This window comes from Hydrogenophaga sp., assembly GCF_030651625.1.
In the GTDB taxonomy this organism is placed as follows: domain Bacteria; phylum Pseudomonadota; class Gammaproteobacteria; order Burkholderiales; family Burkholderiaceae_C; genus Hydrogenophaga.
In genome coordinates this window covers 57,672-113,108 of sequence record NZ_JAUSCF010000026.1, presented here as the reverse complement: position 1 = coordinate 113,108, position 55,437 = coordinate 57,672, and the positions used below count along the sequence as shown (strand labels likewise).

Genomic DNA, 55,437 nt, shown 5'->3' with positions numbered 1-55,437 from the left:
GGTGACCGGTGCCCAGGGTTTGATACCCGAACGTGCAACGCCCTACAGTGTGCGCATGGAGTGGCGCCTGGTGGACGACGACTGGAAGCTCTACGACCTCAAGTGGGAGTGAGCTCCCCTGTATTCAGAAGGCGATCTTCCCCGCCCAGATGTCGCGGTACATCGCCCAGTCGCCGAGAAAACTGTAGAGCGGGCGCTTGAAGGAAGCCGGTCGGTTGTGCTCGAAGCCGAAGTGCCCCAGCCAGGCAAAACCATAGCCGCACACCATCCCCACCAGCAACCACCATGCGTTGGCGGTGAACAGGGCGGCGCCCAGGCAGAGCAGCGCCAGACTGCTGCCCAGGAAGTGCAGGCGCCGGCAGGTGCGGTTGCTGTGTTCCTTCAGGTAGAAGGGGTAGAAATCGGCAAAGCTTGTGAACGACCTGGGGTCGACAGCTTCAGCAGTGTTGTGGGCAGTGGCGGCCATGGGGCGTTCCTTAAGTGTGGGACTGGGTGCTCCCGCTTGCCATGGTGCGCCGGTCCGTCCCAGGCCGGATCAGGGTTTGCCCGAGGGTCCTGTCGCCTTCGTGGCTGCGTGGGCGAGCGCTTCAGCCGCCCGTGAAGATGCTGGTGGCCAGGCGCATCAAGGCGATCACCGGCGTGTCCAGCATGGGCAGGGTGAAGGCGATGCCGAGCAGACCGGCCGAAAGGGTGAGTGGGAAACCGATGGCAAAGGCGTTCATCTGCGGCGCAATGCGTGAGACGATGCCCAGCACGACGTTGATGAACAGCAGCATGCCGATCATGGGCAATGCGATCCACAGGCCATAGCGGAACATCACGGAACCGAGTTCGTGCAGGCGCAGGCGGTTGATGGATTCAAAGGCATTGCCACCCACAGGGAAGGTTTCGAAACTGGCCACCACCACCTGCAGCAGCATGAGGTGACCCCCCAGCACCACGAACAGCAGCATGGTCATGTTGCCGAAGAAGCGGCCCACCGTGCTGGTCTGGGAGTTGGTCGAAGGATCGAAGAAGCCAGCGAAGTTCAGGCCCATCTGCAAGCCAATCAGCTCACCCGCGAGCTCCACCGACGCAAACACGATGCGCACCGCCAGGCCAATGGAGACGCCCAGCACCAATTGCTGCAGCACCACCTGAAAAGCCATCGGGTCGGTCAGCGCAATCATCGGCTGCGGCGGCAAGCCCGCCTGAGCACACACCGCCACCACCAGCGCCAACCCCACCCGCGTGCGCATCGGAACCGAACGTGAAGAAAAGATCGGCGCACTGGAAAACACCGCCAGGATGCGCAGAAACGGCCAGAACACCGGCATGACAAAGGCCATGATGTCGGCTTCGGTGAAGACAGGCATGTCAGCGGCTCACAGCGCAACGAACGAGTTGCAAACTTCGAGAAACGCGCGGCGGCGGTTCGAGAGTCCATTCGCCTCCGACGCGAGATGACTTCTACCAAGGGCACCGCGGAACCGGCTTTGCCGGGCCGCCAGTGCCGCCCCCCTTGAGGGGGGTGACGCGAAGCGGCGCGGGGGGTGCATCCCTATACAGCGAAGTTGGGGATGGACAAGATGGTGTTGCGGATGAACTCCACCATCGTGGTCATCATCCACGGGCCGGCAATCGCAAACACCGCTATGGCCGCGATCAGCTTGGGCACGAACGACAGCGTGGCTTCGTGGATCTGCGTGATGGCCTGGAACAGGCTCACCGTCAGACCCACGCCCAGCACCGTGGCCAGCACGGGCGCGGCAACCATGAGCAACAGGAAGAGGGCGTTCTGCCCCATCGTGAGCGCGGCTTGGGGATCCATGTTTCTTCTCCTACTGGGCAAACGATGCGGCCAAAGAGCCGATCAGGATGTTCCAGCCATCAGCCAAAACGAACAGCATCAGCTTGAACGGCAGCGCCACCAGCACCGGCGACAGCATCATCATGCCCAGCGACATCAGCACGCTGGCCACCACCATGTCAATCACCAGGAACGGAATGAAGATCATGAAGCCGATCTGGAACGCCGTTTTGAGTTCGCTGGTCACAAAGGCCGGCACCAGCACGCGAAACGGCGCGGTCTCGGCGGTCACGTCGCTGGGCAGGCGGGCCAGGTTGGCGAACAGTTCGAAGTCGGACTGGCGCGTCTGCTTGAGCATGAAGGCGCGCATGGGGTCTTGGCCGCGCTCGATCGCTTCTTCGAACGTGATGGCGTTCTGTGAATACGGGGCGTAGGCGTCCTGGTAGACCTTGTCAAACGTGGGACCCATCACGAAGAACGTGAGGAACAGCGACAGACCCACCACCACCTGGTTGGGTGGTGCCGACTGCGTGCCCAGTGCCTGGCGCATCAGCGACAGCACGATGACGATGCGGGTGAAGCCGGTCATCAGCAGCAGCATCGCCGGCAGGAACGACAGCGCGGTGAAGAACAGCAGTGTCTGGATCGGCACCGAATACGAATTGCCGTTCGGACCCTGGCCCACCATCAGCGGCAGGGAGGGACCGGCAGCGCCGGGCGCGGGCGCTGCCTGCGCCCACACGCCAGTGGCGATCAAGGCTGTGGCAGCGAAGAGAAGCCCTCCACGAACCCAGTCAGTTCTTTGCATATGAGGCCTTGCGGGGTTGTGTCATCTGAGCCAGACGCGCTGCAAAGCCGGTGGGCGCGGAGGTTTCAACGGGATTCAATGCCTCGGGTGGCAACGGCATCTGGTGCAGCGCCTGCACACCGCCCGCGGCCACACCCAGCACCAGACAAACTGCGTCCTCTCCCTGTCCCACCTGCACCGTGACCACACGCTGCTGCGGACCCAGCGACAAAGTAGACAGCACCTGCAGCTTCGGCCCGCCATGTGTCGCCGCACCCGGAATGTGGCGCCGGAAGCGCTGCAGCACCACCGCCATCACAACCATGATGACCAGCAGCGCAAGGGCGGGGGCGGCGTTTTGAAGCATGAGAGGTCAGCCGGGAAAGGTGAAGAGAGAAGGGCGAGAGAAGCGATGAATCGAAAAAGGCGGAAAACGCAACGAACGAGGGGAAGTCAGTCCAGAGATACCGAGGAACCAGCTTTGCCGGGCCTCTGGTATCGCCCCCCTTCCAGGGGGGTGGCGCCGAAGGCGACGCGGGGGGTGCCGTACCTCAGGTACGGCTTACTCTTCTCATCCGCTCAGATGGCGTCACGATGTCCGTCAAGCGAATACCGAATTTGTCGTTCACCACCACCACCTCGCCCTGGGCGATCAGGTAGCCGTTGATCAGCACGTCCATCGGTTCACCGGCGAGCGCATCGAGCTCGACGATCGAGCCCTGAGCCAGCTGCAGGATGTACTTGATGGGCACCCGTGTGCGGCCGAGCTCCACCGAGAGTTGCACCGGAATGTCCAGCACCATCTGGATGTCCTGCACCGGTGCGCCGCCTGCGCCACCGGCCGGGGTCATCACCGGGGCTGCGTTGCTGTCGAAAGCGGGTGCGCTGTCGGCCTGCTCGGCGCCTGCCTGTTCTTCCAGGGCCTGAGCCCAGTCGTCGCTGACGGAATCGTTCATGGTGTCGGTGCTCTCAGTGGACATAGGAATCTCCCAGCCAGGTCATATCGGGTCCGCGCAGGTTGCGATCCACGCGCAGGGCGTACTTGCCTTTGTGTGTGCCGTATTGGCATTCGACGATCGGCACCCCGTCCACATGGGCCTGGATCGCCGGGTTGCGGTCCAGTTCGATGAAGTCGCCGACCTGCATGGCCAGCAACTGCTCCACCGTGGCATCGGTCTTGGCCAGTTCGGCCACCAGCGTGACCTCGGCGGCCTGAATCTCGTGGCTGAGCAGCTTGATCCATCGACGGTCCACCTCGATGGCGTCGCCCTGCACACTGGAATAGAGCACGTCGCGGATGGGCTCCAGCGTGGCGTAGGGAATGCAGATGTGCAGCGAACCCGAGATGTCGCCGATCTCCAGCGTGAAGCTGGTGGAGACCACGATTTCGCTGGGGGTGGCAATGGTCGCGAATTGCGGTTGCATTTCCGAGCGCTGGTACGACAGTTCGATCGGGTACACGCCGCGCCAGGCCTTCTTGTATTCCTCTGCCACCACGTCGACCAGGCGGTTGATCACACGCTGTTCGGTGGGTGAAAAATCACGGCCTTCGATGCGCGTGTGGAACTTGCCGTTGCCGCCAAACAGGCTGTCGATCACACCGAACAGCAGCGTGGGTTCGCACACCACGAGGCCATTGCCACGCAGTGGGCGGATGGCCATGATGTTGAAGTTGGTGGGCACCACCAGTTCGCGCAGGAATGCGCTGTATTTCTGCACCTGCACGGCACCCACGGAGATCTCCGGGCTGCGGCGGATGAAATTGAACAGGCCCAGACGCAGATTGCGAGAAAACCGTTCGTTGACGATTTCCATGGTGGGCATGCGCCCGCGAACGATGCGTTCCTGGCTGGACAGGTTGTAGTCGCGCACCGCGCCGGTGGGCGTGTCTTCCTTCGCCAGCTTCTGGCTTTCGCCGGTGACGCCTTCGAGCAGGGCGTCGATTTCTTCCTGGGAGAGAAACGATTCGGACATGCTTTGGACCTGTTGTGTCGGAGGGGGCGTTCAGTGCGCAACGATCACTGCACGATGAAGCTGGAGAACAGCACCGCCTGAACCGGGTTGGGTGGCAGCTTGGACGCCCGCTTGGGCCGCTCGCCATTCGCTGCTGCCGCTTCGGGGAGCCGGTAGCCCATGATGCGGGAGATGTCGGCCACGATGTCGTTGGCGAGCTTTTCCTTGCCCGCCAATTGCAGCAGTTCTTCTGATGTGCGTTGCGAGATCAGGAGCAGCACGCTGCTTCGGATGCTCGGCATGTAGGCCTGCATTTCCTTTCCTGTCTTGTCATCCTGTATCTGCAGCGAAATGCCGATCTGCACGAAGCGGTTGCCGCCAGGATCGGCCAGGTTGACCACCATGTTTTCCAGCGCCAGGAATGCGGGCGGGGTGGCCGGGCGTGCCGGAGCCGATGTGGTCACTTCGTCATCGTCGTCGTGGTCGTCTTCTGCCGTGTTTTTCTTCAGCACATAGAGCGCGCCACCCGCCGCCAGCAATCCAAAGACGACCAGTCCAAGCAGGATGTACAGCAGCTTGCGGCTCTTGGGCTTCGCAGGAGCGGCGGCATCTGGTGCGGTGGCGGCGGCAGCTGACATGGGATTCCTCTGTGGGTCCGCCCCGGGGTTGGGGCGCTGAACACGCCTCAAAAGCGTGTCGGTTCGGAGGAATTATTGAGCGCCACCCCTGCTGGCGGTCAGCAGAAAAGAGCGGGAAAAGGCGCCTATTCGCCAGCCTGGGGTTGGGCGATTTTGGGGTTCAACCAGGTTGTTCAACCGGACGCGACTCGCGACGCATGAAAGGGTCCAACCCCGAGGCACCGCCGGGCCGGCTTTGCCGGACGGCCAGTGCCGCCCCCTTTGAGGGGGTGACGCAAAGCGGCGCGGGGGTGTTCCCGTTCACACGAAGAGATCGAGCGGTCGGCTGCCATCGGCCCGCAGGGGGACCATTCGTGGTGCTTCGGGTGCCAGGGGCGTGCCCGCGGCGCGCGGGGCTGCGCGACCGGCGCGTTGTGCCGTGGTCTCGCCCGACGACGCATTGCGGTCAGATCCCTGGCCCTGCGCGCCCACCGAAACCCCGGCGAGCTGTATGCCGCTGCGCTGCAACATTTCGGCAAGCGATTCGTCAGCACTGTTTCGCAGCGAGGCCCGCGCATCGGCGTTGTCGGTACGGAAATCCACCTGGACCTCCTGCCCCTTGACCGAAAGCTGGATGTCGATGGCGTCCTGCCCGCCCTGGCCCACGCGCAGGCTGGCGTGGCGCAGGTTCTGCGTTCCCCAGTGGCTGATCTGCTGACCTTCGGTTTCGCTGGACCCATCAAAGGCCTCCGCGCCCTGACCGTCCTGCTCGGCGTTCGGTGCGTCGTCGGCATGATCCCCGCCGCCCGCATCGGCCCCGCTGGCGCTGCCTGCGGCCAGCGCCGTGGCCGAGCCGGCAACGGAGCCCGCGGTGGCGCCCGTGCCCGTCGTCGAGTTCGCACCCCCGAGGGTCTGGACCGTTGCCAGTCCGCTGGCCATCGCATCGCGTGAAACGACGGGGTTGAGCGATGGACCTGCGAGGTGGCCAAAACGGTCGTTGAGGGTGACGGTGCTGCGCACACCTGCCAGCTGGGCAGCGCCCGACTGGGAAGCGCTTTCGGCGGCACCCCCGCCCGTGCGGCGCCAGACCCTATTGTTGCCGTCCAGTTGCTGCACCGCAGTGGCCGATGGGGATGCTGCGCCGCTCTTGAGTGGCTGTGCCTGCGCCTGTGCGGTGGCGGTAAGCCCTTTCAGTGCCGCCTGAGGTCGCTGGGCGGTGGCAGCAGCACCTTGCGGCGACTCATGGGCGGCGCGTTGGGCCGCCATATCGATCTCGGGTGCGGGTTCATCGGTGACTTGCAACACGGGGTCGGACTCTGCTGCTGTGTCGGTTGCCAACGCCGCCTGATCGACAGCAGCGTCGGCCTTTGCACCTGCACCTGCACCTGCACCTGCAGTTGCTGTGTTGGTGGGTTCAACCGGTACCGGGGAGCCCGGCCAGCCGGCCAGGGCAGCGAGCGGATTGTCTTCGGGCACATCTTCGCTGGCCAGCATCACCTCATCTTCACCGGTGCCAACGTCGACCTCGGCACCAAGGTCGGGCAGGGGTTGTTCGTGGGTATCGGCCAGCAGGGAAAGCAGATTGGCAAAAAGGCTGCTGTCCGCACCAGACTCATTCGCGCGGCGGGCACCCGGCTGGCCCGGTCGGTTTGCCTGGACAGTCTGGCTGGTGGAAGACGGCCCGGACTGGGAGGCTGAAGCGGCGGTGGAACTCATTGGGGGTGTCCTGAAAACGCGTTCGAAAGGGGTAGGTGGGCGCCGGGCAACGGGGGACAGGTCAGGCGCCAGAGCGCGACAGTGTCTGTGCATGGGCCTGGGCCAGGGCCAGGCGCTGGCGCATGTGGATGGTCAAAGCCATTTCGTCGGTGTGCTTCTGTTCCCTGCGCTCCATCACTTGCGCCTGTGCCTGAATCTTTTTCTCGGTGAACTTGCGCAGGCCGGCCACGTCGCGTTCGGCCACACGAACCTGTTGTTCGTGCTGGGCGATCATGTCTTCGCGGCTGCTCAGCACGCCCCGCTGAAAGTCGATGGCGTGTTCGATCTTCTGCAGGAAGTGGCGGTGGTGGTGCAGCAGCGCGGCGTCGATGCCGGCGCTGCTGCGCGCGCTCCAGCGTTGCTGTGCTTCCAGCGCATAGGCTTCCAGCTGGTCCATCTGGTCCTGGGCGATCTGCATTTCACGCTGCAGCTGGGCCAATGCGGCCAGCGCCACGTCGCGGCGGCGCTCGGCGATTTCCACCACTTTGTTCAACGTCTGGATCGTGGTCATGCGGGGGCCTCTTCTGGATGGGGTTCAATGGCGATGGAACGGGCGATCTTCATGCTCGGCTTCAGGCATTTCTGTTCGGTGCGCGCTGTGGCCGGCCCTGCGCAGCGGCTGCGGGCTTGCCTTCGTCCTGCAGGGCGGCTTCCAGTTCGGCCAGGCTCGCTTCCATGGTGGAGGCGTCGAACATGCCTTGCATCAGGAAGCGCTGCAGCGCGGGGTACAGCGCAATGGCGCGGTCGGTCTCCGGGTCGCTGCCGGCCATGTAGGCACCCAGCTGGATCAGGTCGCGGCTTTTCATGAAGCGCGAATACAGCGCACGGAAGCGGCGCGCCAGTTCCAGATGTGCAGGCCGGGCCACGTTCTGCATCACGCGCGAGGCCGATGCCTCCACGTCGATGGCCGGGAAGTGACCCGATTCGGCCAGCGAGCGCGACAGCACGATGTGGCCATCCAGAATGGCGCGAGCGGCGTCCGCGATCGGGTCCTGCTGGTCGTCGCCCTCTGATAGGACGGTGTAGAAAGCCGTGATCGATCCCACACCATTGAGACCGTTGCCGCTGCGCTCCACCAGTTGCGGCAGCTTGGCAAAACACGAAGGTGGGTAGCCCTTGGTGGCCGGTGGCTCGCCAATGGCCAATGCAATTTCGCGCTGTGCCATGGCGTAGCGGGTGAGCGAATCCATGAGCAGCAGCACGTCCAGGCCGTCATCGCGGAAGCGCTCGGCAATCGCCGTGGCGTAGCTGGCGCCCTGCATGCGAACCAGGGGTGGTGCATCGGCCGGAGCAGCCACCACCACCGAGCGCTGGCGCCCCTCAGGTCCCAGGATGTCCTCGATGAATTCCTTCACCTCGCGACCGCGCTCTCCAATCAGGCCCACCACGATCACGTCGGCGCGGGTGTAGCGTGCCATCATGCCCAGCAGCACACTCTTGCCCACGCCAGAGCCGGCAAACAGGCCGATGCGCTGGCCCCGGCCCACCGTCAGCAAGGCGTTGATGGCGCGCACGCCGGTGTCCAGCGGCTCGCGCACCGGGTCGCGGTCCATGGCGTTGATCGGCGCGCGGTCCATGGGTGCCATGTCCACGTTGATGATGGGGCCCAGGTGGTCAAGCGGGTGGCCGTGCGAATCCACCACCCGACCCAGCAGCCCACGACCCAGCGGCAGCCGCAATGCACCGCGGTCGTCCGGTGAAGGTGGCTTGTTGGTCTGGCCCATGCGAGGCACCGGACGGTAAGGTGCCAGCGGCGTGACGCTGGCACCACTGGACAGCCCATGCGTGTCACCGGCCGGCATCAAATAAGCCCGGTCACCCGAAAAGCCCACCACCTCGGCCAGCACAGGCTCCTTCGGCCCATTGCCAATCAGACACTGCGACCCCACCGGCACCTTCAAACCCACGGCCTCCAGCACCAGACCCGCCAGCCGCGTGAGCGTGCCCCGCACCTCCAGCGGCGTGTGCACACTCGCGTTCTCCCGCAAGTCCTCCATGAAATGCCCCCACCGGCTGGCGCCTTCCAAGGTGCTGTCGTTCATGGAGAGCTCCCGAAGCGAAGGTTGTGGTGCAAACAGAAGTCAGAGCTTCCGGAGCGAAGTGAATCGTTCCAGAGATACCGTGGAACCGGCTTGGCCGGGCCACAGGTATCGCCCCCCTTGAGGGGGGTGACGCGAAGCGGCGCGGGGGGTGCTTCCTGCCTATACATCGGCATTCTCCGGATCCCACGCCGTTTCCATGCCCAGGTTGCCCACGGCGCGGGTCCAACGCTTTTCGATGGTGGCGTCCACCGAGGTGCTGGCCGATTCGATCATGCAGCCGCCCGGGGTGATGCTCGGGTCGGCCATGAACGCCGGTGGCGACTTGCCGATGTTTTCGTTCAGCGCCCCTTGCATGAGCGCCAGATCGGACGGGTTCATTCGCACAGTCGCAGGCAAGCCGTCTTCCACCAGCTGGGCCAGTGCTTCGGCGATCACCGGCTTGAGGTGCGCAGGGTCGCTGCGCAGCTCCTGGCGCACCACCTGACGCGCAAGGTCGCACGCCAGTTCGAGAATGTGTCGCGAAATCTGGTCTTCGCTCTTTTGCAGATGGTCGCGGGTGTTGTGCAGCAGCTGCGTCATGCGCACCGCGGTCTCTTCGGCCGCCTTGCGCACCGTGGCCTCCAGTGCGTCCCGCACCTCACGGCCACCCGCCTCGTGCCCTTGGGCGTAGCCTTCGGCATAAGCTTCTTCGGCAGCCTGCTTGAATGCGGCCTCATCGATGACCGGCGCCGAATTGCCATCGCTGTCCAGCGTCGCGAGTTCATCACTGCCGTCCACAGCAGAAAACCGCCAGGCAGACACACCATCGATTTCCTCGCGAGGGACGAAACGCGAATGGGGGCTGGACTTATTGACCATGCGTACCTCCCTGCAGAGGTCCGAAAACCCACAAACCAGACCGGAGCGAGTGACCCCATCCAGAGATACCGAAGATCCGGCTCTGCCGGTCCAAGGTATCGCCCCCCTTGAGGGGGGTGACGCGAAGCGGCGCGGGGGGTGATACCTGCCTGCGGCGCGGGGGGTGATCCAGTTCCGGCGCGAAATGCCCCAGTCCAGAGCTGCCGCCGGGCCGGCTTCGCCGGACGGCCAGCAGCGCCCCCCTTGAGGGGGGTGACGCGATGCGGCGCGGGGGGTGCTCCGATCTAGACAAAGCTTTCATCTTCCCCTCCCCCGATCACGATCTGGCCTTCGTCGGACAGGCGGCGGACGATCTTGAGAATCTCTTTCTGCTGGTTCTCGACTTCAGACAGCCGGATCGGACCGCGCGATTCCAGATCTTCGCGCAGCGCTTCGGCGGCCCGGGTGGACATGTTGGCCAGCACCAGTTCGCGAAGGTCGTTGGTGGCGCCCTTGAGCGCGATCACCAGCGAATCGGAAGCCACTTCCTTGAGCACCATCTGCACCGACTTGGGGTCGAGCTTGAGCAGGTCCTCAAAGACAAACATCTTGTCCATGATCTTCTGAGCCAGCTCGGCGTCGAATTCGCGGATCGACTCGATCACCGCGCTTTCGATGCTGGTGCCCATCATGTTGATGATCTCGGCGGCGGTCTTCACGCCGCCCATGGAGGTCTTGCGGATCTTGTCGCCACCGGCCAGCACCTTGAACAGGACTTCGTTGAGGTCCTTCAGCGCAGTGGGCTGAATACCCTCAAGCGTGGCGATGCGCAGCATCACTTCATTGCGGGTGCGTTCGGTGAAGTTCTTCAGCACGGCTGCGGTCTGGTCGGCCTCCAGGTGCACCAGGATGGCCGCGACGATCTGGGGGTGTTCGTTGCGCAGCAGTTCGGCGATGGAAAACGGGTCCATCCACTTCAGACTTTCGATGCCGGAGACATCGCCGCCCTGCAGGATGCGGTCGATCAGCAGTGCCGCCTTGTCGTCGCCCAGTGCCCGCTTGAGCACCGCGCGCACATAGTTGTCGGTATCAGAAACCAGCAAGCTCTGAGATGCGGCGGCGTTGGTGAATTTCTGCATCACCTGGTCGACACGCTCGTGCGAGACCGCGCGCGTCTTGGCAATGGTTTCGCCGAGCTTCTGCACTTCTTTCGGACTGAGGTGCTTGAACACCTCTGCCGCTTCCTCTTCGCCCAGCGACATCAGAAAGATCGCAGCGTCGTGTATCCCTTGCTCTTCCATGTTGTTCTTCCTTATCTATGCAAAGTTCGCAGCGCAATTTCGAGCGCCACAGACCCATCCAGGGGCACCGAAGATCCGGCTCTGCCGGTCCAAGGTGCCGTCCCCCTCCCGCCAAAGGCGAGAGAGGGGGAAGACGCGAAGCGGCGCAGGGGGTGGCACCACCCCTCCGGAGCGCGTGTCCGAACACCAGGGCTCCCGTGGAACCGGCTTCGCCGGGCCACAGGGTGCGTCCCCCTCCCGCCGAAGGCGAGAGAGGGGGAAGACGCGAAGCGGCGCAGGGGGTGGCACCACCCCTCCGGAGCACGTGTCCGAACACCAGGGCTCCCGTGGAACCGGCTTCGCCGGGCCACAGGGTGCGTCCCCCTCCCGCCGAAGGCGAGAGAGGGGGAAGACGCGAAGCGGCGCAGGGGGTGTTTCACAGTCATGCTGGCGCCTCGCCATTCACCCAGCCCTTGACGATGTTCGCCACCGCCATCGGGTTCTCCAGTGCCAGACGCTTCGCGTCGGACAGGCGCGCCTGCTCTGCTGTGACTTCTTGGGGTGTGCTCGGCAAGGGCAGGCCCGGACGCTCTGGTGCTTCGTTGACAAGTGCGTTGAGTGGCTGCACCTTGCGGACTTCAGTGGCAGGCGAGCGCATCAGTTTCAGGCCCGGCCTCACCATGCCCAGCACCACCAGCAGGCCCAACATCACCATGCCCAGCGGCCAGGCCATCGAGCGCGCCAGTTCGTGGTTGTCGACCTGTTTCCACCAGGCCATGGGTGCTTCCTCGGCTGGCGCCGATACATTGAAGGCCACATTCACCAGGTTGACTGAGTCGCCGCGACCCTGGTTGAAGCCAATGGTCTCGCGCACCAGGGCGGTCATCTGTTCGAGTTGCTCAGGGGGGATGGGCGTGGACGTTTCCTTGCCAGCGCGGTCCAGGGCGGTGCGGTGGTTGATGACCACAGCCGCGCTGAGGCGGCGCACCTGGCCGCTGGCCTCGCGCACCACCTTCACGGTTTTGTCGACCTCGTAGTTGACGACCGATTCGCGGCGCACGGCGCCGGCCCGTTCGGCAGCACCCGCCACGCCCAGCTGGCCGGCCGGGCCATTGATGGGTGCCTCGCCCACGGCGGGTGGCTGGTTGGTCACCGCGCCAGGCACACCGGCCGGCTGGGCGGTGGGGCCCGCGCCGTCTTCCACGGTCTGCTGGCTGCGGATGGTGCCCGGCTCGCCGCCCTGGTTGGGGCGGTGTTGCTCGGAGGTGGATTCCACCAGGGAAAAATCGACGTCGGCGCTGACCTGGGCCTTGACATTGCCCACGCCCACCAGGGGTTCAAGCATGTCCAGAATGCGGCGGGTGTAGATCATTTCCATCTGCTGCACGTACTGCAGCTTCTGGGTGTCCGCGCCCTGGGAAGGTCCCTCTGCGCTGCCGGAGAGCAGGGTGCCGCCGTCGTCGACCACGCTGACCGCCTTCGGGTTCATCTCCGGCACGCTGGAAGCCACCAGATGCACGATGCCGGCCACCTGTGCACGGTCGAGCACCCGGCCGGGGTGCAGGGTGAGCAGCACGGAGGCGCTGGGTTTCTGCTGTTCGCGGAAAAAGCCGTTCTGGTTGGGCAACGCCAGGTGGATGCGCGCGCTCTGCACCGAAGACAGCGACTGGATGGAGCGCGTGAGTTCGCCTTCCAGGCCGCGCTGGAAGGTCAGTCGCTCCTGAAACTGCGTCATGCCGAAGCGGTTGGACTCCATCAGTTCGAAGCCAGCCACCGAGCCCTTGGGCAGACCTTGCGAGGCCAGCCGCAGACGGGTGTCGTGCACCTTGTCTGCCGGCACCATGATGGCCATGCCGCCTTCGGTGTGCTTGTACGGCACGTTCATCTGGGAGAGTTGCGCAACGATGGCGCCGCCGTCACGGTCGCTGAGGTTGGAATACAGCACCCGCCATTCGGCCTGGCGCCCCATGAAGAAGAACGCGGCGATGATGCCGACCAGCGCCAGCACGCCCAGCGCCATCTTGATCTTCTGGCCCTGATCCAGGCGCGCAAAGCCATCGGCCAGTGCGCTGCGGGGCACAGGGTGCATGTCCAGTTCGGCGACGGTGGTGCTCATGGGTCTGGGTGGCTCGAATGGGGTTGTCCGGCCAGGGGAATCTCCCCTGTTGCGATCGATTATTCGGGTCCCATGCCCGCGCCATACCCACGAAAAGGACCGGGTTTGTCCCCCTTATTCCCCAGCGGGCCCTGACCGCCCTACCTAGCATCGAGGTGTTGAAGTTAAAGGACACCGCCATGGACATGCGCATCAGCCCCCTGACCAGTCAAGCCCTCACCGGCGTGGGTGCCAACGCCCTGAAGCGGCCGGGTGCCAGTCCGGGCATCGGTGACGGCTTCAAGGCCGCCCTTCAAGCCGTCAGCGCCAGCCAGAACGAAGCCTCCCGCCTGCAAACCCAGGTGCAACTGGGCAACCCCAACGTCAGCCTGGAAGAGACCATGCTGGCCATGCAGAAGTCCCAGATCGGCTTCCAGGCCACGCTGCATGTGCGCAACCGGATGGTTCAGGCATACACGGATGTGATGAATATGAACGTGTAGGGAAGCCCCCCTGCGCCGCTTCGCGTCTTCCCCCTGAGGGGGACGATGTCTCTGACCGGCAGAGCCGGATCTTCGACATCCCTGGATGCTTCACCACTCAATCCTGGCCTGCGATTTGCCAGCCTTTTCGCGCTCTATCTCCTTTTTCTCTTCCTGTTTCGGTTCTAGCCACCGCTTCCGGAGCGCGTGTCTGATTCCAAAGATGCCGAAGATCCGGCTCCGCCGGTCCAAGGGCATCGCCCCCTGGGGGGTGACGCCGAAGGCGGCGCGGGGGGAACCCATCCTGAGAAGGTGCACTCAGTGCACCTTCGCTTCCATGAGCTGTTCCAGATCGTTCAGCCAGGGTTCGGCCAGGCAGCGGATCTCGGCGTCGGCGCGCAGGATGCGTTGCATGATCTTGGTCTTTTCCTTGCGCTCGTCGGGGGCGAGGTGGTCGGTGCGGGACTTGCTGCGCAGCTGGGCGATCAGCACGGCGCAGGCACTTTCCAGGCGGACCACCTGGTCCCAGTTTTCGGTCTGTGCAGCCGCCAGCATCTTCTGGCTGGCGTCGTCGATGGCGCGGTAGTAGTCGAGCAAGGTGTGCTCCATGATCAGGCTCCACGGCCCGTTGCGGGCTGAGGGGTGGAGGCGGCGGCGCCAATTTGTTTCCACGAATCGGCCAGCGGCTCCATGAGCCCTATCACTTCGGCCACCAGTCCCTGGTCGTTGCGCAGGTTGGCCTTGGTCAACTGCTGCACAGCGTAGCCATACAGCCCGCTCAGGTTCATTGCCAGATCACCGCCCTGCGCCATGTTGAGGCCACCCTTCAGGCCTTCATCCAGGATACGAACGGCCTTGCCAATGGCCTGGCCCTTGGCCTCGATCTCTCCACGCTCCATCGCGCCGCGCGCGGCATTGAGCGACTGCATGAGACCGTCAAACAGCATGGCGACCAACTGGTGTGGGTCGGCGGTGCTCACGCCGGTGTCGGCGGAAACGCGTTTGTAGGCAGAGGCGGCTCGTGAATTCACAGAGGTAAACATGGCTTCGGTTCCTTGTGGCTGATACCTATCTGTATCGGCACGCCCCTCGCGGACTGTAGGCAGCGAAGCGCTGATATGCGGTGTAAAGAGGGGCAAGGAAGTCATCTGTTTGCGGTCCTTCTCGATGATCCGAAACTGGTGTGAAAAACCCGACCGGGCAGGTGGCTGCTCAGGGTCGGGTTCAAGCTGGTTGTCGGCGTGATCAACCAGTGTTTCTGTTCCACAGGGTTATCTGCTGATTGACAAAGGCGCTCAAGCCGTTGAGCCGCCCCACGGCAGCGTCCATGGCGTTGTACTGCGCCAGGTAGCGCACCTCTGCCCGAGCGGCGCGGTCGATCACCCGTTCCTGCTCCTTGCCGTTTCGAGCCACCGCTGCCTTCAACGAGTCGGTCCTTGCATTCAGCGAACCCGTTGCGCCAGCGATCCCGTCTGCGAACGCCTTGACCTTCAAACCAAATCCCACGGTGGTGGCATCGCCATCGTCCGAAGTGAACAGGTTGCGAACAGCCGACAGGTTTCCCATGGCGGCGTTGAGTTTGTCGGCCTTGACTTCCAGCGTACCGTTTTGCGCAGCCACAATGCCGATGTCGGCCAACCGCGTGAAGTCTCCGTTGCCAGTGACCGAGCGCATCATGCCGCGCAAGGCGTTCTGCAATCCGATGGCGGTGCTGTCGCCCTGCAGGGACCCTGCCGTTTTCGTGGTTTCGTTGTAGGCCGTGGCCGTCGTCAGCAGTGTGCTGATGCTGTTGTATGCATCCACAAAGGCCTGGATGTTTTTCTTCATCCCTTCGGTGTCGGTGGTCACATTGATATCCACTGCTGCGGTGGTGACCTTGTTGAGCGTGAGGGTCACGCCAGGTACGGTGTCGGTGAGTTTGTTGGTGGGGCTCTCCAGTGCCACCCCGTCAATCGAGAAAATGGCGTTGGCTGCAGGCTGTGCCTGGGTCATGCCGTCGACCGCACCACCGCCGAACGCCAGTTTCTGCAAGCCGTCGGCGTTGCCGCCTGCAACCGCCACCGTGAAGGTGTTGGCTGCGCCCGTTTCCTTGCTGCGCATGACAACACGTTCGCCAGCAGCGTCCTTGAGCACGGTGGCCGTCACACCCACATCGCTGCTGTTGATCTTGGCCGCGATGGCAGCCGGGCTGTCTTCGCCTTCCAGAATCTCGATGTCGATGGGTTCTCCTCCTGCCACAGAGAAGCTGAGGGTGCCGGTACCCAGCCCGCCAGCGGTATTGAGCACGCCGCTGGCAGCGGTTTGTGATGTGGCCAGCGACGTCACCGAGAGCGCGAACCGTCCGGCCGTGGCGGTGGAAGAGGCGGAAACGGCAATCTCCCCCGCATTGCTCGATGTGGCGGTGACGCCGCTCCAGCTCTTGGGGTCGCCCAGCTTGGCGGCCAGCGTGCCCAGGTTGTCCATACTGGACTTGATCGTGCTCAGAATCGAGAGCTTCGATTGGGCGGTGGCCGCCTGACGCTGCAGTGGTTGCAGTGGCGCACGCTCCAGTGCCACCAGCTGCGAGACGATGCTCTTGATGTCGATGCCGCTGGCAAGACCAGGGGAAGAAATGGTGGCCATGAGCTTTCCTCTTCAGGATGGACGCACCACACGCGGAAGGCATGTGGTCTGTGCATCCCGCAAAGCCCAAGGCGGCGGGGCGGAAAACCGCCTCCGCCGCCCGGGTCACTGCGCTTGAATGCGCAGTGAATGCGGATGCTGCAGGATCAACGCAGCAGGGCCAGCACGCCCTGGGGTGCCTGGTTGGCCTGGGCCACCATAGCGGTGCCAGCCTGCTGCAGGATCTGCGAGCGCGACAGGTTGGCAGTTTCTTTTGCGAAATCGGCGTCTACGATACGACCGCGGGCGGCAGAAATATTTTCCGACTGGATCTGAATATTGCTCACGGCATTCTCGAAGCGGCTCTGGAGCGCACCGAGATTGGCACGTGAACTGTTGATGGCATCGAGAGCACTGTCAATCTGTGTCAGAGCAGCGGTTGCGCCTGCGGTAGATGAGATGTCTAGGACGTCCAAGGCACCGGTAGTGCCAGCAGTTGAAGTCAGACCTGTTGCGGCATCAATACCCGTCAGAGAGCCATCATCGGCACCGCCAATGGTGAATGAGCCGTCCCAGGTGCCTTCTTCGGTCGAGGTGAATTCAATCGCGTCTGTCGCACTGTTGTAGGACGCATTTACGCCAGTTTCGTTGGACTTTGCGTTAATGGCGCTGACAACCTGATTCATGCGGTTGGATGCGCTACCCGATGCGGCAATAACGCCGATATCAACTGCAACTCCGCTCTTGCCAGTGATGGTAAGGTCGCCCAGCGCAGTGGCTGTGCCAAAACCTGTTGCAGCAGCCGCGGCACCCGTAGCTGAGGTCGCGCCAGTGGCCGCATCTCCCAAGGCAGTCAGCTGAGCATTCGCAATTGCTGCCACGCTAATGGACTCACCTGCATTGGCGCCGACTTGGAAGGTCTGATTGGTGAAGCTGCCGTTGAGAAGCTTGGTTCCGTTGAATTGCGTGGTGTCTGCGACACGTTGAATTTCTTGCTTCAGCTGACCTACTTCAGCTTGCAGAGCCGATCGATCTGAATCGCTGTTGGTGGCGTTGGCCGATTGGACGGCCAGTTCGCGCATGCGTTGCAGCATGTCGCCAACTTTGCCCAGCGAACCTTCAGCGGTCTGTGCCAAAGAAATGCCGTCGTTGGCGTTGCGGGCCGCCACGTTCAGGCCGCGCACTTGAGCGCTCATTCGCTCCGAGATGGCCAGGCCAGCGGCGTCGTCCTTCGCGCTGTTGACGCGCAGGCCGGAAGACAGGCGCTGCATGGAGGTGGCCAGTGTGCCTGCCGACTGGGACAGGTTGCGCTGGGCGGTCATCGACATCACGTTGGTATTGATGGTGGTCATAACTAGCTCCTAAAAGATGGATAAAAAGTAATCCGGCATTGCTGCCAATCTCAACGCCAGCCAGAAGGCTGGCCGCCATGACCGGAGCTGGCTGCACGCGCCGGATGGACCCCAGGGCCTTCTCCGTCTCGCCGCTTCACTTGCCGGACGACGAACCTTTCTAGAAGTTCGTTGAGATGAATTTCGGTGGCCCAGAGAGATTCTTTAGCGCTCGTTGCATTTCATCGCGAGAAATAGCGGGGGAACCTGGGGTCTGTTCTTTTCTTTGGGTTGTGTTTTGTTTGGTTTCTCGGACTTGGTGTGGTCGGGTCTCGGCTTGGCTGCCGACGTGCTTTTCTTTGCTTCGCCCGAAGAAAGGTGATCCGGATGGGTTGTTCCTTCGCAGCGCTGCGGGCATGCTGCGTCGCTCGGTCCAACCGGGTCTGCGCAAATTTGTCCGCTGCGCGGCCTTCGGACATGCGCAGCACTGATTCGTCCGGCCCTGTGCTGCTCGCCAGCTCATGATGGCGGAAGGCGGAAGGCGGAAGGCGGAAGGGGGGAGCGGGTGCATTTGCTTCGTCAATCTGGTTGGCGTGGCCCCTCACCCCAGCCCTCTCCCCAGAGGGGCGAGGGAGCAAGGCACGGCTCAGAGACGGGAAGTCCGCTCCCGATCCCGCTTGTGCCGTGTGGCCGGGCTGAGCAGCGCAGCGGCGTGGGGATCAGAAATTCGCATGTCCGAAGGCCGCGCAGCGGACAAGTTTGCGAATTTCCCCCGCGACGCGAGCAGCGCAAGGAACCGCGAAGCGGCCCGGACTTCGGCTCGCCTTTTCTTTGGGTACTTTCTTTTGGGCGTTGCAAAAGAACAGTACCTCGGCCGCCGGGCCGAGACCCGGCCAAGCCAGGCTTCCGGAGAAAAAAGGCGAGGGCGGCATGCGGCGAGAGGGCCATACACCTACACCCAAATGAGAACAAAGGTTGTAGGCATTTGCCTGACAAGGCGTAGGGGTGCGTCCGACACGTCAAACAGCCATTCGCCGATTCAAGTTTTTTTACCGGTCGACACAATTGAACACACCGAGAAAGCAAACGTAATCAAGCCCTCGCACCGAAGCGAACCGACACCTTAGGAGAACACCATGGACAGCGAACAACTCTTGGCTGAAATCCGCGAAGCCAACCTGACCTACCTGATGCTGGCCCAGAACCTGATCCGCAAGGACCGCGCTGAAGCCCTGTTTCGTCTGGGTGTGAGCGAGGAAGCCGCTGACCTGCTGGGCATGCTCTCCACCGCTCAGCTGCTCAAGATCGCTTCGAGCAACATGCTGCTGTGCCGCTTCCGTGTGGACGATGACCTGGTGTGGAACCTGCTGACCAACCACAACGTGAAGAAGGTGGACAACGCCACCACCACGCAGCTGCATGCCAGCATTCTGATGGCCGGAAAGTTTGCGGAGTCAATGAGCGTCGCTCATTGACTACCCCCCGCGTCGCCTTCGGCGCCACCCCCCTGTAAGGGGGGCGACATCTGGGACCGGCGGAGCCGGATCCTCGATGTCTCTGGATCAAGACACTTCACTCTCGCCACCTCTGGAGTTCGACATGGCCACGCAAAAAAGCATCCTCACCGAGTCTCGTGACATCGAGCGCGCCATCTCCCTGATTCAGCTGGGTGCCCGCCTGCAGGTGCTGGAGTACGAAACCAGCCTGTCTTATGAGCGTCTGTTGCGGCTGTACAAGGAAGTGGCGGGCAAGAGCCCTTCGAAAGGCCAGTTGCCTTTTTCAACCGACTGGTTCCTGACCTGGCAGCCCAACATCCATTCGTCGCTGTTCCTGAACATCCACGAGTACCTCTCCAAGACCAGCGCGCTGGAAGAGATCGACACCGTGATCAAGGCCTTCCGGCTCTACGCAGAACAAATGCAGGCCAGCTCGATCGAGCCGCTGCTGTCCATCACCCGCGCCTGGCGCCTGGTGAAGTTTGTGGACAACGGCATGCTCACGCTCACCAAGTGCTCCTGCTGCGGCGGTCACTTCGTGACCGAACCCTACGAAAACGCCCGCAACTTCATCTGCGGCATGTGCGAGCCACCAGCGCGCGCTGGCAAGGGCGCAGCCAGCAGCGGTGGATTGCGTTTGCACTGATCGCGCCTGCGCGCAAACCTTGAAATGGACCCCGATGCGGGTCCATTTCGCGTTTATGGCCCGCGTCGATCGCCCATAGAGTTGACCGCTAGATAGCTACTCCTCCACACCACGCTGGCGCCCGCGCCTTGCGTTCTGTTTCAGGCTCACGAACATGTTTGTCATCATCGGATACCTCCTCGCCCTCGGCTGCATATTTGGCGGTTTTGCGATCGCGGGCGGCAACATGGCTGTGATCATGAAAGCTTTGCCGCTGGAGATGCTGATCATCGGCGGCGGAGCGATTGGCGCCTTCGTGGTGAACAACCAGCCCAAGGTGCTCAAGGCCACGCTGAAGGCCATTCCCATGGCGCTCAAGGGTTCGAAGTACACCAAGGAACGCTACATGCAGCTGCTTGCGCTGCAGTACGACCTGTTGCAGAAGGCGCGCAAGGAAGGCCTGATGGCGATCGAGCAGGACGTGGAGAATCCGCACGACTCCGCCGTGTTCAAAAAGTACCCCGCCATTGCGAGTGACCACCACGTGGTCGAGTTCATCACCGACTACCTGCGCATGATGGTCTCTGGCAACCTGAACGCACACGAGATCGAATCGCTGATGGACAGCGAGATCGAAACCCACCATCAGGAAGCCCATGCCCCGGTGGCTGCCATCACCCGCGTGGCCGGGGGCCTGCCGGCCTTTGGCATCGTGGCCGCCGTGCTGGGCGTGATCAAGACCATGGGATCGGTGGGCCAGCCACCAGCGGTGCTGGGCGCCATGATCGGCTCTGCCCTGGTGGGTACCTTCCTCGGCATTTTTCTGGCCTACGCCATTGCCGAACCGCTGGCCGGCGTGATCGACCAGAAGATGGAAGAGGGCACCAAGGAACTGCAGTGCATCAAGAGCACGCTGCTGGCCAGCATGCAGGGCTACGCGCCTGCCACCGCGATCGAATTCGGCCGCAAGGTGCTGCAGTCCACCGAGCGACCCACCTTCACAGAGCTTGAAGGCCACGTCAAGGGCAAGAAGGCGCCGGCCTGAGCCTGACGCAGCCAGCACCGCACTGATATCGCACGCAACGGAGCACCCCCATGGCCGACGGAAAGAAACTACAGCCTATCATCATCAAGCGCATCAAGAAATCCGGGCATGCCGCTCATGGGGGCGCCTGGAAGATTGCCTACGCCGACTTCGTGACCGCCATGATGGCGTTCTTTCTGCTCATGTGGCTGCTGGGCTCCACCTCCAAGGGTGAACTGCAGGGCATTGCCAGCTATTTCAGCAATCCGGTGAAAGTCTCGCTCATGGGCGGTGACGGCACCGGCAACAGCAACAGCATCCTGCCCGGTGGCGGGCGCGATCTGAGCAAGTCGGCCGGCCAGGTGGACGGAGGAGACGCCGAACGCGCCGCCAAGACCATGTGGACCCAGATGGCCAAGGCAGAGCAGCAGCGCCAGGAAGCCGAGCGCATCAGCGATCTGCAGAAAAAAATCGCCTCGCTCATTACCTCCAACCCCCAACTCGCCGAGTACGGCTCGCAGATTCAGCTGGAGACCACGGTCGATGGTCTGCACATCCAGATCGTCGATGAACAGAACCGGCCCATGTTCGACACCGGCAGCGCGCTGGTGAAGCCGTACATGAGTTCCATCCTGCGGGGCATCGGCGCCGCGCTGGCCGATGTGGAGAACCGCATCGCACTGGCTGGCCACACCGATGCCACGCCTTATGGCAGCGGCGAGCGCGGCTACAGCAACTGGGAACTCTCGTCCGACCGGGCCAACGCCTCACGCCGCGAACTCGTGGTCGGGGGCCTGCCTGACAACCGGTTGTTGCGCGTGGAGGGTCTGGCGTCCAGCCAGCTGTTGCGGCCGCAAGCGCCCACCGACCCCATCAATCGCCGCATCAGCATCGTCGTGATGACGCAAGACGCCCAGGAGCGCCTGATGCCGGCCAGCACACCCAATTCAGCCCTTCAGATTTCGCCCCAAGTGACGAAGATTCCCATACAAAGCGGTCGCTGAGTCGCCGCTGCCCCTCATTCGCCCGTTTTTCGCTCCATTTATCTGCTCAAACCGCTCCGACGGAGGCCTGCATGTCCACCCCGATGAAATTCCTGATCGTTGACGACTTCTCCACGATGCGCCGCATCGTGCGCAACCTCCTCAAAGAAATCGGTCATGCCGACGCCGACGAGGCCGAAGATGGCGCCATCGCGCTGAACAAGCTGCGCAACGGCAATTTCAACTTCGTGGTGTCCGATATCAACATGCCGAACATGAACGGCTTCGAGCTGCTTGCCGAGATCAAGAAAGACGAAAAGCTCAAGCACCTGCCGGTGCTCATGGTCACGGCCGAGGCGCGCAAGGAGGACATCGTTCTGGCGGCTCAAAACGGAGCGGCCGGCTACATCGTCAAGCCCTTCACCAAGGCCACGCTGGAAGACAAGATGGCCAACATCTTCAAGAAACTCGGCCTGTGAGGGGAGCACGACCATGCATGACGCTCAAACCACAGCCAATGGCGGCAATGAAATGTTCCAGCAGCTGGGCTCCATCACCCGGCAACTGCACGACGCACTGAAAGAACTGGGCTACACCGACAAGCTCAAAGGCTCTGTCGACCAGCTGCCCGACGCGCAAAGCCGCCTCTCCTACATTGCACGACTCACCGGTGAGGCCGCGGAAAAAGTGCTCAATCACGTGGAGCTGGGCAAGAACGAACAGGCCGAACTGGCCGACCGCGGCCGCAAACTGGCCGACACCATCAGCCGCGTGCCGGCACTTGCCAAGGCCATGCCCGAGCTGATGGAATGGTCCAACGACGTGGTGCGCATCAGCGAACAGACCGACGCCCGCCTGACCGACATCATGATGGCCCAGGACTTTCACGACCTGACCGGCCAGGTGATCAACCGCGTGGTGCAACTGGCCAGCACCATCGAAGAACAGCTGCTGGGCCTGCTGCTGCAGTCGGCACCTTCTGGCCAGCCGGGACAGGATCAGGCCTATGAGCTGGCTGGGCCGGTGGTGAATCCCGAAGGGCGCACGGATGTGGTGAACGATCAGGCGCAGGTGGACGATTTGCTGGCGAGTCTGGGGTTCTAGAGCCTTTCCTGCCATCCTCGCCACGGCGAGCGTGCCTTCACTCCCTCGCCCCTCTGGGGAGAGGGCTGGGGTGAGGGGCCTCTCCGCGCGGTAGTTTCCTTCTCCGAAAGCTTGGTTTGGCCGGGTCTCGGCCCGGCAGCCGACCTACCTTTCTTTGCTTCGCCAAAGAAACGTAGGCCAAAGAAAGGCGAGCCGGATGCGCTGTCCCTTCGCTTCGCTACGGGCACACTGCGTTGCTCGGTCCAGGCGGGGGTGCGCGCAAACTCGCCTTCGGCTCAGACATGCGCGCCCCTTGTCCCGCCCGGACCTGCGCTACTCGCCAGCGCATGACGGCGGAATACGGGATCGGGGACATTCCCTCCGGTAGCTTGGCTGGCGTGCCCCCACCACGGCCCCCAGCGGGGGAAAAGCGAAGGCACGGCTCGGAGAGGGGGAGTCCGGTCCCGATCGCGCTCCCCGCCGTGTGGCCGGGCTGAGCAGCGCAGGGGCGTGGGGATCAGAAATTCGCATGTTCGAAGGCCGCGCAGCGGACAAGTTTGCGGATTTCCCCCGCGACGCGAGCAGCGCAAGGAACCGCGCAGCGGCCCGGACTCCGGCTCGCCTTTCTTTTGGGTACTTTTCTTTGGCGAAGCAAAGAAAAGTGCCTCGCCCGCCGGGGCGAGACCCGGCCACACCAAGCCTCCGGAGAAAAAAGTGACTGGAAAGGCAGGAATCCGAATAAGCACGGTTCCACCCCCCCTTATTCCCCTTTAGTTTTCCAACCCCACTTCCACAATCTGTCTCACCCACCCAGTGAGCCAGAACCATGGAATCTTCCAGTCAGGACAAGAACCTACCCGCGACGCCGCAGCGCCTGAAAAAGGCGCGGCAGGACGGCCAGGTTGCGCGCTCCAAGGACTTGTCGAATCTGGCGGTATTGGGGGGTGGCGCGGCCGTGCTGATGGTGCTGGCGCCCATGGGGTTCGAGATGTTGCGCAGCGCCTTGCAAAGGCAGCTGCGTTTTGACCATGCCACCCTGCAGCACCCGCAAGGGGTGGTCGAGCGGCTGGCTGGGGCGTTTGGCGACGGGCTGGTGATTTATCTGCCACTGGGTGTGCTGGTGCTGGCGTTGGCCATGGCCACCACGGTGGCGGCCGGCAGCTACGCCTACAGCCTCAAGCCCATCACCCCAGACCTCACACGCCTGAGCCCGCTGGCCGGCATCAAGCGGCTGTTCTCCAAACAGCAACTGGTGGAGGTGTTGAAGCTCACCGGCATCATCATTCTGGTGGGGCTGGTGGCCTGGCAGTTCATCTCTGCTCATGTGGAACAGTTCGCCACCTTGCTGATGCGCCCGCTGGAAGGCGCACTGGGTCAGCTGGGCAGCTGGCTCTCGCTGGGTGTGGGCTTGTTGCTCACCGTGATCCTGCTGGTCGCGGTGCTGGACGTACCGGCGCAAAAGTTTCTGCACGCGCAGAAGATGCGCATGTCGCACCAGGAAGTGAAGCGCGAACACAAGGAAATGGAAGGCGACCCGCATGTGAAAGGGCAGCGCCGGGCACGGCAGCGTCAGCTGGCGCAGCGCAACAGCATTGGCGCCGTGCCCAAGGCCGATCTGGTGGTGATGAACCCGACCCACTATGCCGTGGCCATCAAGTACGACGACGCCACCATGGGCGCACCGCGCGTGGTGGCCAAGGGTGCGGATCTGCTGGCCATGAAGATCCGCGAAGTGGCCCAGGCCAACAAGGTGCCGGTTTTGCAGGCCCCCATGCTGGCGCGTGCCCTGTACGCCCATGCAGAAATTGACGACGAAATTCCATCGGCGCTGTACACCGCCGTGGCGCAGGTGCTGGCCTATGTGTACCAGCTCAAGGCCGCCATGAAAGGCGAGGGCGTCATGCCCGGCGAGATGCCCACGCCGCAGGTGCCGCCTGAACTCGATCCCCACCACAAAGCCGTGGCCACAGCACGCACGGAGGAAACCCGATGAACGCTCTGTTGCCCCTGCAGCAATGGTTCCGCCGCAACGGCGCGCTCGCCGGCGGCCTGGCCGCACCCATGCTGGTGATGACGGTGCTGTCGATGATGGTGCTGCCGCTGCCACCCTGGCTGCTGGACACCTTCTTTACGCTCAACATCGCGCTCGCCCTGGTGGTGATGATGGTTGCCGCCTACATGCAGCGCCCGCTGGACTTCTCGGTCTTTCCCACGGTGCTGCTGCTGACCACGCTGCTGCGCCTGTCGCTCAACGTGGCCTCCACGCGCGTGGTGCTGCTCGAAGGCCACACCGGCCCGGGCGCGGCGGGTGCGGTGATCGAGGCCTTTGGTCATTTCCTGATCGGCGGCAACTTCGCGGTCGGTTTTGTGGTGTTCATCATCCTGGTGGTGATCAACTTCATCGTGATCACCAAAGGCTCGGAGCGCATCGCCGAGGTGTCGGCCCGCTTCACCCTGGACGCGATGCCCGGCAAGCAGATGGCCATTGACGCCGACCTGGGCGCTGGCCTGATCGACGAGAAGGAAGCCAAGCGCCGCCGTTCCGAAGTGGGCGAAGAGGCCGAGTTCTTCGGCTCCATGGACGGCGCTGCCAAGTTCGTTCGTGGCGATGCCATTGCAGGCATCCTGATCCTGATCATCAACATCATCGGCGGCTTTGCCATCGGCATGATGCAGCACGGCCTGTCGGCTGGCGATGCGGCCAACAGCTACATCCTGCTGGCGGTGGGTGATGCGCTGGTGGCACAGATTCCCTCGCTGCTGATCTCGGTGGCTGCGGCCATGGTGGTGTCGCGCGTGGGCAAGGGCAACGACCTGGGCAAGCAGGTCACCACCCAGATGTTCAGTTCCTCGCGCGTGCTGGGCATTGCCGCTTCGGTGCTGTTCCTGCTGGGCATCATCCCCGGCATGCCGCACACGGTGTTCCTGATCTTCGCAGCCTTGCTGGCCGCGCTCACCTACTGGCGCTACCAGCAGGAAAACGCACCCAAGCCGGTCGAAAGCAGTGAACCCGAGGCCACCAACGACGGCGAAGCCACCTGGGACGATCTGCAGCCGGTGGATCTGCTGGGTCTGGAGCTGGGCTACCGCCTGATCGCCATGGTCGACAAGACCCGCCAGGGCGACCTGCTCACCCGCATCAAGGGCGTGCGCAAAAAGTTTGCGCAGGAAGTGGGCTTTCTGCCGCCGGCCGTGCACGTGCGCGACAACCTGGAATTGCGCCCCAGCGCCTACCGCATCACCCTGCGCGGCGTGGTGGTGGGCGAGGGCGAGGTCTTCCCTGGCCAGTTCCTGGCCATCGACCCGGGTGGCATCGGCACGCCGCTGATCGGCACCCCCACGACCGACCCTGCTTTTGGCCTGCCGGCGCACTGGATCGAGGAAAAGCAGAAGGAAAACGCGCAGATGGCCGGTTTTACCGTGGTTGATTCCGAGACTGTGCTCGCCACGCATCTTTCACACTTGATGCAAGTCCAGGCCGCCAAGTTGCTGAGCCGGACGGAGACCCAGGACCTGGTCGAACACGTGACCCGCCTGGCCCCCAAACTGATCGAAGAAGTCGTGCCCAAAATGATTTCCGTCGCCACCTTCCAGAAAGTGCTGCAGCTGCTGCTGGAAGAGTCGGTGCATGTGCGGGACATCCGCACCATCATCGAAGCCATTGCCGAACACGCCCCCCACACCACCGACCCGCTGGAACTGGCCCGCCGCGTGCGCATGGCGCTGGCCCCGGCCATCGTCCAGCAGATCTACGGCCCGGTCAAAGAGCTCGAAGTGATTGCCATCGAACCGGGCCTTGAGCGTCTGCTGATGCAGGCGCTCTCGGGCCAGAACGCCGGTGCGCTGGACCCTGGCGTGGCCGAGATGCTGAGCAAGTCCGCCACCGACATCGCCAACCGGCAGGAAGAGAAGGGCGTGCCCGCCTGCCTGCTGGTGCCCGATGCCATCCGCAATGCCATGTCCCGCCTGCTGCGCCGCGCCGCACCCCGTCTGCAAGTGCTCGCCCACAGCGAAATTCCTGAAACCCACCTGATCCGCATTGGCCCGATTCTTGGAGAAATGACATCATGAACATCCAGCGATTCACCGCCCCCACCTCGCGCGAAGCCATGGCCAAGGCACGCCACGCCCTGGGCGATAGCGCCGTCATCCTCTCCACACGCAACACCGATCACGGTTTTGAAGTGATGGCCGCCGCCGAAGAGAGTCTGGGCACCCTGGCGGCTTCTGCACAGGCCGAACAGCCACAACGCGCCACTGCCCGCCCTCGCGCCACGTTGAGTGAACGCGCTGCGCAATCAGCACCCCAGGCAGCTCCTTCCGACTCGGTGGAGAACGACACCGAAGCCCTGTCCATGAGCACGCTGTCGTTCCAGGACTATGTGCGCGAACGCATGCTGCGCAAGCGCCGCGAGGCCCTCACCGGTCAGGTGGAAGCCCCGGTGCCCGCCGCAGCGTCCCACGCCATTTTTGCCGCGCCCTTGGCGGCACCAGCCCAGGCACCTGTTCGCCAGCCGCTGCACGCACAGTCGCCCATCCAGACCCGCGCCCAGCCCATCGAAGTGCCGGTGCAGCGCTTCAACGCGCCAGAGAGACCAGCGGTCGCGGCGCAAATGCCGCAGCCCATTCGCACCCGCAGTTCGACGCCCCCCGCGTTTGAAGACTCCACACCCCCGCGCCGGGCTGGCAACGACGGCCGCAACGCCTCCTCGAACGTGGATCTGAACGCGCTCAAGGACATGATCGAAGAGCGCTTCAACACCCTGGCCTGGCTGGGTTCTTCCAAGCAGCACCCGATCCAGTCCAACCTCATGCTCAAGCTCATCCGCTCCGGTTATTCGCCGGCCATGTCGCGCGCCGTGCTGGAGCGCGTGTCGGTGGACGCCTCGCCCGCCGAGGCGGTGCGCTGGGTCATGGACGTGATCACCCGCAACCTCAAGGTGGCAGCGCCTGGCGCCGGCCTGTGTGACGAAGGTGGCGTGATCTCCCTCATTGGCGCCACCGGCGTGGGCAAGACCACCACGGCGGCCAAGCTCGCCGCCCAGTGCGTGAAGCAGTTCGGCGCCGGCAGCGTCGGTCTCATCACGCTGGACAGCTACCGTGTCTCCGGCTACGAACAGCTGCGCGCCTACGGCCGCCTCATGGGCGTGGTGGCCCACCTGGCTCACGACCGCGCCGCCCTCAAGGACCTGCTGAGCCTGCTGGCCAACAAGCGCATGGTCATCATCGACACCGCCGGCCTTGGCCAGCGCGACCAGCGCATCCAGGACATGCTCGACATGCTCGATATGCCCAACGTGAAGAAGGTGCTGGTGCTCAACGCCGGGGCCCATGGCGACACGATCGACGACGTGCTCACCTCGTTCCAGTCGCGCTCGCTTCATGGCGTGGTGCTCTCCAAGGTGGACGAGGCGGTCAAGCTCGGCCCGGCCATTGACGCACTCATCCGACACCAGGTGGTGCTGCGCGGTGTGGCCAACGGACAGCGCGTGCCCGAAGACTGGCAGAACCCGGAAGCCGCCACCCTGGTGCGCTTGTCCATGGGCAGCCAGAGCAAGTCGGCCTACGACCCGCAGTCGTCCGACCTGGGTCTGTACTTCTCACAGATCTCCACCCGCGGCATTGACCTGGGGGGCGCCCATGTTTGACATCGGTTTCGACCAGGCCGCCGGCCTGCGCAGCGATGCGCTCGGTCACGGACCCAGCCTCATGCCGCTGGCCAGCCCGGCCCAGCCGGCCCTGGCCTATGAACTGCTCTGCAAACTGGCCACACGCCTCACGGCGCAGGGCGACCCGGTGGTCATCATCGACGCCACCGCCACCGAATCGGCCAGCGATCAACGCAACGACGGCGCGCCCCTGGGCCTGTTGCGCGCCTTGCAGGACCCTTCGGTGTCTGGCCTGGAACGCCCGGCAGACGGCGGCGAATGGCTCGTGATGCCCGGTGCACGCGGCCTGCAGGCCTTGCAGCTCACCGCCCAGGCAGGCGGCGCGGACGCCGCACTCTCGCGCCTGTTCGCCCCTTTTGCTTTCAGCGTCACGCTGCTGCTGTTTGCCCCGGCGTTCGAACTTGCCGGCCTGTTGTCGGGTTTGAGCGGCCGCGCCCTTGTGCCCGTGCTGGCCCAGCCGCAAGCCAGCATCGACGCGTACGGTGCCGTCAAGCTGCTGCACGCTGCCGGCCTCTCGCCGGTGCTGACCCCCATGCACACCATGGACATGCACGGCCAGGTTCCGCTCGACCAAGTGGTGCGCACGGTTTCCGAATGCGCGCAACGCCACCTGGGACTGGCGCTGGACCACTGGCCCGAGGCCACTTGGGCCCAGCGGGTACCGGTGAGCACGATTTCCCGGCAGCATCGCCCTGGTGCCATGGCCGCTCTCCATCGCACGCCCGCGTTCGATGGCATGGGCGCCGTCCACCACGGGGCTGCGCAATCGCTCTGGAGCTGATCACGATGTACACCGCCAAAGGCACCCTCAACCGGGATGACCAGCTGAAAAAATACAGCCCGCTGGTGCGTCGGCTGGCCCATCACATGATCGCGAAGCTGCCCGCCAGCGTGGAACTTGACGACCTGATCCAGGTTGGCATGATCGGCCTGACCGAAGCCATTGCGCGTTTTGAGCCCACCCAGGGCGTGCAGTTCGAGACCTTTGCCAGCCAGCGCATCCGCGGTGCCATGATCGATGAACTGCGTGACGGCGACTGGATGTCGCGTGGTTCGCGCAAGAGCCAGAAAGACATTGAACAGGCCGTGCACCGCCTGCAGCAAAAGCTGCATCGCGCGCCCCTGGAGTCTGAAATAGCCGCCGAGCTGGGCATGGGACTGGCGGACTACCAGCACCTGCTCGCCAAGGTGCGCGGCACCCAGCTGGTGTACCTGGAAGACATCAACGGCCATGGCGACGACGACGACGGCTTCCTCGACCGCCACGTGGGCGACGACGATGCCGACCCTTCCGCCGTGCTGCAGGACCAGCGCATGCGCATCGCCCTGGTGGGCGCCATCAAGAACCTGCCTGAACGCGAGCAGCAGATCATGTCGATGTATTACGAACACGACATGAACCTGAAAGAAATCGCTGCGGTGCTCGGTGTCACGGAATCCCGCATCTGTCAGCTGCACAGCCAGTCGATCGCGCGGCTGCGTGCCAAGCTGCGGGAACACTGAGCCCGATGGGGCCGCACCTGCCAGCGGCTCAGCGGTGACAACGTGCGCAATTCCACAGCGCCGACGCAGGGTTCTCTACGTTTTGTTGCACAAATGGGAGCGGCTCGTACATACTGATTCATGACCTTCCCAACAGGCATCCCGTGACGCCCCCATCGTCCCAGGCATTGGTCCCCGACGCATCGGTGATCGAGCAGTTGGCCGCGTTTGTGCCGGGTGCCATGTTCCAGTTTCGCGTGCTGCCCGACGGCACCCGCAGGCTCGACCACATGACGCGGGGCTGCTACGAACTGTGGGAGCTTGATCCCGGCGCGCTCGATCAGGAGATGTCCGCCCTCTGGGCCATGGTCGATCCGCGCGACATTGGGGCCATGCGCGCCTCCATCAATGAATGTGCCGCGCAGTTGCGGGACTGGTCCTGGCAGTGGCGCATCCACACGCCTTCAGGTCGCACCAAGTGGCTGCACGGCACCGGCCGGCCGCTGCGCGAGGCCGATGGCACCCTGGTCTGGCACGTGTTCGTGTTTGACCAGACCGACAACCCGCAAGCGCAAGAGAACCTGCGTGCCAGCGAGGAACGCTTTCGGCAACTGCTTGACGGTATTCCCAACGTGGCGGTCCAAGGCTACGACGCGAACCTGGCGTGTCGCTTCTGGAACCACGCATCCGAGCGGCTGTATGGCTACTCCGCAAAAGAGGCGGTGGGCTCCAGCTTGCTGGACCTCATCATTCCGGCTTTCATGCGCGAAGGCGTGGTGGAGGCGACCAGGCAAATGATGGCCACCGGCGAGGCCATCCCCGCCGGCGAGCTGCTGCTTCAGCGCAAGGATGGCAGCGCCGTATCGGTGTACTCCAGCCACGTGCTGCTGCAGCGTGACGGCCACGCGCCAGAGTTTTTCTGCATCGATTACGACCTCACCGAACGCGAGACCGCCGAGAACATGCGGCTGCAGCTGCAGTCGCAGCTTCGCGAATCGCAAAAGATGGAGGCCCTGGGCACGCTGGCCGGCGGCGTGGCGCACGACTTCAACAACATCGTGGCGGCCATTCTGGGCAACGTGGAGCTCGCTCTGGACGATGCGCTTGAGGACAACCCGGTGCGCACCAGCCTGTACGAGATCCGCAAGGCCGGGCGGCGTGCCCGCGACCTGGTGCAACAGATTCTGGCCTTCAGCCGGCGCCAGGACAGCACGCGCCAGCCCACCTGTCTGCGCGCGGTGCTGGAGGAGGCCCACAGCCTGCTGCGCGCCACGCTACCCGCCGACGTGTCATTGCACCTGCATGTGGACCCGAACCTGCCCGCGGTGTTGGCCAACGCCACGCAGATCGAGCAGGTGGTGCTGAACCTGGCCACCAACGCGCTGCAGGCGGTGCAAGGACGGGCCGGCGCCCACGTGCAGTTGCGGCTGGAGCGTGTGGAACAGCCCGACGCCCCGGCCAGTGGTGCCGAGCTGCAAGCCTTGCCCGTGCCCGACGACTGGCCCGGTGTGGGCGCTCGCCTGACCGTGGTCGACAACGGCAGTGGCATACCGCCCGAGACACTGGAGCGCGTGTTTGAACCCTTCTTCACCACCAAGGCGCCCGGCACGGGCACCGGCCTGGGCCTGGCCGTGGTGCACGGCATCTTGCGCGAACACGGTGCGGCGCTGCGTGTGCGCAGCGATACCGGGGCCGGCACGGTGTTCACCGCTGTGTTTCCCGGCCTGGTCGACGCGGCACCCGACGAGCCCCAGGCCCCACCCCCGTTCATCGACAAAGTCAACAGACCGTGGGGCGATGCCGAAGCGCCTCACGTGCTCTACGTGGACGACGACGAGGCGATCGCCTTTCTGGTGCGGCGCCTGCTGGAGCGTGACGGGTACCGCGTGAGCGCCTACACCGACGCACAGGCCGCACTGGCCGCGCTGCGCGACGGGCCGCTGGATGTGTCGCTGTGCATCACCGACTTCAACATGCCTGGCATGTCCGGCTTGCGGCTGGCGCGCGAGATCAAGGCCTTGCATCCGAGCCTGCCGGTGGCCATTGCTTCGGGTTACATCAGCGAAGAGCTGCGTCTGCAAGCGCCGGCGGCGGGGGTGGATGAGGTGATCTACAAGCCCGACACAGTGGAAGAGCTCTGCAGCGCCATTGAGCGACTGCTCAAGCGCTGAGCCCCGCTTCGGCGTGCCGCGCACGCAGCGCAGCCTGCCCGGCGTGGTTCCCTGTACCCGCTTGAACGCGCGAGCAAACGCGACGTCGGACTGGTAGCCGGTGCGCGCAGCCACCTCGGCCATGGGCAGCCCTTGCGATAACCAGGCTTGTGCCAGGTTCATGCGCCAGCTGGTGAGGTACTCCACGGCAGGCACACCCACCAGCGCCGTGAAGCGCTGTGCAAACACCCAACGCGACATGTTCGCTGCCTGTGCCAGTGATGCCACCGTCCAGTCCTTCGACGGATCCCTGGGCATTCGAGAAAATCCCTGGCGCGTGCGCCTGCTGGGCAGTGTCCACACTCCCATGGACGTGCGCTCACAAGGCGCGCGCCACGTGATCGAAGCCATGCACCGCCACGGAATGCGTCGGCTCGTGGTGCAAACCAGCGACGGCGTGGGCGCCACACTTGGGCGCCTGCCGTTCATGGTCAAGCTGGCATTTGCGTTGATGTTGCGACCGCAGATCCGCGACACCGGCCGGCAGGAAGATGCCGTACGCAACAGCGGACTGGACTGGGTGCTGGTTCAGCCGGTGAACCTGACCGACGAAGCCGTCGCTGAACCCGCTTTTGCTTCCACCGAGGGCGACTTTCGGTCCATGAAAGTGTCGCGCCAGCAGGTGGGTGAGTTCCTGGCTGATGCGGTACTGAGTGACAGGTACGTGGGCGCGTCGGTGGCGCTTCGGCCTATGCCAGCCAACGCCATGCTGCCGCCTCCCGAACCGCAAGCCATCGACCACAGGCGCGCTGATTCCCCGCCTTCATGGTGTGGACTTCCTTTCTGCTCACCCACACCGTTCCGTTTTTCAATGAGCCGATTGCGATCCGGCATGGGACTGCCTGACCAGCGCAGGCTCCTAGCCCACTGGTGCGCTGTCCAGTTTCGTCACGGCAGGGACTTCAACAAGCAGGGCAGCATCCACCATGCTCAAGGCGACACCGAAGAATGGTGATCCACGATCAGCCACCGCTCACCCGCACGCCGGTACGCAAGGCTGAACCGCGCCGGCAGCGTTCGATGTTCGTTCTCCGGGCCACTCAGGTGCAGGGTGTACGAGCCGCTGCAAAGTGCCACTTCGCCGAAGAAACGGATGCGGGCTTCCCCCATCTGCACCTGCGGCGCGGGCGCTGCTTCGAACGTGCGCTTGAAATAGGCGGCAATGGCCTCTTGCGTATCGATCAACACCGGCGACGTGGTGCCCCACAGCACCGCCGCCGGGTCGTACAAAGCCAGCAGGCCGGGCAGGTCGGCTGCATTGAAGGCGCTCGCCCACTGCTGGCGCGCCGCTTCCACAGCGGCCGCATCGGGGCAGGTGACGTGCTTCACAAACCCCACACCACCGAACGCATGGAGAGCGACGCCATGTCGTACACATCGTTGAAGTACGTGGGCGCTTCGTCTTCGTTCGCAGCACCGGCCGCATACAGCAGAGGCAGGTAGTGTTCCCAGGTGGGATGCGCGTTGGCCGCCAGCGCGGCGTTGCGCTGGAAGTCGCTCAGCCCGTCCAGATTGCCCTGGTTCAGGTGCTTGGTGGTCATGCGGTCGAATTCGATCGTCCAGTCGAAGGCCTGGTCGGCGCCCACGTCGCGTCGCATGGCTCGCAGGTTGTGCACGATGTTGCCGCTGCCCACGATCAGTACCCCCCGGTCGCGCAGCGCCCGCAACTGCCGGCCCACGTTCGCGTGCTCCGCCGGCGGGCGGCTGTAGTCCATGCCCAGCTGAATGACCGGAATGCTCGCGTCCGGGAACATCGGCTTGAGCACCGACCACGCACCATGGTCCAGTCCCCACTCGTGCCTGTCCAGGCCCAGCGGTGCATCGCTGCCGGGCTGCCGCACCAGGACGCTGATGGCCTGCGCAGCATCGGGGTCGCCGGGGGCAGGGTACTGCTGGTCAAACAGCGCTTGCGGGAAGCCGCCAAAGTCGTGGATGGTGCGCGGGGCCGCCATGGCAGTGAGCTGCCAGCCCCGCGTGAGCCAGTGGGCCGAAATGCACAGGATCAACCTGGGCCGCGTGGGCCTGGCCAACAGCTGTTCACCCAGCGCCTGCCAGCTGCGCCGGAAGGGGTTGTCTTCAATCGCGTTCATGGGGCTGCCATGGCCGATGAACAGGACCGGCATGCGCTCGGTGGGCGGCAGTGTGCTGAGGTCGTCCAGGGTAGCTGTGGTCATGGGTCTGGCCTGGGTGAGAGGAGAAGGGTCTGGTGCGTGAGGGCTCATGAATACTCCGGCGGATTGCTCTGCGTTGTCCCCTCTGTGCCCTGACTGAACTCGCACAACCTGGAGGCAGGGTGTAGAGCATAGGCAGATCGGGATCAACTTGCAGCGTTTTGCCTGCGCTCGATCTGGCCTTTGCCCATGCCACGTGTGCCCGGCCACTGTTCTGGCTGCAGGGCTGGAGGATCGGTGCGGGCCGGCAACGATGGCGGAGGTGATGCCTCGGGCGGCGCAAAAGGTGTGCTGCCTTCAGTGCGTTGATCCCTCAGTGATGGATTTTCTGGCATACGATGGGGACCACGGGAACAACCTTTGCAGCCTCCATGCGATTGCCCATTCCACCAGAACGGCCACATGCGGGTCCCATGAAGCCGGTGGTGTCAGCGAAGACCACGCAGTCGCGCCTCCCCTCGGGCCAACTGGATCTCACCATCGAGCACGACACGGTACGGGGCGTCACGCCTGCCATGCTGCGCTGGTGGTTCGAGACGCTCGGTCAGACCATGACCTTCCAGGGACAGACCTATCCGCGGTACCTGCTCTGGCACCCCCGGGATCACATTCACTGGGAACTGGCGGCGAGGTCGTCCACGGGGGGCACCGGACAAGGCGCTTCTTTCCGCATCGTGGAGGCTTTTGCTGCGGACCCGGCCTGTTACGTCGATTCGACGGAATTCGTCGAGAAGCTTGATGAGGAAGGCATCGCGCTCGTGAAGCGGGTCGCTGGCGTCGAGGTCTTCAGGCTGGAGCACCGGTTCGGTGTGGCAGCGGGCGGCGCGAGTTACAGGTCTCGCATGACGGTGGGTGTGGCCGAAGGATGGGTCCGGTGGCCCTTCAACCACCTGGTTCGGCCGAAGGTATTCTCGGACAGGATGGGAACCGCATGGCTCACGCACAACGTCGAGGAAGTCAGCATGCTTGAAAGCCTTCTTCCCCCTCTCTACGCAGCGCGTTGAAACGGTTCAATCTGCGAAGCCACGTTCGTCAGAACAAACCTCCACTCAAACGGTAGACCCCATGCGACACAGCGAGAGACACAGAACCCATCGGACAGGCTGGCTCCGCGCTGCAGTACTTGGCGCGAACGACGGCATTGTTTCGACCGCGAGCCTTGTCCTGGGTGTGGCCGCGGCGGGCGCAGACACCGGGGGCATTCTGGTGGCCGGTGTCGCCGGCCTTGTCGCCGGTGCCATGTCCATGGCTGCAGGCGAGTATGTCTCCGTCAGTTCGCAATCGGACACCGAGCGTGCGGATCTGGCGCGGGAGGCCAGGGAGTTGGCCGAAAGTCCCGAACAGGAACACGCGGAGCTCATGGCCATCTACACCCAGCGTGGACTGGATGAAACCCTGGCGTCTAACGTCGCCACCCAGTTGATGCAGCACGATGCGCTGGCCGCACACGCCCGAGACGAGCTGGGCATATCGGACACGCTGGCTGCAAAACCGGTGCAGGCCGCACTGGCCTCGGCGGCCACGTTTGCGGTGGGCGCAGCGCTGCCGCTGGTGATGGTGCTCGTGCTGCCTGCGTCATTTTTCATGTGGGGCCTTGCCGGCAGCTCCCTTTTCTTTCTTGCGGTTCTGGGTCTTCTGGCGGCACGCGCAGGCGGTTCGCCCATGCTGACATCGGTGGCCCGCGTCACGTTCTGGGGTGCTCTGGCCATGGCATTGACCGCAGGCGTTGGCGCCCTCTTTGGCGTGGCCGCCTGAAACTTGTGCGCACGGATGGACGTCCATTGCCCTCGCCGCTTGACATGAAGCGCCAGAAAACCGGACAGAGGTTCGCCATATGACTGCCCAGCGCAAGTTGCGGGTGGGTCTTGCGCTGGGCAGCGGTTCTGCGCGTGGCTGGGCTCACATAGGCGTCATCCGGGCGCTCGAAGAGGCCGGTGTTTGCCCGGATCTCGTGTGCGGAACGTCCATTGGCGCACTGGTGGGGGCTGCGTATGCGGCGGGTGAGCTGGAGCGCCTGGAAAGCTGGGTGCTTGGTTTGCAGATCGGAGACGTGGTCGGGTTCGCCGATGTCAGCCTGAGTGCGGGGCTGCTCAAGGGCGATCGCCTGATGCAGTTCTTCCGCAACCATTTCGTGGATCGACCACTCGAGCATCTCCAGGTTCCTTTTGCCGCGGTGGCCACTTCATTGCAGACCGGGGAAGAAGTCTGGTTGCGAAGCGGCTCGACGCTGGACGCCGTGCGTGCCTCGATTGCCCTGCCGGGCATCTTCACGCCCGTGCGTCGGGAAGGTTTGCTGCTCGTGGACGGTGGGCTGGCCAACCCGATTCCCGTGTCGCTCGCGCGCGCAATGGGTGCGGACATCGTGATCGCAGTTGACCTCGGGTCGGACATCCTGGGGCGCCGTTTTCGCACCGTTGAGGCACCGGAGGCGACGCCCTCACAACCGCCGTGGATGCTCAGATTGCGTGAACATATCTCATCCCTTTCGCCAGAACCGTCGCGCGAGGAGCCCCCAATGCCTTCCATGATGGACGTCCTGAGCACCAGCATGGATATCGTTCAGGTGAAAATTGCGCGAAGCCGCTTGGCTGGCGATCCACCAGAGGTTCTTGTGACTCCCCAACTGGCACGCCTGCGCCTGTTCGACTTTCACCGTGCCAAGGAAGCCATTGAGGAGGGTCGTCTGGCGGTGCACCGCGTGGCTCACAGTCTTGCTGTGCTGAATGACGAAGCGACGTGAGGAAGACGATGCTGAACCTTGTGCTGCCTGAAGCGCGCTCATGAGCTTTCACGACCGGCCTGAATACTGATGCGACTCGCTATCCTCGGGAACGCTGGGTCTGGCAAATCCACCCTCGCCGCCGCGCTCGCGGCTGCGGAAGACCTGCCGTGCCTTGATCTGGACACCGTCGCGTGGGAGCCGGACCAGCCCGCGGTCCCGCGGGACGAATCGCTTGCACTGGCGGACGTGCACACGTTCTGCGGTGGATCTGACCGTTGGGTCGTGGAAGGCTGCTACGCCACGCTCATCACCGCTGCGCTCGCTCACACGCCCAGGCTGCTGTTCCTGAACCCGGGGCTGGAGGTCTGTCTGGCCAACTGCCGCGCACGGCCATGGGAGCCCCACAAATACGCCTCGCAGCAAGCCCAGGACGCGAACCTGCCATCCCTTCTGTCCTGGGTCGCCGAGTACCACACCCGTTCCGGGCCCATGTCACTGGCGGCTCACCAGGCATGCTTCGCGTCGTATGCCGGTCCGAAACGGGAGCTGCGGTCGCTGCCTTCGGCGCCCGATCTTGATGCGGACTTGTTGAGCTGGCTGCGCTGAGGCACTCCACAGCAAACATCAGGCCGCAGCGGCAGGTTCACCTGGGCCGATATGAGTGATGTGCCGTGTGCAGCCGTTCTCCCGCGTCACGCCAGGGGGTTCGAGCGCCGGAAGAAACGCGGATGGCTCGATCTCTGAGATCCCAGGTGTTCGCAAGCACCCATGGAACGGTGCGTTGCGCTGACGCCTTGGCGGCTGAGCACCACTGGCGCGAGCAGTACCGGTATTGAGCGACGCCACAGCAGCCTTGCGCTGGCTCTGGCAGACTGCTCTGCAGCGGGCGACGGCTAGGAGCCTGCGCGGGCCACCGTCATCTGCCCTTCACGCCTTGCGCCATGCCGAGGTTCTCGACCACCCCCAGCAACCAAACACCACAGCACGCCCATGGCTCCATCGTCTGCACTGAAACAAGGGCTCGGGCTCGCCGGCTGGCTGCTGGCCAGTTTTGCGACTGCCGCATTGGGCGGCTTGGCGTCCATCAACGCTGCGGGCTTCAATGCGCAGCTGGTGCAACCCTCGTGGGCGCCTCCTGGGTGGTTGTTTGGGCCGGTCTGGACGATGCTCTACATCCTCATGGGCGTTTCTGCCTGGCTCGTCTGGCGAAAGCACGGCTTCGGTGGTGCCGGCACTGCCTTGAAGCTCTATGTGACACAGCTGGTGGCCAATGCCCTCTGGACCTGGCTGTTTTTTGCGTGGCGGCTGGGCGCGGTGGCGTTCGTGGAAATTACCCTGCTCTGGTTGCTCATTGCCACCACCATCTTCCTGTTCTGGCGGCTTCACCGCGTGGCGGCTCTGTTGCTGGTGCCATATCTGGCGTGGGTGAGCTTTGCCGCCGCCCTGAACTTCACCTTGTGGCGTCTCAACCCGGCGGTGCTGGGTTAGGGTGCAAAGACCTGACGTTTGAGTGTCTGGCGTTCCAGACGCGCGAACGTGGGCATTCGCTGTGGCCAGACCCGATTCCATCCGGGTGCCGTCGCAGACAGGGTCAGCGGGCTGGATTGGTTGTCCGTGGTGGTGCAGTCCCTGGCGAAACCGACCCGCATGGCGGTTTGTGGGTGGGCAGTGTGCCGCGCTGCCTGATTCACCGCGCCCGGCGATCAGGCGGAGAGGTAGCCCTGGCTGGGGCCGCGACCACCCATCTGGCCCGGCTGGCGCTGGTAGGTGTTCACGTTGTGCTGGGGCAGCAGGCTGCTCACGGCGCGCTGGCTCTGGGCGCTGGCGCGCAGCACGGCCTGGCGCAGCTGACTGAAGCGGCGGGCGGCGGCATGCAGGTCCTCGCGCACGGCGGGGCCTTGGGAAGCCAGTTCAACCCGGCTGAGCAAACTCTGAAGCACCGCATTGACCTTTGCGCTGGCCTGTTCGACGGCGGTTGCGTCGTTCTTGAACAAGGCCGTTTCGAGAGCGTCAAGGCCCTCGTGCAGCGACGAAATCCAGGCTTGGGGGGCAATCGCTGCGGTTTTCATGGGAAGGATGTCCTGATAAGGGTGGATCAGCCGCGGTTGGCGCTGCCGCTGAGCATTTCGGCGGCGTTGGACAGCATCTTGTCGGCGATGGCCTCGGCGTTCACCTGGAACGTACCGTTGGCGATCGACAGCTTCATGGCTTCGACTTTTTCTGCATTGAACACTTCGCTGCCGCCCGCCGCCGTGGCCGACAACGCCTGCGTCGTCGACGCAGACAGGCTCACCGTCACGCCGGGTTGGGGCTGTGCGGGTTTCGACTGCGCGGCGGATCCTGCAGCCAGTTCGGAACCGCCCGCCGGCTTCTCGGCCACCTTCTGGGGGCCTCCGGCAATGGATCCAATGTACGAATCGGGTGATGAATCGACTTTCATTTCACTCTCCAGTCCCTGCATTCAGGGGGTTGTGGAAAGACTATCGGCGAAAGTGGAGGGCTTCTTTAGGCTTTTTTTGCCGAACAGTTCACGAAAAAGCGGGATTCTGAAGCTTTGCGCTGCGCACATTTTGAAAGTGAGCGCCTGCTCAAAGCGAAATCAGCACCGTCTGGTCTTCCTGAACGGTGCCGGTCACCACTTTCCCGCCAGCCAGTCGCACCCGGACCGACTGGCCCGGCACACCTGTGCCCAGCGACTGGCCCGTGACCACCACATGCAGACCACCACCTGACGTGCTCACGCGCACCTGTTCGCCCGGGCCGAAGGCCGGCACTGGCCGCACCATGTGCTGGCGCAGAGCCTGCCCTGGGCGCAAGGCGTACACCGCCTGGTGGCCGACCCACAGTTCGGGTGTGCCCAGCACGCTGGCGTGCTGCTCTGCCCAGTCGATTTCGGCGATCTCTGCGTCTTCTTGAGCCAGCGGGGTGCCGGCGGTCACCGGCCGCACCAGCACCCAGGCCGGGCCCCAGGCCTTCACGGTCACCGGCAGAAACACATTCCAGCGCACCGCACCCTCCAGACAGCGCAGACCCACACGGCTGCGGCCCCACAGGCGGGTGCCCGGCGGCAAATACGGCTCAACCCTGCCGCAAGGTGCCAGCTTCAGGCGCGGATCGAGCGAACCCAGAATCACTTCAGGGCGCAACACCTGCGCACCCTCACGGCCCAGGCTCGCGTCCAGCGCGGGCTGCAGCCAGTCCATGGCCACCTGCTCGATGCTGTGGCCATTGGCAGCCGGCAGGGTGGGGTTCTGCTGCACGGTGATCTGTGCGGCGACGCCAGCAGCCATACCGAAGCCGGTCAATCCGAGCAGGGCATTCACTGCGAGGCGAGAAAGCCGCTGCAGTTGGAAAAGTGTCTTCATATATGTGCTCCAGTGATCTACAGCCGCAACGAGAAGGAGGCCCAGGTCCAGTGGCACCGCCGGGCCGGCTTTGCCGGACGGCTGGTGCCGCCCCCTTGAGGGGGTCGCGCGCAGCGCGGCGGGGGTGGGCGCAATCCTTTGCGGGGGTGGTCCAAATCCACTGCGGGGGTGGGTCATTCTGTTTGGGGACCCACCGCATCAAAGCAGGGAAATGCCCGTGAAAGGCCTGCTTCTTCCACTCATTGCTTGCCCTCAAGTTTTTCCATACTTGCCTTCAACCCGGTGAAAGCCCATGCTTTGACCGACCCCGCAACCACCGCCAGGAGGCGAACATGCTTGAACAGATGACCGCTCGGCTGGATTTCCAATCCAACGCCTTGCTGCTGCGCTCGCAACGCCAGCAGGTGATTGCCAGCAACATCGCCAACGCCGACACCCCCGGCTACGTGGCACGCGACTTCGACTTCGCCCAGGCGCTCAAGAGCGTCTCAGGCGGCATCGCGGGCAGCAGCGTCAGTGTCACCAATGGCCAGCACATGCGCCTGGGCACCACCGACGCGCGCGACCCGGCCATGGCCTACACGGTGCAGACCCAGCCCAGCCTGGACGGCAATTCGGTCGACATCGACCGCGAGCGCGCCAACTTCGTGGACAACGCCATCCGCTACGAGTCCACGCTGCGCTTCATCAACGGGCATGTGAAGACCATGCTCAGTGCGATTCAAGGACAGTAAAGATGACTACCCCCCGCATCGCCTTCGGCGCTACCCCCCTGGAAGGGGGGCAATACCTGCGGCCCGGCGAAACCGGTTCCGCGGTATTTCTGGACCTTGGGGCACGCGCTCCGGCCAAAGCCGTTCGCATCGACAAGGCATCGGCCGTTTCTTCTTTGGGCTCTCGTGCCACTCCTCCTGTGTTTCTCGGCCACTGGCGTACGGCTCGGCCGGCGCTCTTGCATTGAAAGGACTTCGTCATGTCCATGTTCACGATTTTTGGGGTGTCGGGCAGTGCGATCAGTTCGCAGTCGCAGCGCCTGAACGTGGTGGCCAGCAACCTGGCCAACGCGGATGCGGTGGCCGGACCGGATGGTCAGAGCTACAAGGCGCGTCACATCACGTTCCAGACCGTGCCCATGGGTGGCGCGGGTTCGGCGGGGGTGAAGGTGCAGAACATCACCGAGAGCGAGGCACCGGGGCGGCGCGTGCATTCGCCGCACCACCCCAGCGCAGATGCCGACGGCTATGTGACGCATTCCAACGTGAACCCGGTCGAGGAGATGGTCAACATGATCTCGGCCTCGCGCTCATACCAGAACAACGTCGAGGTCATGAACACGGCCAAGTCGCTTCTGCTCAAGACGCTCCAGATGGGGCAGTGAAAAGGACGATGAACCATGATGCTCTCGCAACCCCTTGACCTCGCCAACCTGGGCTCGACCGTGGGCAGCACCACGGCCACCAAGGCAGGCAACAACGCCACCGATCCGCAGGCCTCGCAGGACCGTTTCCTGAAGCTGCTGGTGGCCCAGCTGAGCAACCAGGACCCGCTCAACCCGATGGACAACGCGCAGATGACGACACAGATGGCGCAGATCAACACGGTCAGCGGCATCCAGGAACTCAACGCCACGCTCAAGGGCATGGCGGCGCAGAGCGCTTCCATGCAATCTCTGCAGGGCACCTCGCTGATCGGGCGAGATGCACTGGTTGAGGGCAATACCGTCACCTTCGACGGCAACACAGGCAAGGGTGCACTGGCACTCGCAGGCGACGCCGGCCGCGTCTATGTGGACATCCTGAACAAGAACGGCAGCGTGATCGACACCGTCGACATGGGCTCCCTCACCAAGGGTCATCATGCCTTCGAGTGGGATGCCGGCAGCATCAACCCGGGCGACGTGGGCAACTTCCGGGTGCGCGCAAACAACGGCGCCGACCCTGTCGCAGCCACGCCGCTGGCGCGCGTGAAGGTGGCATCCGTGGCGTTTGCCAACGGCACCATGGTGATGCAGCTGCAGAACGGCCGCACCACCACCTACGACCAGGTACGCGCCTTCATGTGAGCGCCCGAATTTCCCACCCACCGAACACTCACTTCCTCTCCGTCACAAGGACATCACCATGGCATTCCAGCAAGGTCTCTCGGGTCTGAACAGCGCCAGCCGCAATCTGGACGTGATCGGCCACAACATCGCCAACGCCAACACCGTGGGCATGAAAACCTCGCGCGCCGAGTTCGCCGAGCTGTACGCCAGCTCCATCAACTCCGCCGGCGGCATCAACGCCGGCATCGGGGTGACAGTGGCCACCGTGTCTCAGCAGTTCACCCAGGGCAACATCACCGTCACCGGCAACGACCTGGACCTCGCCATCAACGGCAACGGCTTTTTCGAGCTGGGCCAGCGCGACGGCTCAATGGCGTATTCGCGGGCCGGCATGTTCAAGCTCGACGCCGAAGGAAACATCATCAACAACGATGGCGCCAACCTGATGGGCTATCCGACCGACATCAACGGCAACCGCACCGCTTTCGAGTCGCAGCCGCTGCGCCTGCCCACCGGTGGTCCGATCCCTGCACGCCAGACCACGGCGATCACGGCCGAATTCAACCTTGACGCGCGTGCCGGCATCGCTGCAGCACAGGTGCCGCCCACGCCACTGGCGACTTACGCCACTTCCATCGTCGCATTCGATCAGCAAGGTCTGGAAGTGCCGGTGACCATGGCGTTCGAGAAGATCGGCAACAACCAGTGGAACGTGTATGTGGCCGCCAACGGCGCCGACCCGGCCGCTGCCGTTCCGTTCCAGGTCAACTTCCTGCCCGATGGCTCGTTTGACCCGGCCAACGTCATTCCGCCGATACAGATGGCGTCGCCGAACGATCCCGGCCAGGTGTTCAACGTCGATCTGAACTTCGAGAACATCACCCAGTTCGGCACCGCGTTTGCCGTGGCCAACATCGATCAGGACGGCTACCGTCCCGGCGAACTCACCGGTCTGGGCATTGATGCACAGGGCATCGTCACCGCCCGCTATTCCAATGGCCAGACCCAGGCCGCCGGTCAGGTGGCAATGGTGAACTTCCGCAACGTGCAGGGCCTGTCGCCCACCGGCGGCGGCAACTGGGTGCGCACCGCCGCGTCGGGCGAACCGGTGCGCGGTGCGCCCGGTGAAGGCAAGTTCGGCACGCTCAAGTCCGGCGCGCTGGAAGATTCCAACGTCGACCTCACCGCCGAGCTGGTCAACATGATGACCGCGCAGCGTGCCTACCAGGCCAACGCGCAGACCATCAAGACGCAGGACCAGGTGCTCAACACGCTTCTGAACATGCGTTGAGGATGACCCACCCCCGCCGCGCTGCGCGCGACCCCCTCAAGGGGGCGGCACCTGGGGCTGGCAAAGCCAGACCCTCGGTGCCCCTGGACGAAGGCACTTCGTTCGGCGCCAGGTGGCAGGTGGTCATTGCCCTTATCGCTTTCACCCCTCGGAGATTCCCGCCATGGACCGCATGATCTACACCGCCATGACAGGTGCCAATGCAGCGATGCATCGGCAGCAGGTGCTGTCGAACAACCTGGCCAACGTGTCGACGCCGGGCTTTCGGGCGGAGTTGTCCACGTTCCGGGCGGTGCCGGTGAATGGCGACGGTTCGAGCACGCGGGTGTATTCGCTGGAGGCCACCGCCGGTCACCTCGATGCACCGGGTGCGGTCAACCCCACCGGTCGCAACCTCGATGTGCTGGCCAAGGGGCAGTCGTACTTTGCCGTGCAGGCACTGGATGGCACAGAAGCCTACACCCGCGCCGGTGCGTTCGAGGTGGATGCCGATGGCACGCTGGTCAACGCGCAAGGCCTGCCGGTGCTCAGCGATGGCGATGCACCCATCGTGGTGCCGGCCAATGCCCATGTGGACATTGCCGGCAGCGGCATGGTGACCGCCCGTGTGGGCGAGCAGCCACCGCAGGAGCTCGGCCGCATCAAGCTGGTCACGCCCGACGAGTTCAACCAGCTGGCCCGTGGCGGTGATGGCCTGTTTCGCGGCAAGGAAGGCCAGAACCTCCAGGCCGACGCTCAGGCCGGCGTGCAGAGCGGCGCCCTGGAGGGCTCCAACGTCAATCCCATTGAAGCCATGGTCGGGATGATCGCCGTGGCACGGCAGTTCGAAGTGCAGATGCGCATGCTGCAAAACGGCGAAGCCAACGACAAATCCGCCGCCCAGTTGCTCAGCCTGAACGGATGAACATGAACACCCCCCGCCCCGCCTTCGGCGTCACCCCCCTGGAAGGGGGGCGATCAATGAACCACCCCCCGCGTCACCTTCGGTGCCTCCCCCCTGGAAGGGGGGCGATACCAGAGGCCTGGCAAAGCCAGTTCCTCGGTATCTCTGGACCAAGCCGTAACTGAATTAGGAGCAAGCACCATGATCAACTCGTTGATGATTTCCAAGACCGGCATGCAGGCCCAGCAGACCCAGCTGGACGTGATTTCCAACAACATGGCCAACGTGTCCACGAACGGCTTCAAGCGGGGCACCGCCGTGTTCGAGGACCTCATGTACCAGAACCTGCGCCAGGTGGGTGCGGCCGCCGACGAGCAGAACACCTTGCCCACCGGCCTTCAGATCGGCCTGGGCGTGCGCACCGTGGCCACCTCGCGGTCGCACACCCAGGGCAGCCTGCAGCAGTCGGGCAACCAGCTCGATCTGGCCATCAACGGCAACGGGTTCCTGCAGGTCAACATGCCCGACGGCACCATCGGCTACACCCGCGACGGCAGCATGCAGCTCGATCAGCAGGGGCGCATGGTCACCGCTGGTGGCCTGCCCATCGCCGGTGACATCGTCATTCCCGCCGAAGCGCAGAGCATCACCATTTCAGGCGATGGCGTGGTCACCGTGAAGGTGCCCGGCAACGCGGCGCCGCAGCAGGTGGGCAACATCGAACTCGCCGGCTTTGTGAATCCGGCCGGCCTGGAGCCGCTGGGCCAGAACCTGTACGCCGAATCGGTGGCGTCCGGCGGCCCCGTCAACGGTGCGCCTGGTGCCGGCGGCCTGGGCAACCTGATGCAGGGCTACGTGGAGACCTCCAACGTCAACGTGGTGCAGGAGCTCGTCACGATGATCCAGACCCAGCGCGCCTACGAGATGAATTCCAAAGCCATCCAGACCTCCGACCAGATGCTGCAGCGGCTGAGTCAGATTTGATCCCGATCTGATCGCCGATTTGCTGTTTTCTTCCTTCTGAGAGCCCACCATGTCTCAAGCCACCTTTCTCCTTCAGCGCGGCAGCACCTTGCTGAGCGCCGCCGTGCTGGGCCTCGCCGCTCTGCTCGCCGGCTGTGCGACCAAGCCGGTCGAACTGGTCGAGGTCAAGCCCGTGACCTACCCCCAGGTGGTACGCACCGTCCCGCGCGGCGGCAGCCTGTTCCAGGCCGCCAGCTACCGGCCCGCGTTTGAAGACCCGCGTGCCCGCATGCCGGGCGACACCGTGACCATCCAGATCACCGAGAAAGTCTCGGCCTCCCAGAGCTCGTCGTCCAACGTTGACCGCGCCGGCAGTGCGGGCGGCAGCGTCACGGCGATTCCCTTTGTGCGACCCAAGGACCTGCTCAAGGCAGACAACCTCAAGCTGGCCGGCGAGTCGTCCACCGAGTTCGGAGGCAAGGGCGGCACCGAAAACGCCAACACCTTCTCGGGCGTGATCACCGCCACTGTTCAGGAAGTGCTGCCCAACGGCCATCTGGTGGTGGTGGGCGACAAACAGATCGGCGTGAACAACAACGTGGACGTGCTGCGCTTTTCCGGCACCGTCGATCCGCGCCACATCCGGCCGGGCAACGTTGTGGCTTCTGCCCAGGTGGCCAATGCCCGCATCGAGTCCAAAGGACGCGGCCAGATCGACGAAGCGCTTTCAATTGGCTGGTTGGGACGGTTCTTTTTGAACGTTATGCCATTCTGAGTCGGCCTAGCATGGAGGGACTCTTTCCATGCCCGAGATGATTGCCATGAACGTCCCGCTCCACCCGTCCGCATCTGCCTCCAGCGAGCACAGCCGTGCCTTGATGCGCATCTGCCTGGGCGGCTGGCTGGTGGTGCTGGCTGTCATCGGTGTGCTGGCCTGGCCCAAGCCTGCCGAAGCGCAAACCATGCGCATCAAGGAAGTGGCGGCGGTGCAGGGCGTGCGCACCAACCAGCTCACCGGCTTTGGGCTGGTGGTGGGGCTGGATGGCACGGGGGACCAGACCACCCAGATGCCTTACACCTCGCAGGGCATGAACAACTACCTGCAGCAGCTGGGTTTGAACCTGCCTGCCGACGCCAAGGTGCAGCTCAAGAATGTGGCCGCCGTGCTGGTCACAGCCCAACTGCCCGCCTTTGCCCAGCCGGGCCAGATGATCGATGTGACCGTGTCGTCCATGGGCAACGCCAAGTCGCTGCGCGGCGGCACCCTCATCAGCACCCCGCTCAAGGGCCCGGACGGCGAGATCTACGCGCTGGCCCAGGGCAACCTGCTGGTGGGCGGTGCCGGTGCTTCCGCGGGCGGCAGCAAGGTGCAGATCAACCACCTGAGCGCCGGCCGCATTCCGGCAGGTGCACAGGTGGAGCGCACAGTGGAAACCGACTTCGCCCTGGGCGAAACGATCGACCTGGGTCTCAATGCCTTCGATTTCCAGACCGCCCGCCGTGTGGCCGAAGCCATCAATACCCGCATGGGACCGGGCGTGGCGCAGGCGGTGGATGGGCGCGTGGTGCGCCTGCGTGCCCCGGTCAACAGCCACGACCGCGTGGGCTTTCTTGCCCAGGTCGAGGAAATTCCACTGGAGGCAAGCATTCCGGTGGCCAAGGTCATCATCAACACCCGCACCGGATCCATTGTCATGAACCAGGCCGTCACCCTCAGCCCGGTGGCGGTGGCGCACGGCAACCTGTCGGTGAGCATCGGTTCCACCCCGGTCATCAGCCAGCCCAATCCGCTGGCCCGGGGCGAGACCGTGGTGACCGAGAAAGCCAGCATTGAAATCAGCCAGCAGGCCGGCGCGCTGGTGCAGATGGACGCCGCCCCCAAGCTGGCCGATCTGGTGCGCATGCTCAACGGTCTGGGCGCCACACCACAAGACCTTCTGGCCATTCTCCAGGCCATCAAGGCCGCTGGTGCCATGAATGCCGAACTGGAAGTCATATGACTTGGCACACCCCCGTTGCTTGCTCGCTTCGCGTAGCCGCATCCCCCCTCAAGGGGGCAACACCAGCGGCCCGGCTGAGCCGTTTCCGCGGTGTTTCTGGAAGGGAGCCCTTCGCGCCGGAGACTTCTTATTTGGTCCGGTTGCTCTCGCCCTGCGGGCTTCGTTGCCCTTCTGATGGCCTCTTGCGGACCAGCGCTTTCGCTCGCCGCCAGAGCCTGATCGGGGCACCACCAGGGAGGTTGATGTGAACGCATCTTCTTTGTCTCCTCAGGGTCTGGCGATTGACCCGAATGCGCTGAATGCCTTGAAGTACCGCAGCGGTGCTGCGGACGAAAAGGGCGACAAGGCGGCGCTGAAAGAAGCGGCGAAGCAGTTCGAGTCGCTGTTCATGCGCGAACTGATCAAGAGCATGCGCGAGGCCACGCAGAAGTCGGGTCTGATGGAGGGTACCGGCAGCGACCTGGGCACCGATTTGCTGGACCAGCAGATGGCGGTGCAGCTCTCGGGCCTGCCTGGCGGTCTGTCTGAAGCGATCGAGCGCCAGCTTAGTCGCCAGATCACCGCAGGCGCCACGCAGGGCAAGCCCGCCACCGCGGCTGAAGCCCGGGAAGCGCTGCCCGCCATCGGCCCCACCAGCACCGTGGGTCGCCAGACCGGCGGGCCGCGCGCCGCCGGCTTTGTGGAGCAGCACAGCGACGCTGCTGCGGCCGTATCGCGCGAATCCGGCATCCCGGCCAGCTTCATGATCGGCCAGGCCGGGCACGAAACCGGCTGGGGCAGGAGCGAAATCAAACACGCCGACGGTTCGCCTTCGTTCAACCTGTTCGGCATCAAGGCCACAGGTGGGTGGAAGGGCAAAGTGGCCGAGATCACCACCACCGAGTACATCAACGGCGAGCCTCGCAAGATGACCGCCAAGTTCCGTGCCTACGACTCGTATGCCGACTCGTTCCGCGACTACGCCCGCCTGATTGGTCAGAGCCCGCGCTACAACGAAGTCATGGGTCAGCTCGATTCGGTGCAGGGCTTTGCCACCGGCCTGCAGCAGGCCGGTTACGCGACCGATCCGCAGTACGCGGCCAAGCTGAGTCGGGCGATCAACATGACGCTGAATCTGCAGAGGGCACAGGCATGACCACCCCCGCCGTACTTCGCGCGACCCCCTCCAGGGGGCAGCACCTGCGGCCCGGCAAAGCCGGTTCCGCGTTGCTCCTGGACCAGAGGCCCTTCGCGGTGGCTGATCGTTCGGTCGTTGCCGTGCCATTCAAGGAGTCCCCATGTCGTCGCTGAACATTGGCGCCAACGCACTCACCACCAACCTGGCTGCGTTGCAGGTCATTGGTCACAACATCGCCAACGTCAACACGGTCGGCTATTCGCGGCAGAACGTGCAACTGGAGACCGCGGGTTACCAGAAGTTTGGCAACGGGTACTTTGGCAAAGGTGTGAACATCGCCACGGTGGAGCGTTCGCACGACGCCTACCTCACGCGCGAAGCCCAGATCACCTCGGCCATTGCGGCGGCCGACGCGGTCCGCTATTCGCGTCTGCAGCAGATGGAGAGTGCTTTTCCCCTTGGCGAAGCCGGTCTGGGCTCGGCCCTCAACAGCATGCTCAACGCCTGGGGCGATGTGAGCTCGTCGCCGTCCGACCTCACCGCGCGCACGGTGGTCATTGCGCGCGCCGAAGAATTCACCAGCCGGCTGCGCAACACCGCCGGGCAGCTCGACAGCCTGCGCAACAGCACCTATCAGCAGGTGGAAGGCGCGACCGCCGTGGTCAACCGGCTGGCCAGCGACCTGGCCAAGGTGAACCAGCGCATCATCGAAACCCAGGGCGGCACCCACACGCCGAACGACCTGTTCGACCAGCGCGACCAGCTGGTGCGCGAGATCAACCAGTACGTGCAGACCAGCAGCGTGGCCGGCGAGGGCGGCAGCATCAACCTTTTCGTTGGTGGCAGCCAGCCTTTGGTGCTCGGCCAGAACGCCCAGCGCCTGACTGTGGGCCGCGACAGCGCCGACCCCTCGCGCGTACAGGTGCTGTTCACCCAGGCCGGCATCAGCTCCCCGATCGCCGACGCGAACCTGGGTGGCGGCGAGCTCGCGGGTCTGGTGCGTTTCATGAACCAGGACCTCACGGCGGTGGAAAACCAGCTTGGGCGTCTTGCCCTGGCCACCGCAAGCTCGGTCAACAGCCAGCACACCCTGGGGGTGGACCTGCAGGGCAACCCCGGTACCGATTTTTTCGTTCCACCTGCCAACGCCACCGCGCAGGGCTCCAGCACCAACACCGGCAACGCCGCCATCAGCACCAGCGTGAGCGACCCCACCGCGCTGATGGCCTCGGACTACGAAATCCGCTTCGAGGCCGGTGGCGTCAACATCATTCGCCTGTCCGACGGAACATCCATCGTGCCACCCGGCGCGCCGCCCAGCCTGCCTGCGGTGATTGACGGCCTGACCTTTGGCCAGACGGGCGCTGGCAACGTGGGCGACCGCTTTGTCATCCGCCCCTTCGCCGCCGTGGCCCGCAACATCCAGCTCGCCATCGGTTCGCCCGACCGGCTGGCCGCCGCCAGTCCGGTGCAGGTGGTGCCCGGCATGGGGAACAGCACGGGCCTGAGCATCGAAGGCCTGTATGCGGTCTCCGGTTCGCCCAGTCTCACCACGCCGGTCACGCTGACTTTTCAGGCAGACGGCACCTTCAACGACGACGCCGTTCCGCCAGTCAACTACAACTTCAGCCCAGGCGTGCCCATCGAGATCAACGGCTGGAGTCTGACCCTGCGCGGCACGCCCACCGCCGGCGACAGCTTCACCGTCAGCGCAGCACCACTCGGCTCTGTGGCGCAGAATTCTGGTAACGCCAAAGGGGTGCTTGCCATGCGCGATCGCCCCACGTTCGAAGGTATTGCGCTGGCCGATGGTTATATCAGCCTGTTCTCCGAACTGGGCACCCAGGTTCAGGGAGCCAGATTCGCTGCAGAGTTCTCGGCCAACATCGCCAAGGGCGCCGAGACCGCACGCACCAATGTGTCCGGCGTGAACCTGGACGAAGAGGCCGCGCGCATGCTGCAGTTCCAGCAGGCGTACCAGGCTTCGGCCAAATTTTTGCAGGTGGCGCAGAGCACCTTCGACAGCCTGCTGCAGGCTGTGGGCCGGTGATCATGGGACACCCCCCCCTGCGCCGCTGCGCGTCTTCTCCCTCTCTGGCGCCTTCGGCTTGGAGGGGGACGGCACCTTGGGCCGGCGTAGCCGGACCCTCGATGCCCCTGGACAGGGTGCGGAACACCTCCCCTTGCGCCGCGCTTCGACTGTCCGCCATCTGAGAGATTGAGGAAATGCCATGAGAGTCGCCACCGCCAACAGCTACGACAACACCATTGCCCTGCTGGCGCGCCGGCAGGCCGAACTCGCCACCCAGCAGGAGCGCCTGGCCACGGGCAAGCGTGTGCTCAAGCCCAGCGACGACCCGGTGGCCGCCACGCTGTCAGAGACCGCGCAGAACCGCCGCACCCGCGTCGAGTCCGACCTGCGCGCGCTCGAAGCCTCACGCACCAGCCTGCAGCAGGCCGAAAGTGGCCTGGCCGAATCGGGCGAACTGATCCAGCGCGTGCGCGATCTCTTCATCACCGCTGGCAACGGCACGTTCAGTGCCAGCGAACGCGAAGACGTGGCGCGTCAGCTCGAAGGCCTGCGCGAGCAGCTGATCGATGTGGCCAACCGCAAGGACAATGCCGGGCGCACCCTGTTTGGCGGCCTGGGGGGCTCGTCCATCCCGTTTGTCGACCTCTACACCCCCACTGGTGCTGGCGTGCAGTTTGACGGCCTGCGTGGACAGACCGCAGCAGGCGCCGCTTCGCTGCCTCAGTCGCTGGATGGCCACGCCATCTGGATGAGCGTGCCGGGTGGCAACGGCGCCTTCACCACCAGCCTGGGCACCGGCAACACCGGCGGTGTGAGCGCCAGCGTGGGCACCGTGACCGACCCTGCCTTGCTCACGGGCAACGATTACCGCATCGACTTTGCTGACGTGGCCGGTGAAATGCAGTTCACTGTGGTCAACGTCACCACGAACACTCCCATGGCCGGGCTGACCGACGTGCCCTATGTCGCTGGCCGCACGGTGCAGTTCGACGGGCTGTCGTTGCAGCTCAGCGGTCGGCCCGCTGCCGGCGACACGGTTGAAATCGCGCCCAGCACACCCACCGACATCTTCAGCGTGGTGCAGAACGCCATCAATGCGCTGCGAGACACCAGCCCCAACCGCGGCGCCCTGCAGACCACCGAAATGGCGCGTGCCCTGACCGAGCTCGACGCCGGGCACGACCGCGTGCTGCTGGCGCGTGGACGCGCCGGCGAATGGCTCAACCGCGCCGACTCGCTCGACACCCTGATGGAAAACCGCGTGGTGGACTACAAGACCGAACAATCAAGGCTCGAAGACCTGGACCTCGTGAAAGGTATCTCCGATTTCCAGAGCCAGCAGCTCGCCCTCGAAGCGGCCCTCAAGTCGTATGCGCAGGTGCAGCGCCTGTCGCTGTTCCAGGTGATCAATTGAACGCAGCACAGGCTCTCCGCTTGAATCATCCATGAGTCGCACCGTCCTCGACAGCATGGCCATGGGCTACCAGCCTGTGTGGAACCGTGCCCGACAGCTCGCAGCCGTGCGCCTGGAAGTGCGCGCGCTGCAACCCGAGGCGGTGGATGCCGCGCACCTCATGCAGGCGCTCGGCGACGACTGGCCCGAGAGCGCACCGGTGCTCATCATCGCCGTCGACTCGCCCAGGCTGCTGCGCCAGGCGCTCGCATGCGAGCCCGTGCAGAACACCTGGCTGGAGGTGCCCGCGCGCCAGTTTGAAGATGCCGAACGACTGGCGCATATTTCGGTGGCTGCTCGCAAGGGCCACAAACTGCTTCGTCGCACCACCTTGAGCGCGCATCGCAGCGCAGGTCGGCTGACGGTGGATGTGCGGGGCATGCTCGACATGGACGCTGAGGACGCCCTGGCCGCCCTGCAGTCCAGCGCTGCCGCCGGTATTCCGCAGGCTGCCCGCCGGGCGCCCAGCCCGGTGGTGGCTGGACAGATCTACGCCGGCGTGGGCAGCCAGATGCTGGCCCGTCACTGCCTGGATGAAGCAGGTGCCTGGGGCCTGCTGGGCTGGCCTGACGAGGACGTGCTGCACGCCCACCGCCACAAGCCCGTGGCTTGCGACAACGGCGTCATCGCGCAAGTGCAGAAAGCCATCGCGGAAGATTCGTCACTCGACCACCTGGAGCGCCTGGTGCGTCAGGACCCGGTGCTGGTCTACCGCATCCTCATGCTTGTCAATTCCGCCGCGTACGGCGTGGGCCGCGAAATCGATTCGCTTCGTCACGCCTTGATGATGCTGGGCTTCATCGCCCTGGGTCGCTGGTTGCAAGACATGCCCAAGGACAAAGACCCCGATCCCGATCTGCACCCGGTGCGTTATGCCATGGTCATGCGTTCACGACAGGCGCAGCATCTGCTTGAACACGGCTCGGAAAACAACCTGCGCGCGGAGGTCTACACCACCGCCCTGTTTGCTCAGCTCGACCGCCTGATGCACCATCCCCTGGCAGAGTTGCTGGGCAAACTGCCCCTGTCAGGCCGTGTCTACGACGCCGCACTGCGCAATGACGGCCCGTACCACCCGCTGCTGGAAGTGGCCCGCGTGCAGGGAGAGCCCGGGGAACTGCACAGGCTGGCTTCCGTTTGCAACGAGCACGGCCTGAGCCTGGAACACGCCAACCGCTCCCTCATCCGAATGCTCGCCACCAGCCGCGACCATGATCGGCCGCGGCCTGGAAGGCTTCATTAGCCCCCCGCGCCGCTTCGCGCCACCCCCCAAGGGGGGCGATACGTGTGGCCCGGCGGAGCCGGTTCCACCTTATCTTTCGAGGGGGTTGGCGTTCCACCCCTTCATGTGAGAGCCTTGTCGGGCTCCCTCCCCCGCTGGGGGAGGTGGGTGGGGGCCTGCGGTGGCGCCGGGGCATTAACATCTTCCGCATGACTTCCTCGCCCCATCACACCAGCGCCCTGGTCCTGTTCTCCGGCGGGCAGGACTCCACCACCTGCCTGGCTCACGCACTCTCGCGTTTCGAGCGCGTAGAAACCATCGGGTTCGACTATGGTCAACGGCACATTGTCGAGTTGCAGGCCCGGCAGGTGGTGTTGCGCGAACTGCGTCAGCGCTTCCCCGCCTGGTCGACGCGGCTGGGCGAGGACCACATGCTGGACCTGGCCGTGCTGGGCAACGTGAGTGAGACTTCGCTCACGCGCGACATGGCCTTTCGCATGGAAGCCAGCGGCCTGCCCAATACCTTCGTGCCTGGACGCAACCTGTTGTTTCTCACACTGGCCGCTGCGCTCGCCTATCGCAGGGGCATTCAGGTGATCGTCACTGGCGTTTGCGAAACCGACTTCTCAGGCTATCCCGACTGCCGGGACGACACCATGAAGGCATTGCAGGTGGCCCTGTCCCTGGGCATGGACCACCGCTTTCTCATCGACACGCCGCTGATGTGGATCGACAAGGCCGCCACCTGGCGAATGGCCGAAACGCTGGGCGAATCCATCGGTGCGGGTGGAGGGCAGGCGCTGGTGGATCTGGTGATCGAGCACACCCACACCTGCTACCTCGGTGACCGGGAACACCGGCACGCGTGGGGCTACGGGTGCGGCAGTTGCCCGGCGTGCGAACTGCGCGCTCGCGGCTGGGCTGGCTATTGCGAGGCTTGACCCACCGCCGGGGGCACCGAGTTCACACCGCCACCAGGCGGTGACGAGCGCTTTCAGTCCCTCCAGGCTGCAGACGCCAAAGGGTGTCGTGAAACGCGGCCACGCCGGGCCGGTGCGCGATCGAGATCAGCGCGCCATCATTTTCTTTCACGAGCATTTTCAAGCGTTCGTACAAGACCGCTTCCGCTGCCTCATCCAGTGCACTGGTGGCCTCGTCCACGAACAGCCAGCGCGGTTTCTTGAGAATCGCGCGGGCAATCGCCAGCCGTTGCTGTTCACCCCCTGAGAGCTTCTGCCCCCAGGTGGCGGGTTCGTCCAGCTTGCTCGCCAGATCGGGCAGCAGCGATTCGCGCAGGGCCTGCTGCAACTCGTTGTCGCTGTAGCGGTCGGCCGATTCGGGGTAGGCCAATGCGTCGCGCAGCGAGCCTTGCGGGAAGTAGGGCCGCTGCGGCAGGAACATGGCCCGCTTCGCAAAGTCTGCAGGCAGCCGCAGACGCCGCTGCGCCCAGGGCCAGATGCCCGCCAGACCCCGGAACAAGGTGGACTTGCCGCTGCCCGACGGACCTTTCACCAGCACCGTGTCGCCCGGGTGCAGGCTCAGGCCGTGAACCGACAGCAGCGGTAGCCCGCCGGGCAGTGCCAACTGCATGTCGTCCAGCGCCAGTGCATCTTCGTTGTGGGTCGATGCCGCGGTCGCGGCCTCTGGCGCCTGAAGGGCCTGGAAGCTTTCTTCAAAACTGGTGATGCGGTCGGTGGTGGCCCGCCAGGCGGCCAGGCTGCTGTAGTTGTCCACGAACCAGGAAAGGGAGTCCTGTACCCGGCCGAAGGCCGATGAGATCTGCATCAGCTCCCCCAGTTGAATGGCGCCACTGAAGAAGCGGGGAGCCGCCACGACGAACGGGAAAACCACTGCGGCCTGATTGAAGCCCACCGTGAACCACAGCAACCGCTTCTGCGCGTTGATGAGTTTGAAGTAGTTGCCCAGCACTTCGCCGAAACGCCCACCCAGTTGCCTGCGTTCCACCGGTTCGCCCTTGTCCAGCGCGATCGATTCGCTGTATTCGCGCACCCGCACCAGATGGTGGCGGAAGT

General features: G+C 64.3%; 57 protein-coding genes and 1 pseudogene (2 of these 58 running past the window's edge). 33 read left to right on the top strand and 25 right to left on the bottom strand.

Going from position 1 to position 55,437, the window contains the following annotated elements; genetic code table 11:
- Positions 1-112 carry the end of a hypothetical protein gene (locus Q7V46_RS13215; protein WP_304914018.1) on the top strand. It extends 341 nt beyond the left edge of the window, so the window shows 112 of its 453 coding nt (coding positions 342-453); its start codon lies beyond the left edge, outside the window; its stop codon occupies positions 110-112.
- 12 nt (positions 113-124) lie between these two features.
- Here the strand turns inward: Q7V46_RS13215 and Q7V46_RS13210 are convergent, their stop codons facing one another.
- The 14 genes from Q7V46_RS13210 to fliF form a co-directional block, all read right to left on the bottom strand.
- Positions 125-466 carry a DUF962 domain-containing protein gene (locus tag Q7V46_RS13210; RefSeq protein ID WP_304914017.1) on the bottom strand — a complete coding sequence of 114 codons (342 nt, stop codon included), beginning with the start codon at positions 464-466 and terminating at the stop codon, positions 125-127.
- Between the two features lie 121 nt (positions 467-587).
- A complete protein-coding gene (gene fliR / locus Q7V46_RS13205) occupies positions 588-1,355 on the bottom strand; it encodes a flagellar biosynthetic protein FliR (protein ID WP_304914016.1) in 768 nt (255 codons plus the stop codon).
- A 185-nt stretch (positions 1,356-1,540) separates the two neighbouring features.
- On the bottom strand, positions 1,541-1,810 hold the full coding sequence (gene fliQ / locus Q7V46_RS13200) for a flagellar biosynthesis protein FliQ (protein ID WP_304914015.1): 270 nt from the start codon (positions 1,808-1,810) through the stop codon (positions 1,541-1,543).
- A 10-nt stretch (positions 1,811-1,820) separates the two neighbouring features.
- Positions 1,821-2,597: a flagellar type III secretion system pore protein FliP gene (gene fliP / locus Q7V46_RS13195; protein WP_304914014.1), complete on the bottom strand. Its 777-nt coding sequence runs from the start codon at positions 2,595-2,597 to the stop codon at positions 1,821-1,823.
- Complete coding sequence (locus Q7V46_RS13190; protein ID WP_304914013.1) at positions 2,584-2,943, bottom strand: flagellar biosynthetic protein FliO; 360 nt, start codon at positions 2,941-2,943, stop codon at positions 2,584-2,586. The genes fliP and Q7V46_RS13190 overlap by 14 nt, the downstream gene beginning before the upstream one ends.
- A 184-nt stretch (positions 2,944-3,127) precedes the next feature.
- The gene (gene fliN / locus Q7V46_RS13185; RefSeq protein WP_304914012.1) at positions 3,128-3,556 is read right to left on the bottom strand and encodes a flagellar motor switch protein FliN; all 429 of its coding nucleotides are present in this window, start codon (positions 3,554-3,556) and stop codon (positions 3,128-3,130) included.
- On the bottom strand, positions 3,546-4,550 hold the full coding sequence (gene fliM / locus Q7V46_RS13180) for a flagellar motor switch protein FliM (RefSeq protein ID WP_304914011.1): 1,005 nt from the start codon (positions 4,548-4,550) through the stop codon (positions 3,546-3,548). The genes fliN and fliM overlap by 11 nt, the downstream gene beginning before the upstream one ends.
- 44 nt (positions 4,551-4,594) lie before the next feature.
- Complete coding sequence (fliL, locus tag Q7V46_RS13175; protein ID WP_304914010.1) at positions 4,595-5,167, bottom strand: flagellar basal body-associated protein FliL; 573 nt, start codon at positions 5,165-5,167, stop codon at positions 4,595-4,597.
- Between the two features lie 300 nt (positions 5,168-5,467).
- Entirely contained in the window at positions 5,468-6,862 is a 1,395-nt protein-coding gene (locus Q7V46_RS13170) for a flagellar hook-length control protein FliK (protein WP_304914009.1), read from the bottom strand.
- A gap of 61 nt (positions 6,863-6,923) precedes the next feature.
- A complete protein-coding gene (fliJ, locus tag Q7V46_RS13165; RefSeq protein WP_304914008.1) occupies positions 6,924-7,412 on the bottom strand; it encodes a flagellar export protein FliJ in 489 nt (162 codons plus the stop codon).
- Positions 7,413-7,473: 61 nt separating this feature from the next.
- Entirely contained in the window at positions 7,474-8,943 is a 1,470-nt protein-coding gene (fliI, locus tag Q7V46_RS13160; RefSeq protein WP_370690342.1) for a flagellar protein export ATPase FliI, read from the bottom strand.
- A 159-nt stretch (positions 8,944-9,102) separates the two neighbouring features.
- A complete protein-coding gene (locus tag Q7V46_RS13155; protein ID WP_304914007.1) occupies positions 9,103-9,801 on the bottom strand; it encodes a flagellar assembly protein FliH in 699 nt (232 codons plus the stop codon).
- Positions 9,802-10,085: 284 nt separating this feature from the next.
- Positions 10,086-11,081, bottom strand: a complete 996-nt coding sequence (gene fliG / locus Q7V46_RS13150) for a flagellar motor switch protein FliG (RefSeq protein WP_304914006.1) — start codon at positions 11,079-11,081, stop codon at positions 10,086-10,088.
- Between the two features lie 421 nt (positions 11,082-11,502).
- Positions 11,503-13,176, bottom strand: coding sequence for a flagellar basal-body MS-ring/collar protein FliF (fliF, locus tag Q7V46_RS13145; RefSeq protein WP_304914005.1), 1,674 nt, complete (start codon positions 13,174-13,176; stop codon positions 11,503-11,505).
- Positions 13,177-13,355: 179 nt separating this feature from the next.
- Here fliF and fliE point away from each other — a divergent pair, with 179 nt between their 5' ends.
- A complete protein-coding gene (gene fliE, locus Q7V46_RS13140; RefSeq protein ID WP_304914004.1) occupies positions 13,356-13,658 on the top strand; it encodes a flagellar hook-basal body complex protein FliE in 303 nt (100 codons plus the stop codon).
- A 297-nt stretch (positions 13,659-13,955) separates the two neighbouring features.
- Here the strand turns inward: fliE and Q7V46_RS13135 are convergent, their stop codons facing one another.
- The 4 genes from Q7V46_RS13135 to Q7V46_RS13120 form a co-directional block, all read right to left on the bottom strand.
- Positions 13,956-14,246: a flagellar protein FliT gene (locus Q7V46_RS13135; RefSeq protein WP_304914003.1), complete on the bottom strand. Its 291-nt coding sequence runs from the start codon at positions 14,244-14,246 to the stop codon at positions 13,956-13,958.
- A gap of 2 nt (positions 14,247-14,248) precedes the next feature.
- Entirely contained in the window at positions 14,249-14,680 is a 432-nt protein-coding gene (fliS, locus tag Q7V46_RS13130; RefSeq protein ID WP_304914002.1) for a flagellar export chaperone FliS, read from the bottom strand.
- Positions 14,681-14,882: 202 nt separating this feature from the next.
- A complete protein-coding gene (gene fliD, locus Q7V46_RS13125; protein WP_304914001.1) occupies positions 14,883-16,259 on the bottom strand; it encodes a flagellar filament capping protein FliD in 1,377 nt (458 codons plus the stop codon).
- Between the two features lie 146 nt (positions 16,260-16,405).
- A complete protein-coding gene (locus tag Q7V46_RS13120) occupies positions 16,406-17,590 on the bottom strand; it encodes a flagellin (RefSeq protein WP_304914000.1) in 1,185 nt (394 codons plus the stop codon).
- Between the two features lie 1,115 nt (positions 17,591-18,705).
- Here Q7V46_RS13120 and flhD point away from each other — a divergent pair.
- The 12 genes from flhD to Q7V46_RS13060 all read left to right on the top strand — a co-directional run bounded on the left by flhD (position 18,706) and on the right by Q7V46_RS13060 (position 32,102).
- On the top strand, positions 18,706-19,044 hold the full coding sequence (gene flhD, locus Q7V46_RS13115; protein WP_304913999.1) for a flagellar transcriptional regulator FlhD: 339 nt from the start codon (positions 18,706-18,708) through the stop codon (positions 19,042-19,044).
- A gap of 124 nt (positions 19,045-19,168) precedes the next feature.
- Positions 19,169-19,711 carry a flagellar transcriptional regulator FlhC gene (flhC, locus tag Q7V46_RS13110; protein ID WP_304913998.1) on the top strand — a complete coding sequence of 181 codons (543 nt, stop codon included), beginning with the start codon at positions 19,169-19,171 and terminating at the stop codon, positions 19,709-19,711.
- 154 nt (positions 19,712-19,865) lie between these two features.
- The gene (gene motA / locus Q7V46_RS13105) at positions 19,866-20,735 is read left to right on the top strand and encodes a flagellar motor stator protein MotA (protein WP_304913997.1); all 870 of its coding nucleotides are present in this window, start codon (positions 19,866-19,868) and stop codon (positions 20,733-20,735) included.
- Positions 20,736-20,785: 50 nt separating this feature from the next.
- Positions 20,786-21,718: a flagellar motor protein MotB gene (gene motB / locus Q7V46_RS13100; protein WP_304913996.1), complete on the top strand. Its 933-nt coding sequence runs from the start codon at positions 20,786-20,788 to the stop codon at positions 21,716-21,718.
- Positions 21,719-21,789: 71 nt separating this feature from the next.
- Positions 21,790-22,176, top strand: coding sequence for a chemotaxis response regulator CheY (cheY, locus tag Q7V46_RS13095; protein ID WP_304913995.1), 387 nt, complete (start codon positions 21,790-21,792; stop codon positions 22,174-22,176).
- A 13-nt stretch (positions 22,177-22,189) separates the two neighbouring features.
- Positions 22,190-22,801, top strand: a complete 612-nt coding sequence (locus Q7V46_RS13090; protein WP_304913994.1) for a protein phosphatase CheZ — start codon at positions 22,190-22,192, stop codon at positions 22,799-22,801.
- Between the two features lie 805 nt (positions 22,802-23,606).
- The gene (gene flhB / locus Q7V46_RS13085; protein ID WP_304913993.1) at positions 23,607-24,773 is read left to right on the top strand and encodes a flagellar biosynthesis protein FlhB; all 1,167 of its coding nucleotides are present in this window, start codon (positions 23,607-23,609) and stop codon (positions 24,771-24,773) included.
- Entirely contained in the window at positions 24,770-26,851 is a 2,082-nt protein-coding gene (gene flhA, locus Q7V46_RS13080) for a flagellar biosynthesis protein FlhA (protein WP_304913992.1), read from the top strand. The genes flhB and flhA overlap by 4 nt, the downstream gene beginning before the upstream one ends.
- On the top strand, positions 26,848-28,428 hold the full coding sequence (flhF, locus tag Q7V46_RS13075; protein ID WP_304913991.1) for a flagellar biosynthesis protein FlhF: 1,581 nt from the start codon (positions 26,848-26,850) through the stop codon (positions 28,426-28,428). Before flhA ends, flhF begins: the two co-directional genes overlap by 4 nt.
- Positions 28,421-29,230, top strand: coding sequence for a hypothetical protein (locus Q7V46_RS13070; RefSeq protein WP_304913990.1), 810 nt, complete (start codon positions 28,421-28,423; stop codon positions 29,228-29,230). Before flhF ends, Q7V46_RS13070 begins: the two co-directional genes overlap by 8 nt.
- A gap of 5 nt (positions 29,231-29,235) precedes the next feature.
- Positions 29,236-29,952, top strand: a complete 717-nt coding sequence (locus Q7V46_RS13065) for an RNA polymerase sigma factor FliA (RefSeq protein WP_304913989.1) — start codon at positions 29,236-29,238, stop codon at positions 29,950-29,952.
- A 143-nt stretch (positions 29,953-30,095) separates the two neighbouring features.
- On the top strand, positions 30,096-32,102 hold the full coding sequence (locus Q7V46_RS13060; RefSeq protein ID WP_304913988.1) for a PAS domain-containing sensor histidine kinase: 2,007 nt from the start codon (positions 30,096-30,098) through the stop codon (positions 32,100-32,102).
- 87 nt (positions 32,103-32,189) lie between these two features.
- Here Q7V46_RS13060 and Q7V46_RS20025 read toward each other — a convergent pair.
- Positions 32,190-32,303 (bottom strand): annotated as a pseudogene (locus Q7V46_RS20025) (AraC family transcriptional regulator); the annotation flags it as partial.
- Between Q7V46_RS20025 and Q7V46_RS13055 the strand changes: the two are divergent.
- The gene (locus Q7V46_RS13055) at positions 32,263-33,096 is read left to right on the top strand and encodes an NAD(P)-binding oxidoreductase (protein ID WP_304913987.1); all 834 of its coding nucleotides are present in this window, start codon (positions 32,263-32,265) and stop codon (positions 33,094-33,096) included. The pseudogene Q7V46_RS20025 and the gene Q7V46_RS13055 overlap by 41 nt on opposite strands.
- Here the strand turns inward: Q7V46_RS13055 and Q7V46_RS13050 are convergent.
- Entirely contained in the window at positions 33,072-33,470 is a 399-nt protein-coding gene (locus tag Q7V46_RS13050; protein ID WP_304913986.1) for an SgcJ/EcaC family oxidoreductase, read from the bottom strand. The genes Q7V46_RS13055 and Q7V46_RS13050 overlap by 25 nt on opposite strands.
- Positions 33,467-34,315: a 4,5-DOPA dioxygenase extradiol gene (gene ygiD, locus Q7V46_RS13045; protein ID WP_304913985.1), complete on the bottom strand. Its 849-nt coding sequence runs from the start codon at positions 34,313-34,315 to the stop codon at positions 33,467-33,469. The genes Q7V46_RS13050 and ygiD overlap by 4 nt, the downstream gene beginning before the upstream one ends.
- 410 nt (positions 34,316-34,725) lie before the next feature.
- Between ygiD and Q7V46_RS13040 the strand changes: the two genes are divergently transcribed.
- The 5 genes from Q7V46_RS13040 (at position 34,726) to Q7V46_RS13020 (ending at position 38,522) form a co-directional block, all read left to right on the top strand.
- Positions 34,726-35,316 carry a DAPG hydrolase family protein gene (locus Q7V46_RS13040; RefSeq protein ID WP_304913984.1) on the top strand — a complete coding sequence of 197 codons (591 nt, stop codon included), beginning with the start codon at positions 34,726-34,728 and terminating at the stop codon, positions 35,314-35,316.
- A gap of 61 nt (positions 35,317-35,377) precedes the next feature.
- Complete coding sequence (locus Q7V46_RS13035; RefSeq protein ID WP_304913983.1) at positions 35,378-36,067, top strand: VIT family protein; 690 nt, start codon at positions 35,378-35,380, stop codon at positions 36,065-36,067.
- A gap of 79 nt (positions 36,068-36,146) precedes the next feature.
- A complete protein-coding gene (rssA, locus tag Q7V46_RS13030; protein WP_304913982.1) occupies positions 36,147-37,052 on the top strand; it encodes a patatin-like phospholipase RssA in 906 nt (301 codons plus the stop codon).
- A gap of 69 nt (positions 37,053-37,121) precedes the next feature.
- Positions 37,122-37,640: a hypothetical protein gene (locus Q7V46_RS13025; protein WP_304913981.1), complete on the top strand. Its 519-nt coding sequence runs from the start codon at positions 37,122-37,124 to the stop codon at positions 37,638-37,640.
- Positions 37,641-38,024: 384 nt separating this feature from the next.
- Positions 38,025-38,522 (top strand): TspO/MBR family protein, encoded by a 498-nt coding sequence (locus Q7V46_RS13020; RefSeq protein ID WP_304913980.1) that lies wholly within the window; start codon positions 38,025-38,027, stop codon positions 38,520-38,522.
- 215 nt (positions 38,523-38,737) lie between these two features.
- Here Q7V46_RS13020 and Q7V46_RS13015 read toward each other — a convergent pair whose 3' ends face one another.
- From Q7V46_RS13015 to flgA, 3 genes are all read right to left on the bottom strand, one after another.
- Positions 38,738-39,103 carry a hypothetical protein gene (locus tag Q7V46_RS13015; RefSeq protein ID WP_304913979.1) on the bottom strand — a complete coding sequence of 122 codons (366 nt, stop codon included), beginning with the start codon at positions 39,101-39,103 and terminating at the stop codon, positions 38,738-38,740.
- Positions 39,104-39,129: 26 nt separating this feature from the next.
- Entirely contained in the window at positions 39,130-39,474 is a 345-nt protein-coding gene (gene flgM, locus Q7V46_RS13010) for a flagellar biosynthesis anti-sigma factor FlgM (RefSeq protein WP_304913978.1), read from the bottom strand.
- Between the two features lie 148 nt (positions 39,475-39,622).
- The gene (gene flgA, locus Q7V46_RS13005; protein ID WP_304913977.1) at positions 39,623-40,399 is read right to left on the bottom strand and encodes a flagellar basal body P-ring formation chaperone FlgA; all 777 of its coding nucleotides are present in this window, start codon (positions 40,397-40,399) and stop codon (positions 39,623-39,625) included.
- A 332-nt stretch (positions 40,400-40,731) separates the two neighbouring features.
- Between flgA and flgB the strand changes: the two genes are divergently transcribed.
- The 13 genes from flgB (at position 40,732) to queC (ending at position 54,345) form a co-directional block, all read left to right on the top strand.
- Positions 40,732-41,133, top strand: a complete 402-nt coding sequence (gene flgB, locus Q7V46_RS13000) for a flagellar basal body rod protein FlgB (RefSeq protein WP_304913976.1) — start codon at positions 40,732-40,734, stop codon at positions 41,131-41,133.
- 239 nt (positions 41,134-41,372) lie between these two features.
- Positions 41,373-41,777 (top strand): flagellar basal body rod protein FlgC, encoded by a 405-nt coding sequence (flgC, locus tag Q7V46_RS12995; RefSeq protein ID WP_304913975.1) that lies wholly within the window; start codon positions 41,373-41,375, stop codon positions 41,775-41,777.
- A gap of 15 nt (positions 41,778-41,792) precedes the next feature.
- A complete protein-coding gene (locus Q7V46_RS12990) occupies positions 41,793-42,461 on the top strand; it encodes a flagellar hook assembly protein FlgD (RefSeq protein ID WP_304913974.1) in 669 nt (222 codons plus the stop codon).
- A gap of 58 nt (positions 42,462-42,519) precedes the next feature.
- Complete coding sequence (flgE, locus tag Q7V46_RS12985; RefSeq protein WP_304913973.1) at positions 42,520-43,734, top strand: flagellar hook protein FlgE; 1,215 nt, start codon at positions 42,520-42,522, stop codon at positions 43,732-43,734.
- Between the two features lie 163 nt (positions 43,735-43,897).
- Positions 43,898-44,638, top strand: coding sequence for a flagellar basal-body rod protein FlgF (gene flgF / locus Q7V46_RS12980; RefSeq protein ID WP_304913972.1), 741 nt, complete (start codon positions 43,898-43,900; stop codon positions 44,636-44,638).
- Positions 44,639-44,818: 180 nt separating this feature from the next.
- Positions 44,819-45,601, top strand: coding sequence for a flagellar basal-body rod protein FlgG (flgG, locus tag Q7V46_RS12975; protein WP_304913971.1), 783 nt, complete (start codon positions 44,819-44,821; stop codon positions 45,599-45,601).
- 49 nt (positions 45,602-45,650) lie between these two features.
- Positions 45,651-46,355 carry a flagellar basal body L-ring protein FlgH gene (locus Q7V46_RS12970; protein ID WP_304913970.1) on the top strand — a complete coding sequence of 235 codons (705 nt, stop codon included), beginning with the start codon at positions 45,651-45,653 and terminating at the stop codon, positions 46,353-46,355.
- A 46-nt stretch (positions 46,356-46,401) separates the two neighbouring features.
- A complete protein-coding gene (locus Q7V46_RS12965; protein WP_304913969.1) occupies positions 46,402-47,580 on the top strand; it encodes a flagellar basal body P-ring protein FlgI in 1,179 nt (392 codons plus the stop codon).
- 244 nt (positions 47,581-47,824) lie between these two features.
- The gene (gene flgJ / locus Q7V46_RS12960) at positions 47,825-48,715 is read left to right on the top strand and encodes a flagellar assembly peptidoglycan hydrolase FlgJ (RefSeq protein WP_304913968.1); all 891 of its coding nucleotides are present in this window, start codon (positions 47,825-47,827) and stop codon (positions 48,713-48,715) included.
- Between the two features lie 142 nt (positions 48,716-48,857).
- Positions 48,858-50,747, top strand: coding sequence for a flagellar hook-associated protein FlgK (gene flgK, locus Q7V46_RS12955; protein ID WP_304913967.1), 1,890 nt, complete (start codon positions 48,858-48,860; stop codon positions 50,745-50,747).
- A gap of 181 nt (positions 50,748-50,928) precedes the next feature.
- On the top strand, positions 50,929-52,143 hold the full coding sequence (gene flgL, locus Q7V46_RS12950; protein ID WP_304913966.1) for a flagellar hook-associated protein FlgL: 1,215 nt from the start codon (positions 50,929-50,931) through the stop codon (positions 52,141-52,143).
- 31 nt (positions 52,144-52,174) lie between these two features.
- Positions 52,175-53,425, top strand: a complete 1,251-nt coding sequence (locus tag Q7V46_RS12945; RefSeq protein ID WP_304913965.1) for an HDOD domain-containing protein — start codon at positions 52,175-52,177, stop codon at positions 53,423-53,425.
- A 188-nt stretch (positions 53,426-53,613) separates the two neighbouring features.
- Positions 53,614-54,345 carry a 7-cyano-7-deazaguanine synthase QueC gene (gene queC / locus Q7V46_RS12940; RefSeq protein WP_304913964.1) on the top strand — a complete coding sequence of 244 codons (732 nt, stop codon included), beginning with the start codon at positions 53,614-53,616 and terminating at the stop codon, positions 54,343-54,345.
- Between the two features lie 22 nt (positions 54,346-54,367).
- On the opposite strand, the gene Q7V46_RS12935 is transcribed toward queC, so the two are convergent.
- On the bottom strand, positions 54,368-55,437 hold the 3' portion of the coding sequence (locus Q7V46_RS12935; protein WP_304913963.1) for an ABC transporter ATP-binding protein/permease. Its footprint extends 706 nt past the window's final position; only the last 1,070 of its 1,776 coding nucleotides appear in the window; its start codon lies off the right edge, out of view; it ends in the stop codon at positions 54,368-54,370.

What these genes read in the sequence shown, in the direction of transcription:
- fliG (WP_304914006.1), bottom strand. Translation starts at nt 11,081, where the DNA reads ATGGAAGAGCAAGGGATACACGACGCTGCGATCTTTCTGATGTCGCTG.
- Q7V46_RS13120 (WP_304914000.1), bottom strand. Translation starts at nt 17,590, where the DNA reads ATGACCACCATCAATACCAACGTGATGTCGATGACCGCCCAGCGCAAC.
- Q7V46_RS13020 (WP_304913980.1), top strand. Translation starts at nt 38,025, where the DNA reads ATGGCTCCATCGTCTGCACTGAAACAAGGGCTCGGGCTCGCCGGCTGG.
- fliI (WP_370690342.1), bottom strand. Translation starts at nt 8,943, where the DNA reads ATGAACGACAGCACCTTGGAAGGCGCCAGCCGGTGGGGGCATTTCATG.
- flgM (WP_304913978.1), bottom strand. Translation starts at nt 39,474, where the DNA reads ATGAAAGTCGATTCATCACCCGATTCGTACATTGGATCCATTGCCGGA.
- flhA (WP_304913992.1), top strand. Translation starts at nt 24,770, where the DNA reads ATGAACGCTCTGTTGCCCCTGCAGCAATGGTTCCGCCGCAACGGCGCG.
- flhC (WP_304913998.1), top strand. Translation starts at nt 19,169, where the DNA reads ATGGCCACGCAAAAAAGCATCCTCACCGAGTCTCGTGACATCGAGCGC.
- rssA (WP_304913982.1), top strand. Translation starts at nt 36,147, where the DNA reads ATGACTGCCCAGCGCAAGTTGCGGGTGGGTCTTGCGCTGGGCAGCGGT.
- Q7V46_RS12970 (WP_304913970.1), top strand. Translation starts at nt 45,651, where the DNA reads ATGTCTCAAGCCACCTTTCTCCTTCAGCGCGGCAGCACCTTGCTGAGC.
- Q7V46_RS13210 (WP_304914017.1), bottom strand. Translation starts at nt 466, where the DNA reads ATGGCCGCCACTGCCCACAACACTGCTGAAGCTGTCGACCCCAGGTCG.
- Q7V46_RS13170 (WP_304914009.1), bottom strand. Translation starts at nt 6,862, where the DNA reads ATGAGTTCCACCGCCGCTTCAGCCTCCCAGTCCGGGCCGTCTTCCACC.
- fliR (WP_304914016.1), bottom strand. Translation starts at nt 1,355, where the DNA reads ATGCCTGTCTTCACCGAAGCCGACATCATGGCCTTTGTCATGCCGGTG.
- Q7V46_RS13190 (WP_304914013.1), bottom strand. Translation starts at nt 2,943, where the DNA reads ATGCTTCAAAACGCCGCCCCCGCCCTTGCGCTGCTGGTCATCATGGTT.
- flgE (WP_304913973.1), top strand. Translation starts at nt 42,520, where the DNA reads ATGGCATTCCAGCAAGGTCTCTCGGGTCTGAACAGCGCCAGCCGCAAT.
- fliM (WP_304914011.1), bottom strand. Translation starts at nt 4,550, where the DNA reads ATGTCCGAATCGTTTCTCTCCCAGGAAGAAATCGACGCCCTGCTCGAA.
- fliQ (WP_304914015.1), bottom strand. Translation starts at nt 1,810, where the DNA reads ATGGATCCCCAAGCCGCGCTCACGATGGGGCAGAACGCCCTCTTCCTG.
- Q7V46_RS13135 (WP_304914003.1), bottom strand. Translation starts at nt 14,246, where the DNA reads ATGGAGCACACCTTGCTCGACTACTACCGCGCCATCGACGACGCCAGC.
- fliS (WP_304914002.1), bottom strand. Translation starts at nt 14,680, where the DNA reads ATGTTTACCTCTGTGAATTCACGAGCCGCCTCTGCCTACAAACGCGTT.
- Q7V46_RS13035 (WP_304913983.1), top strand. Translation starts at nt 35,378, where the DNA reads ATGCGACACAGCGAGAGACACAGAACCCATCGGACAGGCTGGCTCCGC.
- flhD (WP_304913999.1), top strand. Translation starts at nt 18,706, where the DNA reads ATGGACAGCGAACAACTCTTGGCTGAAATCCGCGAAGCCAACCTGACC.
- fliD (WP_304914001.1), bottom strand. Translation starts at nt 16,259, where the DNA reads ATGGCCACCATTTCTTCCCCTGGTCTTGCCAGCGGCATCGACATCAAG.
- fliN (WP_304914012.1), bottom strand. Translation starts at nt 3,556, where the DNA reads ATGTCCACTGAGAGCACCGACACCATGAACGATTCCGTCAGCGACGAC.
- fliE (WP_304914004.1), top strand. Translation starts at nt 13,356, where the DNA reads ATGGACATGCGCATCAGCCCCCTGACCAGTCAAGCCCTCACCGGCGTG.
- fliP (WP_304914014.1), bottom strand. Translation starts at nt 2,597, where the DNA reads ATGCAAAGAACTGACTGGGTTCGTGGAGGGCTTCTCTTCGCTGCCACA.
- flgB (WP_304913976.1), top strand. Translation starts at nt 40,732, where the DNA reads ATGCTTGAACAGATGACCGCTCGGCTGGATTTCCAATCCAACGCCTTG.
- fliJ (WP_304914008.1), bottom strand. Translation starts at nt 7,412, where the DNA reads ATGACCACGATCCAGACGTTGAACAAAGTGGTGGAAATCGCCGAGCGC.
- Q7V46_RS13155 (WP_304914007.1), bottom strand. Translation starts at nt 9,801, where the DNA reads ATGGTCAATAAGTCCAGCCCCCATTCGCGTTTCGTCCCTCGCGAGGAA.
- flhF (WP_304913991.1), top strand. Translation starts at nt 26,848, where the DNA reads ATGAACATCCAGCGATTCACCGCCCCCACCTCGCGCGAAGCCATGGCC.
- flhB (WP_304913993.1), top strand. Translation starts at nt 23,607, where the DNA reads ATGGAATCTTCCAGTCAGGACAAGAACCTACCCGCGACGCCGCAGCGC.
- flgK (WP_304913967.1), top strand. Translation starts at nt 48,858, where the DNA reads ATGTCGTCGCTGAACATTGGCGCCAACGCACTCACCACCAACCTGGCT.
- Q7V46_RS13015 (WP_304913979.1), bottom strand. Translation starts at nt 39,103, where the DNA reads ATGAAAACCGCAGCGATTGCCCCCCAAGCCTGGATTTCGTCGCTGCAC.
- fliF (WP_304914005.1), bottom strand. Translation starts at nt 13,176, where the DNA reads ATGAGCACCACCGTCGCCGAACTGGACATGCACCCTGTGCCCCGCAGC.
- ygiD (WP_304913985.1), bottom strand. Translation starts at nt 34,315, where the DNA reads ATGACCACAGCTACCCTGGACGACCTCAGCACACTGCCGCCCACCGAG.
- queC (WP_304913964.1), top strand. Translation starts at nt 53,614, where the DNA reads ATGACTTCCTCGCCCCATCACACCAGCGCCCTGGTCCTGTTCTCCGGC.
- flgG (WP_304913971.1), top strand. Translation starts at nt 44,819, where the DNA reads ATGATCAACTCGTTGATGATTTCCAAGACCGGCATGCAGGCCCAGCAG.
- fliL (WP_304914010.1), bottom strand. Translation starts at nt 5,167, where the DNA reads ATGTCAGCTGCCGCCGCCACCGCACCAGATGCCGCCGCTCCTGCGAAG.
- flgL (WP_304913966.1), top strand. Translation starts at nt 50,929, where the DNA reads ATGAGAGTCGCCACCGCCAACAGCTACGACAACACCATTGCCCTGCTG.
- cheY (WP_304913995.1), top strand. Translation starts at nt 21,790, where the DNA reads ATGTCCACCCCGATGAAATTCCTGATCGTTGACGACTTCTCCACGATG.
- Q7V46_RS13070 (WP_304913990.1), top strand. Translation starts at nt 28,421, where the DNA reads ATGTTTGACATCGGTTTCGACCAGGCCGCCGGCCTGCGCAGCGATGCG.
- Q7V46_RS13090 (WP_304913994.1), top strand. Translation starts at nt 22,190, where the DNA reads ATGCATGACGCTCAAACCACAGCCAATGGCGGCAATGAAATGTTCCAG.
- Q7V46_RS13040 (WP_304913984.1), top strand. Translation starts at nt 34,726, where the DNA reads ATGAAGCCGGTGGTGTCAGCGAAGACCACGCAGTCGCGCCTCCCCTCG.
- flgF (WP_304913972.1), top strand. Translation starts at nt 43,898, where the DNA reads ATGGACCGCATGATCTACACCGCCATGACAGGTGCCAATGCAGCGATG.
- Q7V46_RS13025 (WP_304913981.1), top strand. Translation starts at nt 37,122, where the DNA reads ATGCGACTCGCTATCCTCGGGAACGCTGGGTCTGGCAAATCCACCCTC.
- Q7V46_RS13055 (WP_304913987.1), top strand. Translation starts at nt 32,263, where the DNA reads ATGCGCCAGCTGGTGAGGTACTCCACGGCAGGCACACCCACCAGCGCC.
- Q7V46_RS12945 (WP_304913965.1), top strand. Translation starts at nt 52,175, where the DNA reads ATGAGTCGCACCGTCCTCGACAGCATGGCCATGGGCTACCAGCCTGTG.
- flgC (WP_304913975.1), top strand. Translation starts at nt 41,373, where the DNA reads ATGTCCATGTTCACGATTTTTGGGGTGTCGGGCAGTGCGATCAGTTCG.
- motA (WP_304913997.1), top strand. Translation starts at nt 19,866, where the DNA reads ATGTTTGTCATCATCGGATACCTCCTCGCCCTCGGCTGCATATTTGGC.
- motB (WP_304913996.1), top strand. Translation starts at nt 20,786, where the DNA reads ATGGCCGACGGAAAGAAACTACAGCCTATCATCATCAAGCGCATCAAG.
- Q7V46_RS13065 (WP_304913989.1), top strand. Translation starts at nt 29,236, where the DNA reads ATGTACACCGCCAAAGGCACCCTCAACCGGGATGACCAGCTGAAAAAA.
- Q7V46_RS12990 (WP_304913974.1), top strand. Translation starts at nt 41,793, where the DNA reads ATGATGCTCTCGCAACCCCTTGACCTCGCCAACCTGGGCTCGACCGTG.
- Q7V46_RS12965 (WP_304913969.1), top strand. Translation starts at nt 46,402, where the DNA reads ATGAACGTCCCGCTCCACCCGTCCGCATCTGCCTCCAGCGAGCACAGC.
- flgA (WP_304913977.1), bottom strand. Translation starts at nt 40,399, where the DNA reads ATGAAGACACTTTTCCAACTGCAGCGGCTTTCTCGCCTCGCAGTGAAT.